Origin of the sequence: Streptomyces sp. NPDC005931, assembly GCF_042871235.1 — a bacterium.
In the GTDB taxonomy this organism is placed as follows: Bacteria; Actinomycetota; Actinomycetes; order Streptomycetales; family Streptomycetaceae; genus Streptomyces.
On sequence record NZ_JBIAIG010000011.1, the window covers coordinates 164,950 to 221,484 of the forward strand.

Annotated in this window: 49 protein-coding genes (2 of these 49 cut by a window edge); 19 read left to right on the forward strand and 30 right to left on the reverse strand. The window is 73.9% G+C overall.

Annotation, left to right across the window (positions count from 1 at the left end):
* A protein-coding gene (locus ACFYOV_RS24535; protein ID WP_389090657.1) for a TetR/AcrR family transcriptional regulator crosses the window boundary here: on the reverse strand, positions 1 to 323 show its 5' portion. It extends 340 nt beyond the left edge of the window; 323 of the gene's 663 nt are visible here — the first part of the coding sequence; its start codon is at positions 321 to 323; the stop codon falls past the left edge of the window.
* A gap of 120 nt (positions 324 to 443) precedes the next feature.
* On the opposite strand from ACFYOV_RS24535, the gene ACFYOV_RS24540 reads away from it, so the two are divergent.
* Positions 444 to 1,007, forward strand: coding sequence for an NADPH-dependent FMN reductase (locus tag ACFYOV_RS24540; RefSeq protein ID WP_389090660.1), 564 nt, complete (start codon positions 444 to 446; stop codon positions 1,005 to 1,007).
* Between the two features lie 295 nt (positions 1,008 to 1,302).
* A complete protein-coding gene (locus ACFYOV_RS24545) occupies positions 1,303 to 2,493 on the forward strand; it encodes a CaiB/BaiF CoA transferase family protein (RefSeq protein ID WP_389090662.1) in 1,191 nt (396 codons plus the stop codon).
* Positions 2,494 to 2,571: 78 nt separating this feature from the next.
* On the opposite strand, the gene ACFYOV_RS24550 is transcribed toward ACFYOV_RS24545, so the two are convergent.
* Positions 2,572 to 3,231, reverse strand: a complete 660-nt coding sequence (locus tag ACFYOV_RS24550) for a phosphoribosyltransferase (RefSeq protein WP_389090664.1) — start codon at positions 3,229 to 3,231, stop codon at positions 2,572 to 2,574.
* A 157-nt stretch (positions 3,232 to 3,388) separates the two neighbouring features.
* Here ACFYOV_RS24550 and ACFYOV_RS24555 point away from each other — a divergent pair, with 157 nt between their 5' ends.
* From ACFYOV_RS24555 to ACFYOV_RS24565, 3 genes are all read left to right on the forward strand, one after another.
* Positions 3,389 to 4,375, forward strand: a complete 987-nt coding sequence (locus tag ACFYOV_RS24555) for a GlxA family transcriptional regulator (RefSeq protein ID WP_389090667.1) — start codon at positions 3,389 to 3,391, stop codon at positions 4,373 to 4,375.
* Between the two features lie 95 nt (positions 4,376 to 4,470).
* Positions 4,471 to 5,073 (forward strand): DJ-1/PfpI family protein, encoded by a 603-nt coding sequence (locus tag ACFYOV_RS24560; protein ID WP_389090669.1) that lies wholly within the window; start codon positions 4,471 to 4,473, stop codon positions 5,071 to 5,073.
* A gap of 86 nt (positions 5,074 to 5,159) precedes the next feature.
* Complete coding sequence (locus ACFYOV_RS24565; RefSeq protein ID WP_389090671.1) at positions 5,160 to 5,612, forward strand: YbhB/YbcL family Raf kinase inhibitor-like protein; 453 nt, start codon at positions 5,160 to 5,162, stop codon at positions 5,610 to 5,612.
* 41 nt (positions 5,613 to 5,653) lie between these two features.
* Here the strand turns inward: ACFYOV_RS24565 and ACFYOV_RS24570 are convergent, their stop codons facing one another.
* Entirely contained in the window at positions 5,654 to 6,079 is a 426-nt protein-coding gene (locus ACFYOV_RS24570) for a CBS domain-containing protein (protein WP_389090673.1), read from the reverse strand.
* 224 nt (positions 6,080 to 6,303) lie between these two features.
* Between ACFYOV_RS24570 and ACFYOV_RS24575 the strand changes: the two genes are divergently transcribed.
* Complete coding sequence (locus ACFYOV_RS24575) at positions 6,304 to 7,581, forward strand: MFS transporter (RefSeq protein ID WP_389090674.1); 1,278 nt, start codon at positions 6,304 to 6,306, stop codon at positions 7,579 to 7,581.
* Here ACFYOV_RS24575 and ACFYOV_RS24580 read toward each other — a convergent pair.
* Positions 7,537 to 7,965: a VOC family protein gene (locus tag ACFYOV_RS24580; RefSeq protein ID WP_389090676.1), complete on the reverse strand. Its 429-nt coding sequence runs from the start codon at positions 7,963 to 7,965 to the stop codon at positions 7,537 to 7,539. The two genes, ACFYOV_RS24575 and ACFYOV_RS24580, sit on opposite strands and share 45 nt — an antisense overlap.
* Before the next feature lie 199 nt (positions 7,966 to 8,164).
* Entirely contained in the window at positions 8,165 to 8,953 is a 789-nt protein-coding gene (locus tag ACFYOV_RS24585; RefSeq protein WP_389090679.1) for a serine/threonine protein kinase, read from the reverse strand.
* 136 nt (positions 8,954 to 9,089) lie between these two features.
* On the opposite strand from ACFYOV_RS24585, the gene ACFYOV_RS24590 reads away from it, so the two are divergent.
* Entirely contained in the window at positions 9,090 to 9,290 is a 201-nt protein-coding gene (locus tag ACFYOV_RS24590; protein WP_389090681.1) for a hypothetical protein, read from the forward strand.
* Between the two features lie 550 nt (positions 9,291 to 9,840).
* Here the strand turns inward: ACFYOV_RS24590 and ACFYOV_RS24595 are convergent.
* The 7 genes from ACFYOV_RS24595 to ACFYOV_RS24625 all read right to left on the reverse strand — a co-directional run bounded on the left by ACFYOV_RS24595 (position 9,841) and on the right by ACFYOV_RS24625 (position 19,368).
* Positions 9,841 to 10,377, reverse strand: coding sequence for an isochorismatase family cysteine hydrolase (locus ACFYOV_RS24595; RefSeq protein ID WP_389090684.1), 537 nt, complete (start codon positions 10,375 to 10,377; stop codon positions 9,841 to 9,843).
* A 19-nt stretch (positions 10,378 to 10,396) separates the two neighbouring features.
* Positions 10,397 to 11,167, reverse strand: a complete 771-nt coding sequence (gene narI / locus ACFYOV_RS24600) for a respiratory nitrate reductase subunit gamma (protein WP_389090686.1) — start codon at positions 11,165 to 11,167, stop codon at positions 10,397 to 10,399.
* Positions 11,164 to 11,838, reverse strand: a complete 675-nt coding sequence (gene narJ, locus ACFYOV_RS24605; RefSeq protein WP_389090688.1) for a nitrate reductase molybdenum cofactor assembly chaperone — start codon at positions 11,836 to 11,838, stop codon at positions 11,164 to 11,166. Before narJ ends, narI begins: the two co-directional genes overlap by 4 nt.
* Entirely contained in the window at positions 11,835 to 13,547 is a 1,713-nt protein-coding gene (narH, locus tag ACFYOV_RS24610) for a nitrate reductase subunit beta (protein WP_389090691.1), read from the reverse strand. The genes narJ and narH overlap by 4 nt, the downstream gene beginning before the upstream one ends.
* A gap of 1 nt (position 13,548) precedes the next feature.
* The gene (locus ACFYOV_RS24615; RefSeq protein WP_389090848.1) at positions 13,549 to 17,238 is read right to left on the reverse strand and encodes a nitrate reductase subunit alpha; all 3,690 of its coding nucleotides are present in this window, start codon (positions 17,236 to 17,238) and stop codon (positions 13,549 to 13,551) included.
* 299 nt (positions 17,239 to 17,537) lie between these two features.
* Positions 17,538 to 18,011: a hemerythrin domain-containing protein gene (locus ACFYOV_RS24620; protein WP_389090693.1), complete on the reverse strand. Its 474-nt coding sequence runs from the start codon at positions 18,009 to 18,011 to the stop codon at positions 17,538 to 17,540.
* A 109-nt stretch (positions 18,012 to 18,120) separates the two neighbouring features.
* The gene (locus ACFYOV_RS24625; RefSeq protein ID WP_389090696.1) at positions 18,121 to 19,368 is read right to left on the reverse strand and encodes a nitrate/nitrite transporter; all 1,248 of its coding nucleotides are present in this window, start codon (positions 19,366 to 19,368) and stop codon (positions 18,121 to 18,123) included.
* A 305-nt stretch (positions 19,369 to 19,673) separates the two neighbouring features.
* Between ACFYOV_RS24625 and ACFYOV_RS24630 the strand changes: the two genes are divergently transcribed.
* Positions 19,674 to 20,096, forward strand: coding sequence for a pyridoxamine 5'-phosphate oxidase family protein (locus ACFYOV_RS24630; protein WP_389090697.1), 423 nt, complete (start codon positions 19,674 to 19,676; stop codon positions 20,094 to 20,096).
* A 279-nt stretch (positions 20,097 to 20,375) separates the two neighbouring features.
* On the opposite strand, the gene ACFYOV_RS24635 is transcribed toward ACFYOV_RS24630, so the two are convergent.
* The 4 genes from ACFYOV_RS24635 to ACFYOV_RS24650 all read right to left on the reverse strand — a co-directional run bounded on the left by ACFYOV_RS24635 (position 20,376) and on the right by ACFYOV_RS24650 (position 26,092).
* Positions 20,376 to 21,344 (reverse strand): Acg family FMN-binding oxidoreductase, encoded by a 969-nt coding sequence (locus ACFYOV_RS24635; protein ID WP_389090700.1) that lies wholly within the window; start codon positions 21,342 to 21,344, stop codon positions 20,376 to 20,378.
* Between the two features lie 104 nt (positions 21,345 to 21,448).
* Entirely contained in the window at positions 21,449 to 21,895 is a 447-nt protein-coding gene (locus ACFYOV_RS24640) for a hypothetical protein (RefSeq protein ID WP_389090701.1), read from the reverse strand.
* A gap of 82 nt (positions 21,896 to 21,977) precedes the next feature.
* Positions 21,978 to 24,797 (reverse strand): multicopper oxidase domain-containing protein, encoded by a 2,820-nt coding sequence (locus ACFYOV_RS24645; protein ID WP_389090703.1) that lies wholly within the window; start codon positions 24,795 to 24,797, stop codon positions 21,978 to 21,980.
* Positions 24,794 to 26,092: a TIGR04053 family radical SAM/SPASM domain-containing protein gene (locus tag ACFYOV_RS24650; RefSeq protein ID WP_389090706.1), complete on the reverse strand. Its 1,299-nt coding sequence runs from the start codon at positions 26,090 to 26,092 to the stop codon at positions 24,794 to 24,796. Before ACFYOV_RS24650 ends, ACFYOV_RS24645 begins: the two co-directional genes overlap by 4 nt.
* A gap of 846 nt (positions 26,093 to 26,938) precedes the next feature.
* On the opposite strand from ACFYOV_RS24650, the gene ACFYOV_RS24655 reads away from it, so the two are divergent.
* A complete protein-coding gene (locus ACFYOV_RS24655; RefSeq protein WP_389090707.1) occupies positions 26,939 to 27,811 on the forward strand; it encodes a methyltransferase domain-containing protein in 873 nt (290 codons plus the stop codon).
* Between the two features lie 66 nt (positions 27,812 to 27,877).
* Here ACFYOV_RS24655 and ACFYOV_RS24660 read toward each other — a convergent pair whose 3' ends face one another.
* From ACFYOV_RS24660 to ACFYOV_RS24675, 4 genes are all read right to left on the reverse strand, one after another.
* On the reverse strand, positions 27,878 to 28,876 hold the full coding sequence (locus ACFYOV_RS24660) for an Acg family FMN-binding oxidoreductase (RefSeq protein ID WP_389090709.1): 999 nt from the start codon (positions 28,874 to 28,876) through the stop codon (positions 27,878 to 27,880).
* A 214-nt stretch (positions 28,877 to 29,090) separates the two neighbouring features.
* Positions 29,091 to 29,885, reverse strand: a complete 795-nt coding sequence (locus ACFYOV_RS24665; protein ID WP_389090711.1) for an SDR family NAD(P)-dependent oxidoreductase — start codon at positions 29,883 to 29,885, stop codon at positions 29,091 to 29,093.
* Positions 29,882 to 30,889 carry an NADP-dependent oxidoreductase gene (locus tag ACFYOV_RS24670; protein WP_389090713.1) on the reverse strand — a complete coding sequence of 336 codons (1,008 nt, stop codon included), beginning with the start codon at positions 30,887 to 30,889 and terminating at the stop codon, positions 29,882 to 29,884. The genes ACFYOV_RS24665 and ACFYOV_RS24670 overlap by 4 nt, the downstream gene beginning before the upstream one ends.
* Positions 30,890 to 30,988: 99 nt before the next feature.
* Positions 30,989 to 31,639, reverse strand: coding sequence for a histidine phosphatase family protein (locus tag ACFYOV_RS24675; RefSeq protein WP_389090715.1), 651 nt, complete (start codon positions 31,637 to 31,639; stop codon positions 30,989 to 30,991).
* Positions 31,640 to 31,877: 238 nt separating this feature from the next.
* On the opposite strand from ACFYOV_RS24675, the gene ACFYOV_RS24680 reads away from it, so the two are divergent.
* The 6 genes from ACFYOV_RS24680 to egtD all read left to right on the forward strand — a co-directional run bounded on the left by ACFYOV_RS24680 (position 31,878) and on the right by egtD (position 39,686).
* Positions 31,878 to 33,302, forward strand: coding sequence for an amidase (locus ACFYOV_RS24680; protein ID WP_389090718.1), 1,425 nt, complete (start codon positions 31,878 to 31,880; stop codon positions 33,300 to 33,302).
* Positions 33,303 to 33,369: 67 nt separating this feature from the next.
* Positions 33,370 to 33,810, forward strand: a complete 441-nt coding sequence (locus ACFYOV_RS24685) for a type II toxin-antitoxin system PemK/MazF family toxin (protein ID WP_389090850.1) — start codon at positions 33,370 to 33,372, stop codon at positions 33,808 to 33,810.
* Positions 33,811 to 35,267: 1,457 nt separating this feature from the next.
* Positions 35,268 to 36,596 carry an ergothioneine biosynthesis glutamate--cysteine ligase EgtA gene (gene egtA / locus ACFYOV_RS24690; protein WP_389090719.1) on the forward strand — a complete coding sequence of 443 codons (1,329 nt, stop codon included), beginning with the start codon at positions 35,268 to 35,270 and terminating at the stop codon, positions 36,594 to 36,596.
* Entirely contained in the window at positions 36,593 to 37,909 is a 1,317-nt protein-coding gene (egtB, locus tag ACFYOV_RS24695) for an ergothioneine biosynthesis protein EgtB (RefSeq protein ID WP_389090721.1), read from the forward strand. The genes egtA and egtB overlap by 4 nt, the downstream gene beginning before the upstream one ends.
* The gene (gene egtC, locus ACFYOV_RS24700; RefSeq protein WP_389090723.1) at positions 37,909 to 38,727 is read left to right on the forward strand and encodes an ergothioneine biosynthesis protein EgtC; all 819 of its coding nucleotides are present in this window, start codon (positions 37,909 to 37,911) and stop codon (positions 38,725 to 38,727) included. Before egtB ends, egtC begins: the two co-directional genes overlap by 1 nt.
* Complete coding sequence (gene egtD, locus ACFYOV_RS24705; RefSeq protein ID WP_389090725.1) at positions 38,724 to 39,686, forward strand: L-histidine N(alpha)-methyltransferase; 963 nt, start codon at positions 38,724 to 38,726, stop codon at positions 39,684 to 39,686. Before egtC ends, egtD begins: the two co-directional genes overlap by 4 nt.
* A gap of 54 nt (positions 39,687 to 39,740) precedes the next feature.
* Here egtD and ACFYOV_RS24710 read toward each other — a convergent pair whose 3' ends face one another.
* Positions 39,741 to 41,003 carry an extracellular solute-binding protein gene (locus tag ACFYOV_RS24710; RefSeq protein ID WP_389090728.1) on the reverse strand — a complete coding sequence of 421 codons (1,263 nt, stop codon included), beginning with the start codon at positions 41,001 to 41,003 and terminating at the stop codon, positions 39,741 to 39,743.
* 233 nt (positions 41,004 to 41,236) lie between these two features.
* On the opposite strand from ACFYOV_RS24710, the gene ACFYOV_RS24715 reads away from it, so the two are divergent.
* Positions 41,237 to 41,452 carry a dodecin gene (locus tag ACFYOV_RS24715; RefSeq protein WP_389090730.1) on the forward strand — a complete coding sequence of 72 codons (216 nt, stop codon included), beginning with the start codon at positions 41,237 to 41,239 and terminating at the stop codon, positions 41,450 to 41,452.
* A 154-nt stretch (positions 41,453 to 41,606) separates the two neighbouring features.
* Here the strand turns inward: ACFYOV_RS24715 and ACFYOV_RS24720 are convergent, their stop codons facing one another.
* Entirely contained in the window at positions 41,607 to 42,098 is a 492-nt protein-coding gene (locus ACFYOV_RS24720; RefSeq protein ID WP_389090733.1) for a hypothetical protein, read from the reverse strand.
* A gap of 71 nt (positions 42,099 to 42,169) precedes the next feature.
* Here ACFYOV_RS24720 and ACFYOV_RS24725 point away from each other — a divergent pair, with 71 nt between their 5' ends.
* Positions 42,170 to 43,180 carry an LLM class flavin-dependent oxidoreductase gene (locus tag ACFYOV_RS24725; RefSeq protein WP_389090735.1) on the forward strand — a complete coding sequence of 337 codons (1,011 nt, stop codon included), beginning with the start codon at positions 42,170 to 42,172 and terminating at the stop codon, positions 43,178 to 43,180.
* A 46-nt stretch (positions 43,181 to 43,226) separates the two neighbouring features.
* On the opposite strand, the gene ACFYOV_RS24730 is transcribed toward ACFYOV_RS24725, so the two are convergent.
* From ACFYOV_RS24730 to ACFYOV_RS24750, 5 genes are all read right to left on the reverse strand, one after another.
* The gene (locus ACFYOV_RS24730) at positions 43,227 to 44,543 is read right to left on the reverse strand and encodes a phytase (protein ID WP_389090737.1); all 1,317 of its coding nucleotides are present in this window, start codon (positions 44,541 to 44,543) and stop codon (positions 43,227 to 43,229) included.
* Positions 44,544 to 44,669: 126 nt separating this feature from the next.
* On the reverse strand, positions 44,670 to 45,581 hold the full coding sequence (locus ACFYOV_RS24735; protein ID WP_389090739.1) for a lysophospholipid acyltransferase family protein: 912 nt from the start codon (positions 45,579 to 45,581) through the stop codon (positions 44,670 to 44,672).
* Complete coding sequence (locus ACFYOV_RS24740; RefSeq protein ID WP_389090742.1) at positions 45,578 to 46,351, reverse strand: GNAT family N-acetyltransferase; 774 nt, start codon at positions 46,349 to 46,351, stop codon at positions 45,578 to 45,580. Before ACFYOV_RS24740 ends, ACFYOV_RS24735 begins: the two co-directional genes overlap by 4 nt.
* Positions 46,352 to 46,533: 182 nt before the next feature.
* On the reverse strand, positions 46,534 to 46,710 hold the full coding sequence (locus ACFYOV_RS24745) for a hypothetical protein (protein ID WP_389090743.1): 177 nt from the start codon (positions 46,708 to 46,710) through the stop codon (positions 46,534 to 46,536).
* Positions 46,711 to 46,868: 158 nt separating this feature from the next.
* Positions 46,869 to 49,361 (reverse strand): SpoIIE family protein phosphatase, encoded by a 2,493-nt coding sequence (locus ACFYOV_RS24750; protein WP_389090745.1) that lies wholly within the window; start codon positions 49,359 to 49,361, stop codon positions 46,869 to 46,871.
* Positions 49,362 to 49,659: 298 nt separating this feature from the next.
* On the opposite strand from ACFYOV_RS24750, the gene ACFYOV_RS24755 reads away from it, so the two are divergent.
* Complete coding sequence (locus ACFYOV_RS24755) at positions 49,660 to 52,083, forward strand: SpoIIE family protein phosphatase (protein ID WP_389090748.1); 2,424 nt, start codon at positions 49,660 to 49,662, stop codon at positions 52,081 to 52,083.
* A gap of 88 nt (positions 52,084 to 52,171) precedes the next feature.
* On the opposite strand, the gene ACFYOV_RS24760 is transcribed toward ACFYOV_RS24755, so the two are convergent.
* Genes ACFYOV_RS24760 through ACFYOV_RS24770 form a run of 3 tightly spaced genes read right to left on the reverse strand, consistent with a single transcriptional unit; the run spans position 52,172 to position 55,541 of the window.
* Entirely contained in the window at positions 52,172 to 52,921 is a 750-nt protein-coding gene (locus ACFYOV_RS24760) for a succinate dehydrogenase/fumarate reductase iron-sulfur subunit (protein ID WP_389090751.1), read from the reverse strand.
* Positions 52,918 to 54,867, reverse strand: coding sequence for a fumarate reductase/succinate dehydrogenase flavoprotein subunit (locus ACFYOV_RS24765; RefSeq protein WP_389090752.1), 1,950 nt, complete (start codon positions 54,865 to 54,867; stop codon positions 52,918 to 52,920). The genes ACFYOV_RS24760 and ACFYOV_RS24765 overlap by 4 nt, the downstream gene beginning before the upstream one ends.
* A gap of 2 nt (positions 54,868 to 54,869) precedes the next feature.
* Complete coding sequence (locus tag ACFYOV_RS24770) at positions 54,870 to 55,541, reverse strand: succinate dehydrogenase (protein WP_389090852.1); 672 nt, start codon at positions 55,539 to 55,541, stop codon at positions 54,870 to 54,872.
* 132 nt (positions 55,542 to 55,673) lie between these two features.
* Between ACFYOV_RS24770 and ACFYOV_RS24775 the strand changes: the two genes are divergently transcribed.
* Positions 55,674 to 56,535: the 5' portion of a LysR family transcriptional regulator gene (locus tag ACFYOV_RS24775; protein WP_389090755.1), read on the forward strand. Its footprint extends 23 nt past the window's final position; the window shows 862 of its 885 coding nt (coding positions 1–862); the start codon lies at positions 55,674 to 55,676; its stop codon lies beyond the right edge, outside the window.

Sequence of the window (56,535 nt, forward strand, 5' to 3'; positions counted from 1 at the left end):
AGCGGTGGGGGTCCGCTGAGGAAGGCGGCCTGGAACTTCTTCTCGGAGTGGTCCAGCAGGGCGCTGAGCAGTCCGGTGCGGTCGCCGAACCGGCGGAAGACCGTGCCCTTGCCGACCTGGGCGGCGGCCGCCACGGCCTCCATGGTGAGGCACTCAGCGCCGCGCTCGGCGACGAGCCGCGCCGCGGCCTCGAGCAGCTTGGCCCGGTTGCGCGCGGCGTCCGCCCGCAGGCACGGCTCGTCGGCCTCGGGTCCGAGTTGCAGCAACAGCTGCGGCCGGAGGGGCTCCTGCGGTGTCGAGGTCGGCGACTGGGCGGCGGACATGCAGCCAGGGTACGACATCGGGAAGAAACTGGACCACGGTCCGGTTAGGGTGCTACAACAGAGAAGCGGACCCCGGTCCGGTTCCCTGCAGCAGTGTTTTCACGCCCCCTGGAGTAAGCCATGTCTGTTCGTATCCTCGCTCTCGTCGGCAGCCTGCGTGCCGGTTCCCACAACCGCCAGCTCGCCGAGGCCGCGGTGAAGCTCGCACCCGAGGGCGCCGAGGTGACGCTCTACGAGGGGCTCGCGGAGATCCCCTTCTACAACGAGGACGTCGACGTCGAGGGCCAGGTCCCGGCCGCCGCCGCCCACCTGCGCGAGGCCGCCGCCGGCGCCGACGCGCTGCTGCTGTTCACGCCCGAGTACAACGGCACGATCCCGGCCGTCCTGAAGAACGCCATCGACTGGCTGTCCCGCCCGTACGGCGCGGGCGCCATCAGCGGCAAGCCGGTCGCCGTGGTCGGCACCGCCTTCGGCCAGTACGGCGGTGTCTGGGCGCAGGACGAGGCCCGCAAGTCCGTGGGCATCGCCGGCGGCAGGGTGATCGAGGACATCAAGCTCTCCATCCCCGGCTCCATGACCCGCTTCGCGCAGACCCACCCGGCCGACGACACCGAGGTCGCCGAGCAGCTGACCGAGGTCGTCGCCCGCCTCCACGGCCACGCCGCGGAGCCGGCCGCGGCCTGACCCGCGCCGCCCGGAGGGCCGGAGCCACGCGGGCTCCGGCCCTCCGGCACGCCCGCGCAGCCCCGCACGACGGCGTACGGTCATCGGATATCGGTTATCGGTTATCGGTCATGGTGAGCGGCCCACCCCGAGACGCACACATCGGATGTGCGCTGCCGGGCACTGCCGGGCAAGGCGCCGCCGGAGCGTCGGGCGTCCGTGGTGCCGTCCTGGGCGGGTGAACGGGGACGTCACGTTGACACGGCGTTCGGACCCGCCGTACTAATCGAGACCGGTGATCTCGGCGGCAGGAGGCGTGGGCGTGCAGCGGTATCCCTTGTCGGGGGTCACGGTGGTCAGTCTGGAGCAGGCCGTGGCCGCCCCCTACGCCACCCGGCAGCTCGCCGACCTCGGAGCCCGGGTGATCAAGGTGGAGCGGCCGGGCGAGGGCGACTTCGCCCGGCGCTACGACACGACCGTGCACGGCCACTCCAGTTACTTCGTGTGGATCAACCGCTCCAAGGAGTCGCTCACGCTGAACCTGAAGGACCCGAGGGGCCTGGAGATCCTGCACCGGCTGCTCGCGGACGCCGACGTGTTCGTGCAGAACCTCGCCCCGGGCGCCACCGGCCGCCTCGGCCTCGGAACCGACGAGCTCGCCCGCCGCTACCCCCGGCTGATCCCGTGCACGATCTCCGGCTACGGCACGAGCGGCCCCTGGGAGGACCGCAAGGCGTACGACCTGCTGATGCAGTGCCAGACGGGTCTGGTCTCGCTGACCGGGACCCCCGAGCAGACCGCCCGCACCGGCATCTCGGTCGCCGACATCGCCGCCGGGATGTACGCCTACAGCGGGGTCCTGACCGCCCTCTACACCCGCGCCACCACCGGTTCGGTGCACCCGGTGGAGGTGTCCCTGTTCGAGGCGCTCGCCGAGTGGATGGGCCAGCCCGCGTACTACACCCGCTACGGCGGCAGCCAGCCCCCGCGCCTGGGCACCCAGCACGCCACCATCGCCCCGTACGGGACCTATCGGGCCGCGGACGGCCGGGAGGTGCTGTTCTCGATCCAGAACGAGCGCGAGTGGGCGGCGCTGTGCGCACGGTTCCTCGGCCGGCCCGAGCTGGCCGACGACCCCCGGTTCGCCACCGGATCGGACCGCGTGGCGCACCGCGACGAGCTCAACGCCATCGTCGCCGAGCGCTGCGCCCGCTCCGACGCCGAGGAACTGCTCGAGGAGCTGGAGACCGTCGGCATCGCCTGTGCCGGGGTCAACGACGTGACCGCCTTCCTCGACCACCCCGTGCTCGCCGCCCGTGGCCGCTGGCGCGAGGTGGCCGTGCCCGGGGCCACGGTGGAGGCCCTGCTGCCGCCGGCCGACCTGGCGGGCATGCCCGCGCGCATGGACCCGGTGCCGGACGTCGGCGAGCACACCGAGGCGATCCTGAAGGAACTCGGCCACTCCCCCGAGGCGATCGAGGCGCTGCGCGCGGACGCGGTCGTCTGAGCGCACGCCGCCCCCGAGCCGCCCCGCGCTCCCGAGGCCGCGACGCGTCCCGCTCGGCGGGCCCCGCTCGTCACCTCGTCAGGGGCCGACCCGCCCCTCGTGTCCGTGCAGCGCCGTCAGCACGTCCTCGTCGGTCAGCTGCTCGAAGTCGTCGTACCACTGGCCCACGGCCATGAACCCGGCGGGCTCGGACAGGCACACCACCTCGTCGGCCTCGGCGCGCATCAGCTCGGCGGCGTCCGGTGAGCACACCGGCGCCGCGAGCACGATCCGGGCCGGGTCCTGCCGCCGCAGCGAGCGCAGGGCGGCGCGCGCCGTGGAGCCGGTCGCCAGTCCGTCGTCGACCACGATCACGCTGCGTCCCCGGAGCTCGGGGGCGGGGCGTCCGCGCCGGTAGAGCCGTTCGCGGCGGCGCAGTTCGGCGCGCTCCCGCTCGATCACCGGCGCCAGGTCGGTCGCGTCCAGCCCCAGGCGACGCAGGGCGTCCGCGTCGAACAGCGGGACCTCGTCGCCCGCCATCGCGCCGACGCCGTACTCCTCGTGGAAGGGCGCGCCGATCTTCCGTACGACGAGCACGTCGAGCGGGGCGGCGAGGGCTCGGGCGACCTCCTCCGCCACCGCGACACCGCCGCGGGGCAGCGCGAGGACGACCGGATCGGGCAGGGCTCCCTCGTCCTGCCGGGTGCGCAGCCGCTCGGCCAGTTCCCGGCCGGCCTCCCGGCGATCACGGAACCGCATGGCGATGCCCCTTCCTCCGTACCGGGGACGGCACCTGGTCAAGCACCCGCGTACCCCGCTCCACGGCGGGCGAAGCACCGCCCGCCGGCTTCGGGACGGCGCGATCCGTGGGATGCATGTCGTTGACGCCGTCACGGTGGTGACGGAGCGTGGAGGGGTGACCCAGCTCCGTGTCGTCTTCGTCGTCTACGACGGTTTCCAGCCGCTCGACCTCACCGGCCCGCACGAGGTGTTCCACCACGCGGGGCGCCGCTCCGGCGACTACCTCTGCCAAACCGTGGCGACGCGTGCGGGACCGGTCCGCACGGACAGCGGGCTCCTCCTGCACGCCGAGCACGGGGTGGCGGACCTGGACCCCGCCGGGGTGGACACGCTGGTGGTGGTCGGCGGCCGGGGGGTGGACCGGGCGCGGCACGACGTGACGCTGGTGGAGTGGATCACGGCCGCGGCGGCGGGCGCGCGGCGGGTGGCCTCGGTGTGCAGCGGCGTGTTCCTGCCGGCCGCGGCGGGGCTGCTGCACGGCCGCCGGGTCACCACGCACTGGAAACGGGAACGGCAGCTGGCACGGGAGCACCCCGAGGTGCGCGTGGACTGCGACCCGATCTTCGTCCGGGACGGTCACGTGTGGACGTCGGCGGGGGTGACCGCGGGGATGGACCTGGCGCTCGCCCTGGTGGAGGACGACCTGGGCCGGGACGTCGCGCACGCCGTGGCCCGGGAGCTGGTGCTGTTCCTGCGGCGTCCCGGCGGCCAGTCGCAGTTCAGCGTGGCCCTGTGGTCGCGGCAGCCGGCGAGCGACCCGATGCGGGTCGCCGTCGCCGCGATCCACGCCGACCCCGGCGCCCGGCACGGGGTCGCCGACCTCGCCGCGCGCGCCGGGCTCAGCCCGCGGCACCTCCAGCGCCGGTTCACCGCCGAACTGGGCGTCCCGCCGGCCGCCTACGTCGAGCGGGTGCGGGTCGAGGCGGCGCGGCGGGCGCTGACCGAGGGGGACGACCCGCTGGAGGCGATCGCCCGGCGCTGCGGCTTCGGCACGGCGGAGACGCTGCGCCGCACGTTCCACCGCCGTGTCGGGATCGCCCCGTCCGACTACCGGTCCCGCTTCCGCTCCACCTCGGGCACCCTCCCGCAGACCGGCACCTGACAGCCGGACACCGGCACCGGCACCGGCACCGGCACCAGACCAGCGACGGCGACAGCGACAGCGACAGCGACAGCGACAAGAAAGGTCAGCCCTTCATGACGACCTATGGCCTGCTCGTCTTCGACGACGCGGAGGAACTCGACTTCGTGGGCCCCTGGGAGGTGTTCACCGTCTCCGCCCGCATCCGCGGGCAGGAGGACCGTGCGGTGCTGATCGCCGAGCACCCCGGTCCGGTGCGCTGCAACAAAGGGCTGCGCGTGCTGCCCGACCACACCCTCGACGACCATCCGCCCCTGGACGTGCTGCACGTGCCGGGCGGCAACGGGGCGCGCCTGGTCCAGCCGTACAACCCGGTGGTCACGGACTGGGTGGCGAAGACGGCGGCGCGGGCGGACTGGGTGCACGGTGTGTGCACCGGCGCCTTCCTGCTGCACGCGGCGGGCCCGGCACGCGGGCGCCGTGTGGCCACCCACTGGATGCGCGAGGACCTGCTGGAGGCCCTCGGTGACGTGACGGTCGTACGCGACGCCCGCTACGTCGTCGACGGCAACCTCGTCACCAGCCAGGGCGTGTCCGCCGGTATCGACAGCGCGCTGTGGCTGGTGGGCCGTCTCCACGGCCGCGACCATGCCCGGGCGGTCCGCCGCGAGATCCACTACGACCCCGCCCCGCCCTATCTGGCGGACGAACCGGTCTGAGCCCCTCCAGGGTGCCCTTCCCCGGGCCCGTCACCAGGGCCCGGGCCCGTCGCATGGCCGGTGGCCGCGGGGGTACACCGGGGCACATGACCGGCATCGACATCGGCAGCGACGCGTTCAACGACCACGCCTTCATCGCGCGCCGGCACTCGTACGTGGGAGCCAACGTCTCCCCTCCGCTGACCTGGAGCGGCGTGCCGGACGACGCGGCGGAGCTGGTGCTGCTCTGCGAGGATCCCGACGCGCCGTCGGGGACCTTCGTGCACTGGATCGTGGTCGGCATCGATCCCCGCAGCGACGGCGTCGCCGCGGGCAAGGTCCCGCCCGGGGGAACCGAACTCGTCAACGGGTACGGCGACCGCGGCTGGGGCGGGCCGCATCCGCCTCCCGGCGACGACGCCCACCGCTACTTCTTCCGGCTGTACGCCGTGTCCGAGCCATGTGTCCTGCCCGACGCGCCCCGTGCCCAGCAGGTGCACGACGCGGTCGGCAGGACGGAGCTCGCCACCGGCACGCTGGTGGGCCTGTACCAGCGCTGAAGCGGTCACGAACCTCCCGGGGAGCGGCGTGGGCGGGCTCCTCAGTGGGTCGGGGACGCCCTGCTGATGTCCGCCAGGGCCGAGTGCGGGTCCTCCGTGGCGGCGAGGTCCCCCAGGCTGACGACGCCGACGGGGCAGCCGCCGCGTTCGACGACCGGGAGCCGGCGGACGGCGTACTGCCGCATCAGCTCGACGGCGTGGTCGGTCGTGTCGTCGGGGGTGAGCGTCACCAGGGGCGGGCGCGTGCACAGCGAGCCCACGGGCGTGACCTCGGGATCGCATCCCTCGGCGACGCCGCGCACCACGATGTCGCGGTCGGTGAGCACACCGAACAGGTCGCAGTCGTAGGCCACCAGGACGTCGCCGACGTCCCGTTCCCGCATCAGGCGTGCCGCCCGCGCGACGGTCGTCATGGGCTCGACGGACGCGGTGTCCGGTGACATCACGTCCTGTATCCGCCGGGTCATGGGAAACCTCCCGGGAACTGGTCGGCCGAGTGCCGTGTCCGCCGCGTAGCCCCTGCGGCCCCACGTAAACCGGCCGCGCCCGGCTCGGCCGCCCGCCGTGCCCGGCTCGGCCGCCCGCCGTGCCGGGCCCGGCCGGCCCGTGGATTGCCCGGACGGTCGACGGCCCGGTTGGATGGGCCGGCCGGTGCGGCGGGCGTCCGGTGGAGAGCGGGGGTGGACCGGGCATGGCGGGCGAACGGGCTCGGCTCGGGCGGCGGTTCGGATGGCTGTGGGCGGCGTACGGGGCGGGCGTCTTCGGCACCAGGCTCGCCTTCGACGCATTCCCGCTGCTCGCGGTGCTGGTGCTGGACGCCGGACCGGCCGAGGTGTCGCTGCTCGCGGCCGTCGGGCCGGCGGTGGGCGCGCTGCTCGCGGTGCCGCTGGGCCCGTGGGTGGAGTTCCGCCGCAAGCGCCCGGTGATGATCGGGACGGACCTGCTGCGGTGCGCGGTGCTGCTGAGCGTGCCGGCCGCGTACGCCCTCGGCACGCTCACCCTCGCCCAGCTGCTGGTGGTGTCGGTCGTGGTCGCCACGGCCGACATCGTCTTCAACGCGGCGGCCGGGGCCTTTCTGAAGCAGCTCGTCCCGAAGGAGGACCTGCTGGTCGCCAACGGGCGGCTGGAAGCGACCTCGTGGACCGCGACCATGCTCGGGCCACCGCTCGGCGGGGCCGCGATCGGCTGGTTCGGGGCGGTGGCGACCGTGCTGGCCGACGCGGTCGGTTATGTGCTCTCGGCGGCCGGGATCGGTGCGGTCGGAGGCGGGGAACGGGTCCCGGTGCGACCGGACCGCCCGCCCTCCGGCGACGCCTCCCGGCCGCGGCGCGCCGGACTCTTCGACGGGTGGCGGCACATCGTGGCCAGTGACGTCCTGCGCCCGCTGTTCCTCAACACCGTGCTCGTCAACGGGCTGATCATGGCCGTCTCGCCCCTGCTCGTGGTGCTGATGGTCGGGCCGCTCGGGTTCGCGCCCTGGCAGTACGGCCTCGCGTTCTCGCTGCCCTGCCTCGGCGGGCTCCTCGGTTCCCGGCTGGCGCCGCGGCTCGTCGCGCGGTACGGGCGGCAGCGGGTTCTGCGCACCGCCGGGACGCTGCGGGCGTGCTGGCCGCTCGGGCTGGCCTTCGTCGGGCCCGGCCCGTCCGGGCTGGTGCTGGTGATGGCGGTGGAGTTCGGGCTGATCGCCTGCGTGGGCGTGTTCAACCCGGTGTTCGCCACGTACCGCCTCGAGCGGACCCCGGCGGCCAGGGTGACCCGCACCCTGGCCGCGTGGTCGGTCACCGGCAAGGCCGGCATCGCCGCCCTGACCGCCCTGTGGGGCCTGCTGGCAGGCCTCACCGGGCCACGGGCGGCGATCGGCCTCGCCGGTCTGCTGCTCCTGCTCACCCCGCTGCTGCTCCCCCGGGGCGACCGGGGCCGGGACCTAGACCGCCCCGGGGACCTCCTCGGTGACGCCGTTCAGCGGTGAGGCGGGGTCAGTGCCGTACGGGCGCGTGAGCACCTCCAGGCCGTGACCCGCCGGATCACGGAAGTACACGCCGCGCCCCCCGTCGTTGCGGTTGATCCGGCGGGGGTGCCGACCGTGCGGATCGGCGTGGAGCGGGATCCGGGCCGCCACCAGCCGGGCAAGGACGGCGTCGAACTCCTCCTCCGGGACGAGGAAGGCGTAGTGCTGTACGGGAATGTCGTGGTCGACGGTGGCGAAGTCCAGCGTGACGCCGTTGGCGGTCGTCACCGGCAGGAACACCCCGGCCGACTCCCCTACCTCCAGCCCCAGCATCCGGGCGAGGAAACGGGCCGACTTCTCCCGGTCACGGGTGAGGACGATGGTGTGGTTGAACTCGACTGACACGATTGCAATGCCTCCACGGGCATCCGCGGCGCCTCCATGCCTCACCCGGCCGGTGACCGGCACGCGATGCCGCGCGGTCAGTCTAGGCACCTCGGTCCCGTGGGGTCGAGCCGTTTTCCGCGGACCGGTCCGCGGCGCACCGCGCCCGGCCGCCCCGGCATCCGCCGGGGAGCCGCCGCCCATCAAGACCTGGCAGACGTCAGGGCCGGACGCGCGGGAGCAGGGCGAGGTGCTCCTCCCGTACCAGGCCGAAGCGCAGGGCTGCGGAGGCGAGGCGGGCCCGCTTGGCCCCGGTGCGGCCGCCGTCGGCCGGGGGTGCGGTCCGGTCACCGGACTCCAGGCGCATCTTCGTGAACGCCAGGTAGTCGATGTGGTAGTTCACCGCCGAGCGGGTCAGGTCGCGGCAGGACTCGAGCGGACGCAGCCGTTCCACGATCTCGCCGGCGCCGGGCAGCGCCGTCTCCGAGGGGTCGCGGAGCCGGGGCTCGCACAGGGCGACGAGGACCAGGAAGTACTTGGCCGTCGGGTCCAGCGAGAAGGGGTGGACGGTCTGTTCGCCGACGGCGGCCACGAACCGGTCGCCCAGATAGGCGTGCTGGGGCGCGAAGACCTTGAAGGCGGCGGTTCCGGTCAGCGCGGGCAGCACCACACGGGAGAACTCGAAGGGCACCGGCGCGCCGAGCCGTCCCGGCGCGACGGTGAGGTACTCGCCGGCGCCCTCCAGGTTCTCCACCACGTAGGACAGGCTGTGGCTGTAGTTGGACAGCCGCCAGTAGTCCCCGGCCGCCTCCACCCGCCCGGCCCGGCGGGAGATCCCGGGGTCGGGCAGGACGATGGGCACCTCCCCGGTGCCGGGCAGTCCGCGTCCGAAGTCGGCGGCGTCACCGGGTCCCAGGTGCAGCAGTTCGGGCCGGCCCGATGCGGATCCGGCCGCCGCGCCCGCGGACGGCAGGTCACGGTCCGGTAGCTGAACGATGATCGTCTCCATGTACCCGCTCCCGCTCCCCCGACCGGTCGGGGAGCATTTTAGGGACGGTACCGTTCGCCGCCCAGGCGGACGCGCGCGGCTGATCCCCGCTTTCCGGGGCACCCGGACGGTACACCGTCTCAGGGAGGGGAAGTTCGTGCTCGCGGTCGCGTTGTCGCTGCTGCCCGGGCTGGGTCTGCTGCTGTTCCTCATGACGCACATCGAGGACCGGCTGCTGAGCCGGGACAGCTCACCCCGTCCGCCCCGTCTGCGTGTCCTGCCGGGAGGCAGGAGCGCGTCCGCCGGCACCACACCGGCCGAGGCGCGCCACGCGCGCCGGGGACGGCACGCCGCCTGACCGTGCGCCGGGCCGCGGCTTCGGTCCGGCGCACGGCCACGTCCCTCCACCGGATCGGCCATGCGGGGCGCCCCCTCGGCGACGCCTTCGTCGGCCCGCCCGGCGGCCCAGGGCAGGAAGCCCGGCACCGTGGAGCCCCTCACCCTGAACGTGAGGACCGCCTCCACGGCCTCTGTTCGGCGACCCGTGCCCGGTGGGACAGGAGCCCGCCGAAGCGGCTCCTTGAGCAGGCGGTCACCCGCCGAGTGCCCCGCGCAGAAGCCCTGTCCGCGCACACGTGCGCGGACGGACGGCGGACGGCTCGCCGGTCCGGATCCGGGACCGGCGGACCAGTTCTCGGGAGCGGCCCGCCGGAGCGGCCGATGACGTACCGGCAAGATTTCCGGTGGATGACCCGCCACGCCGCACGGGCGGGCGGCGACGCGGGCGGGTCGGACCGCGGACCCCGCACCGCGGACGCCGGACCCCGCACCGCGAACCCAGGACCGCGAACCCCGGACCGCGCACCGCGCGGGGGACGCCGTGCCGCCGGTGCCGGTGGAGGGATCGCTCAGGTCCACAGTTCGCCGCTGTCGCACACGTGCGCGCCCATGTTGCGCTCCATCATCCGCAGCGCGGCGTCCGCGAGGTCCGTGTGGATGTGGGCGACGGCATCCCTCGGGACGACCACCTCGAAGTGGCGGATGTGCGCGTCGAGAGAGGAGTAGAGGATGCACTGCTCCGTGACCTGACCGCACAGGACGAGCCGGTCGATGTCCTGCTGGGCCAGCAGATAGCCGAGCGGGGTCTCGAAGAAGATCGAGTGACGGGCCTTGACCACGAACAGTGAGGAGTCGTCCGGCCGCAACGGTTCGACGAGGTCCGCGTGCGCTCCCGCCAGCGCCTTGTCGAGGAGTTCACCGTGGTGGGAGCGCCACTCGCCGAAGTTGTCGTTGACGTAGATCACCGGCACGTCGTGTCGCCGGGCCTTCTCCAGCAGGCCGGAGACCACCGGGACCACGGACCGGGCGGACGGAATCAACTGGTCGGCGTCCGGGTGGTCGTAGGTGTTGATCATGTCGATGACGATCAGTGCGGTCCTGCCCATGCGCCCCGGGTTCCCCCTGTCACCCGACCCGTTCCCACCCACGCCGCGGCGGCCGGGCACCGAGGCCGCCCGCGTCCCGGCTGCGGTAGACGATGTACGGGCGGGTGAGGTAGCCGAGCGGTGCGGTGAGCATGTGCACGAGGCGGGTGAAGGGCCAGGCGGCGAAGAGCAGCAGGGCGCTGATGGCGTGCAGCTGGAACAGGATCGGGGTGCCGGTCATCAGGTCCGGGTCGGGCTGGAAGTAGAAGATGGAGCGGAACCAGGGCGAGATGGTGTGCCGGTAGTCATAGCCGCCGCCGACGATGTTCGCGGCGACGGTGGCCGCCAGTCCGAGGACGATGGTGACGGTCAGGGAGAGGTACATCGCCTTGTCGTTGCGGGTGGTCGCGGAGAACACCGGGCCCACGGTGCGCCGCCGGTAGATCAGGATGGCCAGCCCGCCCAGGGTGCAGACGCCGGCGATGGTCCCGAGGACGACCGCCACGACGTGGTAGGCGTCCTCGCTGATGCCGGCGGCTTCGGTCCAGCTCTCGGGGATGAGCAGACCGCCGATGTGGCCGAGCAGCACGACCAGGATGCCGAAGTGGAACAGCGGGCTGCCGATGCGCAGCAGGCGCCGCTCGTACAGCTGGGAGGAGCGGGTGGTCCAACCGAACTTGTCGTAGCGGTAGCGCCAGATGTGGCCGACGACGAACAGGGCGAGGGCGAGGTACGGCAGGAGGACCCACAGCAGGATGCCGCCGGTGCCCGACTCCACTGCCATGGTGACGGTCGGTGCGGATGCGGTCATCGCGGGCCTCCCAGGGTGGGGTCGGGCAGGAACTGCGGGGGCGGGTAGGGGTCGAGGCCGACCTCTTCCCCGGGCGGTCCCTCGGCGGCGAGCCGGGCCACGGCCTCGTGCTCGTCGCCCTCCAGGGCGGGCAGCGTCGCGGAGACCGAGTCCAACAGGGCGGCCCACGGGGCGTCCTCGTCGTGCAGGGCGAGGCGCAGCAGCTCGAGACCGGCGCGGTGCTCGGTGAGCAGGCCGTGGCCGGTGGGCGGGTCGGCGGCGGCGAACTCCAGGACGACCGCGAGGTGGTCGGGCAGCTCCCCGTCGGTGAGGCGGTGTCCGCAGGCCGCGTAGGCGCGTTTCAGGCGCAGCAGGGCGAGGCCGCGCTTGCGGGTGTCGCCGTGTGCGTAGTAGGTGAGGTACGGGCAGCAGCGCTTGCGGTGGTCGAAGGTGGCCACGTACGCGGCGGCCAGGTCGGCGAGCGGCGTCCCGACGGCCCGGTCGGTGAAGGCGACCAGGGGGCCGGCGACGGCCGGGGGCAGCGCGGGGGCGACCCTGCGGGCCAGGTCGAGGTGGCCCGGGTAGGCGTCGTCGGGGTAGTCCAGCAGAAGGGACTGGATCTGCCAGGCGGGGGCGTGCCAGGGCTGGGGCGCGGCCGACGTGACGACCGGCCTCCTCAGGAGGTTCTTCATGGCTTCGGTTCCACCTCTCCGCCCGTGGTGCCGGTGTCGCGTCCCCCGCCGGGGCCCTCGTCGGAGGAGGGCGGGAACAGGCCGGGCGGCGATCCCTTGCCGTCCCAGTTGAGGAGGTTGACCCGGGTGGCCTTGTCGACCGGGGTGGCGGGCGTGTCGGAGGTCTGCCGGTCGTGCAGGGCGCGGTAGTTCTCCACCGCGATCGGCGGGGCTCCGCCCGAGCTCTCGCCGAAGGGGCCCCAGCCGCCCATGCCGGGGCCGCCCTCGTAGTCGAGGCTGCACTCGGTGGCCAGTTCCTCGAGCTTGTGGGCCTGCTCGGCGTGCGCGGGCGGGATGACGTAGCGCTCGTCGTACTTGGCGAGGGCCAGCAGCCGGTACATGTCGTACAGCTGCTCGCCGGACATGCCGACCGCCTTGGGGATGGCGTCGTTCGGTTCGCGGCCGAGGTTGATGTCGCGCATGTAGGCGCGCATGGCGGCCAGCCGGCGCAGTACGGCGTCGACGGGGACGGGGTCGCCGGCGGTGAAGAGCTGGGCGAGGTAGTCGACGGGGATGCGCAGGGCGTCCACGGCGGCGAAGAGGTTGTGCGGGTCCTCGGCGTCGTGGCCGGTGTCGCGCAGGGCATCGACGACGGGTGACAGCGGCGGGATGTACCAGACCATGGGCATGGTGCGGTACTCCGGGTGCAGCGGCAGGGCCACCCGGAAGGTGTTGATCAGGGAGTGGATCGGGGAGCGCTGGGCCGCCTCGATCCAGTCGCGGGGGATGCCGGCCCGCTCGGCCTCGGCGACGACCTGCGGATCGTTCGGGTCGAGGAAGACCTCGCGCTGGGCGGCGTAGAGGTCCTTGTCGTCGGGGGTGGACGCGGCTTCGAGCACCTTGTCGGCGTCGTAGAGGACCAGGCCGATGTAGCGCAGGCGGCCGACGCAGGTCTCGGAGCACACCGTGGGCAGTCCGACCTCGACGCGCGGGAAGCAGAAGGTGCACTTCTCGGCCTTGCCGGTGCGGTGGTTGAAGTAGACCTTCTTGTACGGGCACCCGGTCACGCACATGCGCCAGCCGCGGCAGCGGTCCTGGTCGACGAGGACGATGCCGTCCTCCTCGCGCTTGTAGATCGCGCCGGAGGGGCAGGAGGCCGCGCAGGACGGGTTGAGGCAGTGCTCGCAGATGCGCGGCAGGTAGAACATGAAGGTCTGCTCGAACTCGAGCTTGATCTTCTCGGAGAGCTCGCCGAGCAGGTGGTCCTTCTCGCCGTGTTCGGCGGAGCCGCCGAGGTTGTCGTCCCAGTTCGCCGACCAGGAGACCTTCATGTCCTTGCCGGAGATCAGGGACTTGGGGCGGGCGACCGGGCTGTGCTCCTGGAGCGGGGCGTTGGTGAGGGTCTCGTAGTCGTACGTCCAGGGCTCGTAGTAGTCGTCGATCGAGGGCATTTTGGGGTTGGCGAAGATGCTGAAGAGCTTCTTCAGCCTGCCGCCCGCCTTCAGGGTGAGCCGGCCGCGCCGGTTGAGCTCCCAGCCGCCCTGCCAGGTGTCCTGGTCCTCGTAGCGGCGGGGGTAGCCCTGTCCGGGCCGGGTCTCCACGTTGTTGAACCAGACGTACTCCACGCCTGTGCGGTTGGTCCACGCCTGCTTGCAGGTGACCGAGCAGGTGTGGCAGCCGATGCACTTGTCGAGGTTCATGACCATCGCCATCTGGGCCATCACGCGCATGTCAGTACGTCACCTCCTGGTTGGAGCGGCGGCGGATGACGGTGATCTCGTCGCGCTGGTTGCCGGTCGGGCCGAGGTAGTTGAACGCGTAGGAGAGCTGGGCGTAGCCACCGATGAGGTGACTCGGCTTGATCAGCAGGCGGGTGAGGGAGTTGTGGATGCCGCCGCGCCGGCCGGTGGTCTCGGTACGGGGCACGTCGATGAGCCGGTCCTGGGCGTGGTGCATGTAGACGGTGCCCTCGGGCATGCGGTGCGAGACGATCGCCCGGGCGGCGACGACGCCGTTGCGGTTGACCGCCTCGATCCAGTCGTTGTCCACGACGCCGATCTTCGCGGCGTCCGGCGTGCTCATCCAGATGGTGGGGCCGCCCCGGGACAGGGACAGCATGAACAGGTTGTCCTGGTACTCGGAGTGGATGGACCACTTGTTGTGCGGGGTCAGGTAGCGGACCGTCAGGCCGAGTTCGCCGGTGTCGCCCACACCCGGCTCACCGAAGAGCAGGTGCATGTCCAACGGGGGCCGGTAGACGGGCAGTTGCTCGCCGAGCGCGGCCATCCAGTCGTGGTCGAGGTAGAAGTGCTGGCGCCCGGAGAGGGTGTGCCAGGGCTTGAGGCGCTCGACGTTGACGGTGAACGGGGAGTAGCGGCGGCCGCCGGTCTCCGATCCGGACCACTCGGGCGAGGTGATGACCGGTGCGGGCGCGGTCTGGGTGTCGGCGAAGGTGATCTGCTTGCCCTCGTGCTCGGCGGCGAGGTCGGCGAGCCGGGTGCCGGTGCGCGCCTCGAGGGCGTGGAAGCCCTGGGTGGCGAGGTGGCCGTTGGTGGTGCCGGACAGGGCGAGGATCGCCTCGCAGGCGTGCACGTCACGGGCGATGGAGGGGCGCCCGTCGGCCACTCCCCCGCGCACGGTGCCGTTCTTCTGCCGCAGGTAGTCGAGTTCGCGCTCGACCTTGAAGGTGACGCCCTTGGTGGTGGCACCGAGGGTGTCGAGCAGCGGGCCGAGCGCGGCCATCTTGGCGGCGACGGCGCCGTAGTCGCGTTCGACGGCGATCAGTTTGGGCATGGTCCGGCCGGGCACGGGCTCGCACTCCCCGGCCTTCCAGTCGCGCACCCGGCCGTGCGGGTTCGCGAGTTCGTCCGGGGTGTCGTGCAGCAGCGGAGCGGCCACCACGTCCTTGCGGACCCCGAGGTGCTCGGCGGCCTGGCGGCTGAACTCCTTGGCGAGGGTGTGGAAGGCGTCCCAGTCGGTGCGGGTCTGCCAGGGCGGGGCGATGGCCGGGTTGAAGGCGTGCACGAAGGGGTGCATGTCCGTGCTCGACAGGTCGTACTTCTCGTACCAGGTGGCGGCGGGCAGCACCACGTCGGAGTACAGGGTGGTGCTGGTCATGCGGAAGTCGAGGGTGAGCAGCAGGTCGAGCTTGCCGGTCGGGGCCTCGTCGCGCCACACGACGTCGGCGGGCCGGGCTCCCTGGGGGGCCTCCTCGGCGCGCAGATTCGAGTCGGTGCCGAGCAGGTGCTTCAGGAAGTACTCGTTGCCCTTGCCGGAGGAGCCGAGCAGGTTGGCCCGCCAGACGGTCAGCACGCGCGGGAAGTTCTCCGGCGCGTCCGGGTCCTCGCTCGCGAACTTCAGCCGCCCCGCCTTCAGCTCGCCGACGACGTGCTCGGGCACCTCGCGTCCGGCGGCGGCCGCCTCGTCGGCGAGGTCGAGCGGGTTGCGGTCGAACGTCGGGTACGAGGGCATCCAGCCCATGCGGGCCGAGGCGGCGATCACGTCGGCGGTGGTCTTCCCGGCGAACGGGCCGGCCGCACCGGCCGCGGCCAGGGTGTCGGCCGAGAAGGGGTCGTAGCGGAACTGGTCGGTGTGCAGGTACCAGTACGCGGTCTGGATCATGGTGCGCGGGGGCCGGCTCCAGTCGGCGGCGGTGGCGACGGTCTGGTAGCCGGTGATCGGGCGGACCTTCTCCTGGCCGACGTAGTGCGCCCAGCCGCCGCCGTTGACGCCCTGGCAGCCGGTCAGCGTGGTCAGTGTCAGGAACGCCCGGTAGATGGTGTCGGAGTGGAACCAGTGGTTGGTTCCCGCGCCCATGATGATCATCGAACGGCCGCGGGACTCCTCGGCGTTGGCCGCGAACTCCCGCGCGATGCGCGCCGCCCGCTCCGCGTCCACCCCGGTGATCGCCGCCTGCCAGGCCGGGGTGCAGGGCTCGTCGGCGTCGTCGTACGACAGGGGCCAGCGGCCCGGCAGGCCGGGGCGCGCCACGCCGTACTGGGCCAGCAGCAGGTCGAACACCGTGGTGACCAGGCGTCCGGCGACGCGCCGGACGGGGACGCCGCGCCGCACCCGGCCGGCGCCGCCCTCGGGTGTGTCGAAGCGGGGCAGCTCCACCTCGACGGGCGTCTCGCCGCCCCCGGCCGTCCCGTCGGCCGTGGACAGCAGCGGGTCGGTCCCGCCGAGGTCCAGGTTCCATTTCCCGGCGCCCGACTCCGAGAACCGGTCGCCGAGCGTGCCGTTGGGCACCACCGGGCGGCCGGTCGCCGCGTCCAGCAGGACGGTGCGGAACTCGGCGTGCTCGGCGGCCGCCTGCCCGCCGCCGAGGTCGGAGGCGGTGAGGAACTTGCCCGGCGCGAACGTGCCGTCGCCCCGTTCGTCCAGGGTGACCAGGAACGGCAGGTCGGTGTACTTCTTGACGTAGTCCTCGAAGTACGGTGCGCGCCGGTCGACGAAGAACTCCTTGAGGATCACGTGGCCCATGGCCATCGCGAGCGCCCCGTCGGTCCCGGGGCGGCCGGGCAGCCACTCGTCCGCGAACTTGACGTTGTCGGCGTAGTCCGGGGAGACCGCCACGACCTTCTGCCCGCGGTAACGGGCCTCCGCCATCCAGTGGGCGTCGGGGGTGCGGGTCACCGGCAGGTTGGAGCCCCACATGATCAGGTAACCGGCGTCCCACCAGTCACCCGACTCCGGTACGTCGGTCTGGTCGCCGAACACCTGGGGGGAGGCCACCGGCAGGTCGGCGTACCAGTCGTAGAACGACAGCATCGCCCCGCCGAGCAGCGAGTAGAAGCGGGCGCCGGCGGCGTGCGACACCATCGACATCGCGGGGATCGGGGAGAACCCGGCGAGCCGGTCGGGACCGTACTCCTTGATCGTGTGCACGTGGGCGGCGGCGACCATCTCGATCGCCTCGTCCCACGTCGCCCGGACCAGACCGCCCTTGCCGCGGGCCTTCTTGTACCGTCGGGCGCGCTCCGGGTCCGACACGATCTCCGCCCACGCGGCGACCGGGTCGCCGAGCCGTGCCTTCGCCTCGCGGTACATACCGAGCAGCACTCCGCGCACGTACGGGTAGCGCACCCGGGTCGGCGAGTAGGTGTACCAGGAGAACGCGGCGCCGCGCGGGCAGCCGCGCGGCTCGTACTCGGGGCGGTCCGGGCCGACGGAGGGGTAGTCCGTCTGCTGCGCCTCCCAGGTGATGATGCCGTCCTTGACGTACACCTTCCACGAGCAGGATCCGGTGCAGTTCACGCCGTGGGTGGAGCGCACCACCTTGTCGTGGGACCACCGGTCCCGGTAGAAGGTGTCGGCCTCGCGCCCGCCCTTGCGGTGCAGGGAGCGCAGGTCCCCCGAGACCTCGGCCCGGGTGAAGAACCGGCGTGACCGGACGAGTGCCTCCTCCAGTTCGCTGTCCAGACCGGGGGATCGTTTTCCTCGCCCGCCCTCGGCGGAGGGCTGGATGTCCGTGGCCACCGCTTCGCCCCTTCCCGGACCCGTTCGGCCCTGTGGACGCTCTCGTACCGTGCCGTGATCTCCGTCTCGCCTGCCCCTATCGTGCCGCGGGACACGTACAAAGTCAGCGCCAGTGCGCCATCCGGTCATATCGCCGGTCATACGACCGCCCGGCGTGGAGGTTCCACGCCGGGCGGTGGGGCGGCACCGGGTCGGGTCGGTACCGGGTCGTGCGGGGCGGGCCGGTGCCCGGGGCCGCGTCGTCAGGACGAGGGTTCGGGCACCCGGGTGCCGACGCGGGCCCGGACCTCCTCGACGGCCTCCCACTGGTCCGCGGTCAAGGTGGCCAGGGCGGCCGGGAAGACGCCGTCCTGCTCCTTGAGGATGTGGTCGCGGAGCATGGCCAGGACGTCCATCAGGCGGGCCGGCCACTCCGGGTCGGCCGGCACACCGGCCGCGGCCTCCGCCAGGACGGCCTCGATGCGGCGGTGCTCGGCCTCCAGGGCGGCGATGTGGTCCGGGAACTCCTCCGCCATGACCGGGAACAGACCGTGCTCCTCGACCGCGGTGTGCGGGGCGAGGACGTCCGCGATCGTGCGGGCCGTCGCCGCCATCGCCGCCACGTCCCCCGCCCGGTGGGCGGTGCGGACGGCGCCGATGAGGTTGACCACCGTGTCGTGCTCCCGGGTCAGCTCCGCCACCGTGTCCAGCGACTGGCAGCCGCAGTACTCGCACATGTCCTCGCTCCTTCCGCGTCGGCTTCCGCTCCGGCTGCCGTGTCGTGGGTGTCGGTGTCGTGTCGTGCGCGCCGTGCCGCGTGGGGCCCGTGCCGCGCCCGCGGTTGCGTCAACCGCGCTGGGCGGCGGGGGTGCGCCGGGTGGTGGTGGCGCGGCGGACGCCGGTGCCGGTGAAGGCCAGGGCGGCGGCGGCCACCACGGCCAGCAGGATCAGGCCGAGCGCGTAGTTGCCGTAGGTTCCGTACAGCGAGCCCATGACCAGCGGGGGCAGGAAGCCGCCCAGACCGCCGGCGGCACCGACGACGCCGGTGACCGAGCCGACCTTGTTCGCCGGGGCGAGCAGCGCCACCAGGGCGAACACCGCGCCGCTGCCAGCGCCGAGGGCGGCGGCCATGGCGAGGAAGGCGATGGTGCCGACCGGGGCGAGGGACGGGGTGAAGGACTGGATCGAGGCGCCGACGACCACGACGGCCAGCGAAGCGCTCAGCACCCGCACCGGGCCCATCCGGTCCGACAGCCAGCCGCCGAGCGGGCGCATCGCCACCGCCAGCAGCACGAACCCGGCCATGCGGTTGGCCGCGTCCGCCTGCTCGAGGCCGTAGCCGGTCTTGAGGTAGGTCGGCAGGTAGACGGAGAAGGCCACGTAGCCGCCGAACGCGACCGCGTACAGGGCGGAGGCCTGCCAGGTGATGCCCAGCTTCAGGGTGTCGGCCAGGCGGCGGGCCAGCGGCTCGGCGGGCACCGAGCGGCCGGGGGCGTCGCGCAGCACCAGCCAGGCCACCACCGCGTAGACGGCCAGCACGCCCGCGGTGATCAGGAACGGGCTCGCCATGCCGTTGGCGTCGACCAGCTTCACGGTGGTCAGGGCGCTGATGGCGGTGCCGCCCATGCCGGCGCCGAAGACACCGATGGCCAGACCGCGCCGCTCGGGCGGGAACCAGGCGCTGACGAACGGCACGCCCACGGCGAACGCGGTGCCGCCGACGCCGAGGAAGAAGCCGCCGATCAGGAGGGCGGCGAGCGAGGAGTGTCCGGCCAGGCCCAGGTACAGCACCGGGACGATGGTCGTGACGGAGACGAGCGGGAACATCACCCGTCCGCCGAACCGGTCCGTCAGGGCGCCGACCGGGATGCGGCCCAGGGAGCCCACCACGACCGGCACCGCGACGAGCAGCGACTGCTCGAAGGAGCTCAGGTCGAGGCTGTCCTTGAAGCGCGGCCCCAGCGGGCTCAGCAGCGCCCACGCCCAGAAGTTGACCGCGAAACCGACGGTCGCCAGGGTCAGCATGGTCCATGCCCGGCCGGACACGGTGGCTCCCCCGGGCGATGCGGCGTTCTTGGCCGACGGCTTCAACATGCCGTCCTTCCCTTCCCTCACAGGTGACGCGGCTCGGGATTGTTCCCACCGGCCGCGGGTTCTCACGGGTTGACCGGAGCCCACTGCAACCTTGCTGGCTGGGAGGCCACGTCGGGATGGGCCGACCGTCCTCGCCACGGGCCACAGGGCCCGGGCGGCAGGGCCCGACCGTCCCCGCCGGACCCCGCCGGGGCCCAGGTTTCCCTCCCGCCCGCCGTGAAACGTCCCGGGGCGCGGTACGAGCGGTCCCACATCAGGGCCGATAGGCCCTATCGCTGCCGGGCCCGGCGCCGGACCATGGACGGATGTCCCCTTCCGAAGGCTTCCGCGTACTCGACCGCGAGGAGTGTCTGCGCCTGCTGGCCAAGGTGCCGCTCGGCCGGGTCGTCTACACCCGCAAGGCGCTGCCCGCTGTTCTCCCGGTCAACTTCTCCCTGGACACGGACTCCTCCGTGGTCCTGTGCACCTCGGCCGCGTCCGATCTGGTGCGCGCGATCGACGGTTTCGTGGTCGCCTTCGAGGCCGACGACTTCCAGGCCGAGCGCCAGGCCGGCTGGAGCGTGGTGGTGACCGGCCGCGCGTCGGTGGTCACCGACCCCGCCGAGCACGAGCGCCTTCAGCGGACCGGCCCGCGCTCCTGGATGCCCATGAAGGACGGCGTGTTCGTACGCATCGAGGCCGGCATGGTCACGGGCCGCGAACTGGCGGGCCTGCGCACGGCCACCTGAGTGAGGCAGCGCCCTCCCCCGGTGGGGCGGGGCGGGCGCCGGAAGCGCCGACGTCTCCCCGTGCGCCCGCGCGGACCGGCTGTCCACCGTGGCACGGTGGGCCGAGGACCGCGGGGCGCCGCTGCACGTCCACCCGTCCGAGCAGACCGCCGACAACGTCCCGGCAGACCGCCCAGAACATGGGCCCGCCCGCACGGGTGAGCCCACGAGCAGCGGCCCCCGCTACGGGGCGGGTCACAGGCGGCGGCTCCCGCACGGCGCGGGCCCGGACAGGCCCGGTCAGTCCGTCGAGGGCCGGGCCCTCGGGGTGCGGCCGCCGTCGGGGCCGTAGCCGAAGCGGACGAGGAGCTGGGGCGAGCAGCGGCGGCGGGTGCCGGCCGTGGCCGCGCGCAGGTCGGGCCACTCCATCGCCTGGTGCAGGATCGAGGTGCGCACCCCGTGCGCGGTCGCCACCAGCAGGACGCGCTCCATGGCCTGGCCGGCCCGCAGCCAGTCCCGCCGCCGGTCGTGCGTCGTCCACAGCAGACCCACCTGGGCGTGCCGTTCGAAGCGCAGCGCCGGCGGCACCAGTCCGGGCAGCGGCCCCGTGAAGTCCCGCATCGGCATCCGCCCGCCCGCGTCCCTCGCGCCGAGCGCGGGCAGCGGAACGCCGTACGGCACGTCGGCGCCCGGTGCGGTGACCCATGCCCGGGACTCGGCGGTGCGCGCCGGGTGCGCCCGGTTGCGGGCCTCGCCCGCGGCGGTCAGCCGCAGCAGCCGACGGGTGCCGGGGATGTCGGGCACGTACAGGTGTGCCCCCTCCGCGCGGGCCGCGGCGGTCATCTCCGCGACGACCGGGTCCGGCACCGGCCGCCCGGTGAACGGCATGCGGCTGGTGTGCCGGCGCCCCACCGCCTCGTACAGACCGGCCAGCACGGGCCGGCTCTCCCCCAGCGGTTCGGCGAGCAGCACGGTGGCCATCAGGTCCGGCTCGCGGGAGTCCGGAAGGAGTCGTACGACCGGGTTCCAGCCGCAGTGCGCGGCGGCGACCCGGAGGTTCAGCACCGCCGCGCCCACGGACAGGTGCTGCGCCCGCGCGTCCGGGTCGGTCAGCGGGAGGGTCCTGCGGTGGTCCGCCCGCACCTCGACCGTGCCGGTCACCGCGTCCAGGCCGAACCGCCACGGCTGCGTGTTGTGGATCGACGGTGCGGCGACCGCCGCGGCGAGCAGGGCCTCGACGGCCGTGGCATCGACGGTTCGGGTCTGCATGTCGGCTCCTTCTTCCTTGGCTCCCCGTGCCCTCAACTCTCCGTCCGCGCACGGGTGCGGGCGAGGGTCCACCGGATCCGGCCGCTGGGCCGTGCGGCCTTCCGTCACGTCGCGGGCAGGGCGGTGGCGAGCAGCACGACGCCCAGGGAACCGACGAGGGAGACCACGGCGAGGGACCGGGCGATGTCCGTACGCCCCTTCGAGTGGGCGAAGCCGTGCGCGGCCGCGGCGATCATCACCACGGCGAACAGGCCGAGCTTGGTCGCCAGGGTGCGGCCGTAGCCGGGTTCGGCCAGCGAGGCCCAGGTGACGCCCTTGTGCCAGGCCATCGCCCAGCCGGTGCCGAGCTGCACCGGGAGGAACACCGCGCCGGTGAGCATCCCGAAGCGGCGCCCCGCCTCGGCCGTGAAGCGGGCCCTGGCCTCCGGCTCGAGCATGCGCCGAGCCAGCGGCAGGATCACCAGGGAGAGCGCCAACTGTCCCCCGACCCACAGGGCGGCCCCCGCGACGTGCAGGAACCTCACCACGGACCAGGGACCGACGGTGTCCACTACCGCGTCACCCCCCGCCTTCGCGTCCTCCGCAGCGCGTCGTCGTCCTGGTGCGCCCCGCCCCTCGGGCCCTCCCGCGCGATCACCGCGTCACCTTCACGACCCCGTGGGCCCCCGACTCGGCGTGCCGCATGTCGTGGTCGACGAAGGAGTAGTGGCCGGCCTCGGGGAAGACCGTCTCCACGTAGCCGCCCTGCGCGGGGGCCAGGTCGAGGACCTGTGCGCCTCCGGGGTCCCCGCGCTCCAGGAGCAGCGCGCCCTCCTTGTACACGGTGTCGAAGACGGTTCCGACGATGTGGAAGGCGACCCCGTCGGTCGGTCCGGCGGCGACCACCCAGAACCTGGCCCGCTGGCCGGCCCGCACGGTCAGCGGCTGCTTGCCGTACTGGGCCGCGATCCCGTTGAACGCCCAGGCGTCCGGGGTGCCCGCGCGCATCTTGGCGACCTGGGCCTCGCTGCCGGGGGTGCCGAGGTAGAGCTCGGAGGAGACCAGGACGTACTCGTGGTCGACCTTGGGCAGGCCCGGCGGGTCGATGACGACCGCGCCGTACATGCCGTTGCCCATGTGCTGGAGCATCGGCGCGGTGCTGCAGTGGTACAGCCACGCGCCCGCCTTCTCGGCGCGGAAGCGGTAGACGAGCCGTTCGCCGGGCTGGATCGTGCGCATGGGACCGTCGGGGGCGAGGGAACCGGCGTGGAAGTCGATGCCGTGGCCCATGCCCTTGTCGTCGTTGATCAGGGTGATCTCGAAGACGTCGCCGACCTTGCCGCGCAGAGTGGGACCGGGGGCGGTGCCGCCGAAGGTCCACATCTGCTGCGTTACGCCCGGGGCGACCTCGACGTCGGTGTGCGCGGCGCGCAAGGTGGTCCGGTGGAGCGTGCCGCCGGGGGCGGGGGCGAGGTCGGCGGAACGGCGCCGCCAGTTCTCGGAGAAGTCGGCCATGAGATCCGGTCCGCCGCCGGCGGCGCGGGCGGCGTGCCCGTCGTGCGAGCCGTGCCCGGCGCCGGCGTCCGTGCCGCTCCCGGACGTCTTCCGCACGACGATGTCCATCGTCATCCCGGCGGCCCGATGCCCGGGCAGGGTGCACCACGCCTCGCGGTCCCCGGTGATCCGCCCGAGGTCGAGGGTGTCGCTCTCGCCCTTGGACAGCAGCGCGGTGGCGGGGCCGTCCTCGACCGCGAGGTCGTGGCGCTGCGCGTCCTCGTTGGTGACCTTCAGCGTCAGGGCCGTGCCCTCGGCTACCTCGACACGGGCCGGACGGACCCGCATGTCGTCGAGGGTGACCTCGACGGTCCGGGTGACCGGGGCGGCGCCACCGGCCGCGGCGTCGGCGGCCACCGCCGGTCCCCCGGTGGTGCCGCCGCTGTTCGCCACGAGCACGGCCAGCACGGTGACGACGGCTCCCGCCGCGGTGCCCCACACGACGGGTCGCGGGGACGGGCGGGCCGGGTCGGTGGCCCCGCCGGCCTCGGCACCAGGAGTCCCGGCGGGGGTCCCGTCGGCCTCGCGGGTGCGGGCCGCGGCCGAGCCACGCACGAGGACCACGACGGTCAGGGCGACGAACGCGAGCCCGGAGGCGGCCGCCAGCAGCATGCCGCCGGTGCCGAAGGGGCCGGGCAGCGCCAGCAGCGCGACACCGGTGTTGAGGGCCATGAGCCGGATCCGCCATCCCCGTTCCAGGACCGCCCGCAGTGCGGGCCGCTGCCGTGGACCACTGCCGAGCACGACCGGCAGCAGATAGGTCAGCGCGCCGATCAGCACCTGCGCGACGAGACCGAGCAGCAGCACCGGCACCAGCACGCCGGTGCCTTCCTGCGCGTCGGCGGACGAGCCGGTGGCCAGCAGGACGAGGTCCGCGATCACGCCGAGGAACAGCCACACCGAGGCGGCGCCCAGCATCCAGGCGGCGGCCGCCGAGACCGGGCGTCCTCCCCGCAGTGTTCCCACGAACAGCCACAGGGCGACGGCCACGCCGGCCGCGTACAGGGCCATGCCCACCGCACCGGCCCACAGCAGGCCGTGGGCCGTGCCCGCGACCGCGAGCAGCAGCCCCGCGCCGGTCGGCACGAGGACGCGCCGGGCCAGTGCCGCGGTGCGGTCCGCCATGCGCACGCCCAGCACGGTGGGCCAGAGCATGAACAGCGTGCCCAGCACGGGCAGGCCGATCCACCCGAACAGGGTCACGTGCACGTGCGCCAGCCGGTACGCGGCGTGGCTCCCCGGCCCGGCGCGGCCGGTGGCCAGCAGCCAGCCCAGGACGACGCCGAGGACCAGCGCCACGGTGGCGGCGCGGTAGTAGCCGACGACCGGGGCGAGCCGTCCGCCGAGCGCGCCCCGGCCCAGCCGCACCAGCATCACCAGATGGGCGACGACCGCGGCGGCCAGGAGCGCGGCGGCGGCGGTGACCAGGCCCGGCAGCTGTGCCCACACGCCGGCGACGACGCCCAGGACCCCGGCGTTGGCGGCGGTCAGCCGGACGGTGCTCCAGCGCGGGTCCGGTGGCGTGGCGCGCAGCAGGGCGATGGCGAAGTGCTCGCTCCAGACGACGAGGGCGGTGGTGGCGCCACCGAGCAGGAAGAGGTGGATCGCGAGCCACCTCGCCACCGGCAGCGACTCCTGGGCGCCGGCCGCGCACAGCGCCGCGACGGCCCAGGCGACCACGACGACGTGCGCCCACAGCTGGCGTGAGCGCATCCCGGCCCCGTGGAGCCTGCGGGCTCGGTCCCCGGAGGAGGGCAGCACGGGCAGTTCGCGCATACCCGGGGCGGGCCCGACGGACAGGGCGGACGGACCCGGCTGCCCGGTGCGGCCCAGGTGCGCGACGGGGGTGGCTTCGGCGGGCCGGCCGGGCGCGGGCGCGGCTCGCCCGCCGGCGGCCGGCTCGTCGTTCGGCGTGGTCACGGTGCTCCTTGCTGCTCTCCGTGCGGGTCGTACGCGGGGGCGGGCACCGGGACAGGCGCGGGGGGCGGGGACGCCGGGGCCGGGGTGGGCGCGGGGGGCGGGGCGTCCGCGTTCAGCAGCGCCGTCAGCTCCCGCTGGTGGGGGAAGGAGCCGGGGCGGTAGCCGCACCACGGTTCCTCGGCGTACGGGTCGCGGGTGAGGCCGTAGGCGCGGGACCGGGAGCCGCCGCAGACCCGGCGGAATTCGCAGCTGCCGCAGCGCCCGCCGAGCCGGTCGGGGTCGCGCAGCCCGGTGAACAGCTCCGAGGTGCGGTAGATCTCGGTCAGCGGGGTCGTGCGGACGTTGCCCGCGTCGAGCGGCAGGAAGCCGCTGGGGTGCACGCTGCCGGTGTGCGAGACGAAGACGAAGCCGCGCCCGGCGTTGACGTCCAGCGGGGGGCGCCGGACCCGCCGCGCCGCCTCCAGCAGACCCAGTTCCCGGGCCCGCTCGCGCAGCTCCAGGTACAGCGGTCCCAGGCCGAGCGTCCGCACGTGGTCGTCACCGGTGTCGGCGAGGATCTGCCGCTGGAGCGCGACCCGGCGGAAGTGGTGGGCCTCGGTGGTCTTGGCGGGCACGGTCAGGCCGACGTCGTAGACGAAGTTGAGGACGTCCTCGACCTCGGACGGGGTGAGCAGGCCGAGGCTGCGGGCGCGTCCGGTGGGCACCAGGAAGAAGGCGCTCCACAGCATCGCCCCGTGGTCGGCGACCAGGCGGACGATCTCCGCGAGGTCGTCCAGGTTGTGCCGGGCCACGGTCGTGTTGATCTGCACCTTCAGGCCGAGCTCGCGCGCGGTGTCCCAGGCGTCCAGGGTCCACCGGTACACCCCGTCCACGCCGCGGAAGCCGTCGTGCAGTTCGGGCGTGGAGGCGTCGAGGCTGAGCGAGAGCCCGGCCGCGCCCGCGGCGTGGATCTCCTTCAGCCGGTCGGCGGTGAGGGTCGGGGTGCCGGAGGGCGACACGGCGACGCGCACACCGACCTCGTTGCCGTAGGAGATCAGCTCGGTCAGGTCGGGTCGCTGGAACGGGTCGCCGCCGGTGATCACGAACAGCGGCGCGGGGCGGCCGAACGCGGCGATCTGGCGCAGCAGGTCCTGGGCGGCCGGGGTGTCGAGCTCGCGGGGATCGCGGTTGGGCACGGCCTCGGCCCGGCAGTGCAGGCAGGCGAGGGGGCAGGCCCGGGTGGACTCCCAGATGACGATGAACGGCCGGTCGGCGCTGTCGTGGCGCTGGTGCCGGATGACATGGGGGTTGCTCATCCCCGCACCGCCGTCGGCAGGGTTCGGCCGGCCGCCCGCGAGTCAGGGCAGACAGGGCGGGCGGCCGGACGGTGACCGGTCCGTCCCACGGTCCGTCGCACACGCGGCGCACGCCTCGGCGGACGGCGGCGGAGAGAGCCGGGCGGGCGGTGGGTGTGGTCGTGCACGTGAGTACCTCCGGATCGGTCGCCGTCAGCTTCCGGCACGGAACGCCCCCGGCGGAGCGGCCGAAGTGCCCTCGGGGGAGGGCCGACGGTCCCTGAATTGCGCGCGGGCTCCGGTCCCGGGGGCGCGGTGCGCTCCGGCCTCACGGGTACGAGGCGGCGCCGGAGCGAGGGGCCGGGGGCGGGGAGGCACGTGAGGGCGGCTGCCGGGCGTCGCGGTGGCTGCAGGTCCGCGACGGCGCGTGACCGGTGCGGGCCCGTGATCCGCTTCGGTACGGGCGTGTCCATGCCGGGGACTGGTGTGACGTGCCGGGAGGGCGGCGCGTGGTCGGGCGCCGTGGCCCTGGGACACGAGAAGACGGGGCCGGGCGGTCCGAAGCGGCCGTCCCTGGCTCCCTCCCGGCCGTCACGTCTGTCAGCATCGGCGGCCCACGGGTCCCGGCACAGGGGCCGAACGGCCCCCGTCGGGGACCTTCCGTCCCCGGGGCGGGCCCGTGGGCGGTCCCGGGGGCCGCGCGGGGACCGCCCCGACCCACCCGCCGCCACTGCGGCGAGCGGGCCGCCCCCCGTCCCGGTCCACCCGTCCCGCGGGCTCGGGACCTTCGGCCCGGGTGGGACACCGACCGCGGTGCCTAGGGTCGCTCACCGGCGCCCCGAGTGGGGAAGAGAGCGAGGTCCGAGCATGGTGAGCGTCGACCACGGCCAGTCGTCCGCCATCGGCGCGGGCCTCCTGGACGACGACGTGGGCCTCCTGGGCGACGAGTGGGACGCGTCCTGGATGCCGGGGCATCCACTGTTTCCGGCCCGGCTCGGCACACGGGTGCCGGGACCCGGCGGCACGGAGCTGACCCGCTGGATGCTCGACGCCCTCGGCATCGGGCCGGGCGACCGGGTCGTGGAGCTGGCGGCCGGGCTCGGCGCGGCCGCCTCGCACACGCTCGCACGCGGGCCGGCCGCCTACACCGCGGTCGACCACGACCCCGCGGCCGTCGCCGCGCTCAGCGTCCTCGCCGGTCCCGGGCCGACCGCCGTCCGCGCCGTGCGGTCGGGCGCCGCCGCCACCGGGCTGGCCGACGGGAGCGCCACGGTGGTCTACGGGGAGGGGCTGCTCACGATGCGGCCCGACTCCGGCAAGCAGCGCGTCGTGCGCGAGGCCCGCAGGCTGCTGACGGGGGCGGGCGGCCGGTACGCCCTCCACGAACTGTGCCTGCTGCCCGACGGTCTCGACCCGGCGCACGCCGAGCGCATCCGTGCCGACCTCGCCGAACGTCTCCACGTCGACGCCCGTCCGCTGACGGCGAGCGGCTGGCACGGCCTGCTCGCCTCGGAGGGGTTCACGGTCACCGCGCGCAACACGGCTCCGCCGGCACCGCTCCGGGCACGCCGGCTGGTCGCCGACAAGGGGCTGGGCGGCGCCCTGCGCGTCACCGGCCGGACGCTGCGGGATCCGGTCGCCCGACGCAGGGTGCTGGGGATGCGGCGCGTCCTCCACCGCCACCGCGACCATCTCGGCGCGATCAGCCTGGTGGCCGCCGCCCTCCCGCCCGCGCCCTGAAGGGGCGCCGTGTGTCCGCCACCGGGTCCGTGCACCGGCGTGCCCGGTGGGGTCCCGTCGGTCCCGTCAGACGATCTCGAGGACGTCCCGCACGGGGCGCCGGGGCGTTGCCGGGCCCGGGGGGCCGTAGCCGAGGCGCAGGACCATCTGGACGTGGCCGCCGCCCAGGGCCGGGTCGCGGGCGACCCAGCGCAGGTCGGGGCTCTCCAGCGGGTGGGAGGTCAGGGAGGTGGCCAGGCCGGCCAGGGTCGCCTCCAGCAGGACGCGTTCGAGGGCCTGGCCCGCCCGCAGCCAGTCGGCCGGGGTGTCACCGGAGGTGCCCAGCAGTACCAGGTGCGGGGTCTGCTCGAAGTCGGCCTCGCCCCGGTCGGCGACCGGTCGGCGACCGGCGAAGTCCCGCATGGGTGCGTTGCCGTCCCGCCGGCGCGGTCCGAAGGCGTACTCCGGGACGCCGTCGACGGCGGTGTCCGCATCGGTCCCGATCCGGGTCCAGCGGTCGAGGTCGGCCGTGCGGCCGGGGTCGTGCGCGTCACGGCTCTCGGCGTCGCGGACCAGCTCGAGCACGGTCTCCAGGTGCCAGGCGCCGGGGAACAGCAGGGTGGCGCCCTCCCGGGCGCCGGCGTCGCGCAGGGCGTCGCGGACGTCCTCGGGGACGTCCTGGTCGTCGAAGGGGTGGCGGCTGGTGTGCCGCAGGCCGATCGCGGGGTACAGCCGCGCCAGGTCGTCCGGTGCGGCCGGTCCGGTACGGGGGGCGGCGGCCAGGTGAACGGCGGCCAGCAGGTCCGGCCGGTCCGGGTCGGGCAGCAACCGGTACTCCGCCGCGAGGCCCGCGTCGGCGGCGGCGACCCGCAGGTTGAACAGGGCCGCCCCGCAGCCGATGTGCAGGGCGCGGTGGTCGGGGTCGGAGGTGGGCATGGCCCGGTCGAGGTCGGCGTGCAGCAACAGGAGGCGTTCGCCGACGACGTAGCGGAAGCGCCACGGCTGCGCGTTGTGCATGGAGGGGGCCGCCGTGGCCTCGGCGACCAGTTCCGCCACCGTCTGTCCGTCGAGCTGCCGCACGGTCATGGCAACCTCCTCGCCGCTCACCCCCCGAGTGCCCCCGCACCCGCCGGACGCACCTCACGGTACGCCCGGGGAACGGCCGCCGTTCCCGGTACGCCGGGGAACGGCGGCCGGGCCGCCCCGACGGGGCGGGGCGGTCCCGCATCGCGCGGCTCCGAGGCGAACGGGGCGGTCCCGGTGTCCGGCCGTCGACGGACACCGGGACCGCCGCGGCCCCTCAGACGGCCGTGGGCTGCCGCGGTCCGGGGACCGAGCGGAAACGGAAGGGCTCCGGTTCGCGGCCGGGCTGGACGAACCAGCACTCCCCCGTGCCGTCACCGGTGAGGATCCGGAGCACCGTGTCGGCGACGACCTCGGCCGGGATGACGGGCAGCCCCTGCGCGGAGAGCATGTCGCGCAGCGAATCGATGATGCGCGACTCGGCGAAGCCTGGGCAGACCGCGTTGAAGCGCACGTTGTGGGGTGCGAGGGCCGGCCCCAGGGAGCGGGCGAGTCCGACGACCGCGTGCTTGTTGGCCGCGTACAGCGGGTCGAGGGGCACGGCGGCCAGTCCCGCGAGGGAGGCGGTCGCCACGATCGCCCCGCCGCCGCGTTCCCGCAGCGCCGGCAGCACCGCGTGGGTGCCGTAGACCACCCCGTCGAGGTTGGCGCCCATCGCCCGGCGGTAGCGCGCCGGGTCGAAATCGTCGCCGACACCGCATCCGGTGGCCACGCCCGCGTTGAGCAGCGCGATGTCGACGCCGCCGTAGGTCTCCCGCGCGAAGTCCACCAGGGCCCGGTTGGCCTCCAGGTCGGAGACGTCGCAGGCGCGGAAGGCGCCGCCGACCAGGTCGGCCACCTCGCGTCCGCCGCGCGCGTCGAGGTCCGCGACCACCACGCGCGCACCGGCCTCCGCCAGGGCGACGGCCATGGCCCGGCCGAGACCACTGGCACCGCCGGTGACGATCGCGACCTTGTCCGTGAGCGCGCCGCCGTCTGTCCGCCCTCCGCCGAGGGTCTCGGCGGCGCTCACGCCAGCTCCAGCACGAGCTTGCCGACGTTCTCGCCGCGGAAGAGCATCTGGAGCGTCTCGGGGAAGTCGTCCACGGTGCCCTTCACCACGTGTTCCTTGACCTTGATGCGGCCGTCCGCGATCCAGCCGGAGATCTCCCGGGCCGCCTGGGCGTACTGCTTGGCGTAGTCGAAGACGACGAAGCCTTCCATGCGGGCGCGGCGCACCAGCAGCGTCAGGTAGTTGGAGGGCCCCTTGACCGGGGTGGCGCTGTTGTACTGGCTGATCGCGCCGCAGACCACCACGCGCGCGTGCATCGCCAGCCGGGTCAGGGCGGCGTCGAGGATGTCTCCTCCGACGTTGTCGAAGTAGACGTCGATGCCGTCGGGGGCCTCCCGGCGCAGTGCCTTCCTCACGTCCTCGGCGCGGTAGTCGACGGCCGCGTCGAAGCCGAGTTCGCCGGTGAGCAGTGCGCACTTCTCGGGCCCGCCGGCGATGCCCACCACCCGGCAGCCCTTGGCCTTGGCGATCTGGCCCACCATGGTGCCGACGGCGCCGGCCGCGCCGGACACCACGACGGTCTCACCGTCCTTGAGCGCACCCACGTCGAGGAGCCCGAAGTAGGCCGTCATGCCGGGCATACCCAGCGCGCCGAGGTAGGTGGAGGGCGGGGCGAGCGAGGTGTCGATCTTCATGGCGCCCTTGCCGTCGGAGACGACGTACTCCTGGACGCCGAAGGTGCCGACCACGTGGTCGCCGGGCCGGTAGTCGGGGTGGTTGGAGGCGGTGACCTCGACGACCGACCCGGCGCGCATCACGTCGCCGATGCCGACGGGGGGCAGGTAGGAGGGGCGGTCGTCGAGCCAGCCGCGCATGGCCGGGTCCAGGGAGATGACGCGCGTGCGGCCCGCGAACCGGCCCGGGCCCGGTTCCTCGACGGGCTCCGCACGGTGCTCCCAGTCCTCGGGTTTCACTTCGCCTACGGGGCGGGCTGCCAGACGGATCTGGCGGTTGGTCGCAGACATCACGTCTCCTGTCGTTCACGGTCCACCGTGAGGGTACCGACCGGTAGGTATGTCGTGGACAGTGATGTCCGTCACAGACGACCTGGTGGGCGCCGCCACTCAGCGGTAGGTGAGCAGGTGCCTGCGCTCCCCGGCGAAGTGGGAGTGGTCGTTGAAGGTCAGCAGGCCCACCCCCGACCCGCCCGCCACGAGCGTGGTGATCGCGGCGTTGACCGCGACCCGGTGGAGGGCGACCGTCCCAGCGGCCGAGGTGCCGAGGAGCCGTCCGCACAGCGCGGCCAGCACCCCGCCGGAGGTGACCACGATCGCGTCGCGGCCGGGGCCGAGGGAGGCGACCAGCTCACCGAGCGCCGCGACGGCTCCCCCGGAGAAGACGGTCCAGCCGTCGTCGTCCGGATCGTCCATCCACGCCCCGAGCGCCCGGTCCAAAGCCCCCTGCACACCTCGCGCGTCCGCGGGGGCACCGGGTTCCGCCGGGCCGTACCGGTCGAGGAGGCCGATGTGGTCGTACTCGTTCCAGCGCGGGTCCCGGCCCGGGGCGCCGCCGAGCCCGGCCGCCTTCATCAGCAGCTCGGCCGTGTCGAACTGACGGTCCAGGGTGCCGCAGACGACGAGCGGGTCGCGCGGCCCGCGGCGCGCGAGCTCGGCACCGGTGACGGCCGCCTGCTCCCTCCCGCGGTCCGAGAGGACGTCGTACGTCGCCGAACCGTACGACGCCTGACCGTGCCGTACGAGGTGGATGACCGGCATGATGCACCTTTCGCGAGGAGGGGCCGCCGCGGGATCGCGGGGCGGGTCACCGGGATGCGGCCGGCTCCGCCGGGATCGTGGCGGAACCCCTCGGCCGCGCCCCGGCCGGTGACGGTACCCCGGCCGGTGACGGCCGGGCGGGACGGGGCCGGCGAACTGCCGTCGTCGCCACGGTCGTTCCCTCTTGGCCCCCTGGGGGTTACCGTTCGGTAGACACGACGCTTCCGGAGGTGTCCGCATGACGTTCGACCGTGCCGCGGGTCTGGCGGAGACCGCCCGTGCGCTGGCCGCCGGGGAGGTGACGTCCCGGGAGCTCGTCGAGCGGACCCTGGCGCGGATCGAGGCCACCCGGTCCTCCCTCAACGCCTTCCGGATCGTCCGCGCCGAGGCCGCCCTCGCCGAGGCGGATGCGGCGGACCGGGAGCTGGCCACCGGGGTGCGGCGGCCCCTGCTCGGGGTGCCGGTCGCGGTGAAGGACGACATGGACGTGGCGGGCGAGCCGACCGCCTTCGGCTGCCGGGGCGACTTCCCGCCCGCCGCCGAGGACGGCGAGGCGGTGCGGCGGCTGCGCGCGTCCGGGGCGGTGATCGTCGGCAAGACCAACACCTGCGAGTTCGGGCAGTGGCCCTTCACCGAGGGGCCCGCCTTCGGGGCCACCCGCAACCCCTGGAACACCAGGCACACGCCCGGCGGTTCCTCGGGGGGCTCCGCCGCCGCAGTGGCGGCCGGCCTGGTCCCGGCGGCGCTCGGCTCCGACGGCGCCGGCTCGGTGCGCATCCCGGCCGCCTGGACGCACCTGGTCGGGATCAAGCCGCAGCGCGGCCGCATCTCCACCTGGCCGAAGGGCGAGTCCTTCCAGGGCATCACGGTCAACGGCCCCCTAGCACGCACCGTGGCCGACGCCGCGCTGCTGCTGGACGCCGCGAGCGGCAATCACGCGCACGACCCGCACCGGCCCCCGGCCGTCGACGCGTCCGAGGCGGTCGGCCGCGACCCGGGCCGGCTGCGCATCGCGCTGTCACTGAAGCCGCCGTTCACCGCGGTTCCCGCCCGGCTCCACCCCGAGGTGCGTGCCCGCGTCGTCGAACTCGCCGAGAGACTTGCCGCGTCCGGGCACACCGTCGAAGAGGCCGACCCGCCCTACGGGCAGATCGGCCTCACCTTCGTGCCGCGCGCCACCGCGGGAATCGCCGAGTGGGTGAGCGAGGTGCCCTGCCCCGACCTGCTCGACCCGCGCACCCGGGGCGCGGCACGGATGGGCCGGCTGCTCGGCGGGGCACCGCTGCGGGCGGCCCGACGCGCGGAGGCGGCGCTGCACCGGCGCATCGGCGCGTTCTTCACGTCCTACGACGTGGTTCTCGCGCCCACCACGGCTGCTCCACCGCCCCGCATCGGTGCGCTGCTGGACCTGGGCGGCATGGCCACCGACCGGGCGATGATCGCCGCGTGCCCCTACGCCTGGCCGTGGAACGTGCTGGGCTGGCCGGGCGTCAACGTCCCGGCGGGCTTCGTGACCGGGGGCCTCCCGGTCGGCGCCCAGTTGCTCGGCCCGGCCGGGAGCGAGGCGCTGCTGGTGAGCCTGGCCGCCCAGTTGGAGGCCGGCCTGCGCTGGCACGAGGCGTGGCCGCCGCAGCCGGCCGTGGTGGACTCACCGGCCGTGTGAGCCGGTTCCCCGCCGCACGGCCCTTCCGGTGCGGGCGCTCGCGGGCGTCCCGTACCGTACGCCCGTGATGTTCGCCGCTGAGGACGTACCGGGCCGCCACGGGCCCAGCGCCACCGTCGAGACCGACCCGCGGGAGGTGGGTCCGGTGCGCACGGAGTACTCGCCCGCGCACGACGGTGATCCCGACCCCGGCGAGATCGTCTGGACCTGGGTGCCCTACGCCGAGGACGACGGGCGGGGCAAGGACCGGCCGGTGCTGGTCGTCGCCCGGGAGGCGGCCGGGACCTTCCTCGCCGTGCAGCTCTCCAGCAGGCCGCGCGACGGCGACCGGGAGTGGGTGCCGATCGGCAGCGGGCCCTGGGACCGGTCGGGCCGCGCGTCGTGGGTGGGCGTGGCCCGGGTCCTGCGCCTGCACGAGGAGGGCATGCGCCGGGAGGCGTGCGCCCTGGACCGGATGCGGTTCGACCTGGTGCGCCGCCGGCTGCGCGAGCGCTACGGCTGGAGCTGACGCCCGCCGTCCGCGACGGCGAGGAGCGCGACCGCGTCGACGAACGCCGGGTGGAGCCCGCCACCCCGGGTGCGAGCCCGCCTGCCGGAGCTCCCGTGGTGCAGCTCCCCGACGCAGGCCCGCCGGGCTCCGGAACGCGGCCCGCCACCGCCCCCGGTCGTCGAGGAACACACCGCAGCCCCAGGCGCCGGGCACCAGCCGCCGGTATGCAGGAGCGGCAGCCTCCGGCACATTCGCCCAGCCCGGACCACCAGGGGCCCACCGCATCCACCGGCCCACTCGAGGCCGTCCCGGCGAAGGCCCAGGCACAGGCCCCCCGGGGCTCCGGAACGCGCCCGGAACGCGCCCGCCACCGCCCCCGGGTCGTCGAGGAACACACCCCAGCCCCAGGCGCCGGGCACCAGCCGCCCGGGCGAAGGGCCCGCCGGGCTTGGGAAAGTCGCCGGAAGGCGTCCCCACACCGCTGTCGGGTTGTCACGGCAACGCCACACCTCAGGCAGCGGGCACCAGCCCGCACGGTGACACGGGGGCGCATGCACCGGCATTCGCCCGACCCGGACCACCAGGGACCCGCACCCCACCGGCCTCGCCCAGGGACCTCCACGGAACCACGCCGTGTCCCGCGCCGGGGGGATGAGGAAGCCGGCCGGGTACGGCTCGTCCAGGAGACGGCCGTGGCCGTCACGGAGGACCGGAACGGCGGGCGCGTGGATGACTCGTCCCGGGGGCGACGGGCCCCGGTGGTCTGCCGGCGGTCGTGGGAGCCGGGGCCCGCAGCAGGCACCGGTACGGCGCGGAGGCGCGGCACCGGACCTGTCCGCGACCTGCGCGCCGTCGAGGTGGCCGCCGCCGGGGTGGCGCACGGAGACGAGGCCCGGCACCGCGGCCCGGCCGCGCGGGATGTCCGGCCCGGCCGGTCGCGCGGTCGACTGCCGCGCGGCCTACAGGCCGCTCTCGCCGGTGGCCTCCGCCCGGCTCCGCACCTGCCGGCTCCCGGGGAGCGTCACCGCCTGCGGCCCCTTACGGCCCGCACGTCCGCGTGCCGTCCAGGGCGCCCGGGATCACCGCCGCGAGGGAGACCTCCCACCGCCGGACGCACGGTGGAAGCCCGGCGTCCGCCCTTCTCCCGCACGCCGGGGCACGCAGCCGCGCGCTCACGGCGCCACCCCCGTAGCCGCCGTGACCGTGCGCCGCGCGTTCCTCCCCGTCGTGCTCACGGAGGCATCGTGGGTGATGCTGGTGATGCGACGCAACGGAATTTCCGCCCGGGGAAACTCTCCGCAAACACACGGACGGAGCCCAGGAAACGGGCAGGACGGAGGGACGAGCGGCCCCCTGCGCCCCGTGAGGCGCCCTTGTGCCCGGCGACGTGAGGGTCTTGGGTGGTACGGGTTGATGCCGGCCCGGACCGAGGACCCCGAGCCGGCGACATGGTGGAATCTCAGGAGGATACCGACATGTCCCATTCGGCACGTGGCTGTACCGAGCCGCGTACCGCCCTCGGCGAAGCCGAGGCGGAAGCCCTGGTCCGGGGCATCTGCTTCAAGACCGGACCGCCCCGCCGCCTCGGAGTCGAGGTGGAATGGCTGGTCCACGAGTCGCGCGACCCGCGGCTCCCCGTAACATCCGAACGGCTCGAAGCGGCCTACGCCGCACTGCGGACCGTGTCCCGGAGATCGGCGCTCACCGTCGAACCCGGCGGCCAGCTGGAACTGAGCTCGCCGCCCGCCGCCTCGCTGATGGAGTGCATCCGCACCGTCTCCGCCGACCTGGACGCCGTCCGCGCGGTCCTGCGCGAGGACGGTCTGCGTCTCGTCGGCCTCGGCCACCACCCCTGGCACACTCCGCGCCGGTTCCTGCGCGAACCGCGCTACGACGCCATGGAGGCCTGTCTGGACCGCACCGGACCGGCCGGCCGCGCCATGATGTGCGCCTCCGCCTCCGTGCAGGTGTGCGTGGACGCCGGACACGAGGAGCCCGGCCCGATCGGCCACGTGCGGCGCTGGTGGCTCGCGCACCAGCTGGGCGCGGTACTGGTAGCCGCGTTCGCCAACTCCCCGCTGGCCGGTGACCGGCCCACCGGCTGGCTGTCCACGCGTCAGTTGCGCTGGGCCCAGATCGGCGCCGGGCGGGCCGGTGGTCCCCCGCTGAACACCGACCCCCGCGGTGCCTGGGCCGGGCACGTCCTGGACGCCCCGGTGATGTGCGTACGGCACCGCGGCGGGTCGTGGGACGTGCCCGCGGGGCTCACCTTCCGGGAGTGGATCCGGTCCCGGGTGCCCCGGCCGCCGACCCGGGAGGACCTCGACTACCACGTCACGACGTTGTTCCCGCCGGTAAGGCCGCGCGGCCACCTGGAGCTGCGGATGATCGACGCGCAGCCCGGGGACGACGGCTGGATCGTGCCGCTGGCCGTGACGGCGGCGCTGTTCGACGATCCCGAGGCCGCGGAAACCGCCTACCGGGCGGTGAAGCCGCTGGCCGAGCGGGCGCTGGGCAGGCCCGCGCCGCACAACCCGCTGTGGCGGGACGCGGCCCGCGACGGCCTCGCCGACCCGGAGCTGCGCGAGGTGGCCGTCCTCTGCTTCGGGGCGGCGCTGCGGGCCCTGCCGGGGCTCGGGGCCACCACCGAGGTCACCGACGCGGTCGCGGCACACCTGGACCGCTATGTCGCCCGGGGCCGCTGCCCCGCCGACGACCTGCTCGACCGGCTGCGCGACGAACACCGCCGTGCCGACGGCCGCCCGCACGCGACGCACCCGCACCGGAAGGACACCCGCCCATGACCGACCCCGCCCTCGACGCCGACAGCCTGCGTGAGCGCGCGGTCACCTCGCTCGTCACGGCTCGGGACCGCACCACGCTGCTCACCGACTGCGTCGACGAACCCGACCTGACCGCGCAGCACTCACCGCTGATGTCGCCGCTGGTGTGGGACCTCGCCCACATCGGCAACCAGGAGGAGCAGTGGCTGCTGCGGGCCGTCGCCGGCCAGGAGGCGATACGGCCCGAGATCGACCACCTCTACGACGCCTTCGAGCACCCGCGCGCCGAACGCCCCCGGTTGCCCCTGCTCCCACCGGACGAGGCCCGCCGGTACGCCGCCGACGTGCGCGGCCGGGTGCTCGACGTGCTGGAGAGGACCGCGTTCGGCGGGACGCGGCTGACGGAGGCCGGCTTCGCCTTCGGGATGATCGCGCAGCACGAACAGCAGCACGACGAGACCATGCTGATCACCCATCAGCTCCGCCGCGGGCCGCAGGCGCTGACCGCCCCGGACCCAGACCCGGTGCCGCTGTTCACCGGCCCGGCCGAAGTGCTGGTCCCCGGTGGCCCGTTCACGATGGGCACGTCGACCGAGCCGTGGGCGCTGGACAACGAACGCCCCGCGCACCGGCGCGAGGTGGCGCCGTTCCACATCGACACCACGCCGGTGACCAACGCCGCCTACCAGGCGTTCATCGAGGACGGCGGCTACGACGACCCGCGCTGGTGGGCGGCGGAGGGCTGGGCGCACATCCGCCGCCACTCCATCACCGCCCCACTGTTCTGGCGCCGGGACGGCCGGCAGTGGATCCGGCGCCGTTTCGGTGTCACCGAGGTCGTGCCGCCCGACGAGCCGGTGCTGCACGTGTGCTGGTACGAGGCCGACGCCTACGCCCGCTGGGCCGGGCGCCGGCTGCCCACCGAGGCCGAGTGGGAGAAGGCCGCCCGCCACGACCCGGCCGGCGACCGTTCGACGCGCTTTCCGTGGGGCGACGCCGACCCCGGACCCGAGCACGCCAACCTCGGTCAGCGGCATCTGCGGCCCGCCCCGGCCGGGAGTTTTCCGGCCGGTGAATCCCCCCTCGGTGTGCGCCAGTTGATCGGGGACGTCTGGGAGTGGACGGCGAGCGACTTCCTGCCGTACCCCGGGTTCCGGGCGTTCCCGTACAAGGAGTACTCGGAGGTGTTCTTCGGGCCCGAGTACAAGGTGCTGCGCGGCGGCTCGTTCGCCGTGGACCCGGTGGCCTGCCGGGGCACGTTCCGCAACTGGGACTACCCGATCCGACGGCAGATCTTCTCCGGATTCCGCACGGCGCGGTCGGGGGAGGCCTGATGTGCCGTCATGTGGCCTACGTGGGACCCGAGGAGCCACTGGGGCGGCTCCTCGTGGAGCCGCCGCACGCCCTGTACCGCCAGTCGTGGGCGCCCCGGCACCAGCGGTACGGGACGGTCAACGCGGACGGCTTCGGCGTCGGCTGGTACGCGCCGGGGGATCCGGTGCCGGCCCGCTACCGCAGGGCGGGGCCGGTCTGGGCGGACCTGTCGTTCGCGGATCTCGCCCGGGTCGTACGGACCACCTCGCTGCTCGCGGCCGTACGGGACGCGACCCTGTCGGGGGCCGACGCGGAGGCCGCGGCGGCGCCCTTCGCCGCGGGCCCCTGGCTGTTCAGCCACAACGGGGCCGTGCCGGGCTGGCCGGGCTCGCTCGCCCCGCTCGTCGCCTCCCTGCCCGCGGTGGACCTGCTGTCGATGGAGGCGCGCAACGACTCCGCGTTCGTCTGGGCCCTGGTACTTGCCCGCCTGCGGGCCGGTGACCCCGAGGGGCAGGCACTGGCGGACACGGTGCTGGAGGTCGCCGCGGCGGCGCCGGCCGCCCGTCTCAACCTGCTGCTCACCAACGGAGACACCGTCACCGCGACCGCCTGGGGCGACACCCTGTGGTACCTGACCCGGCCCGGCGGCGGCACCGTCGTGGCGTCCGAGCCCTACGACGACGATCCGCACTGGCGCGAGGTCCCCGACCGCACGCTGCTCGCGGCGAGCGGCGCCGATGTGCTGCTGACCCCCCTCAAGGAACCGAGCGACCAGGCCGAGGAGCCGCGCGGCGACACGGCCCCCTCCCCCGCATCACGCAAGGAGCCCTGTACGTGAGCCCGTTCCGTCTCACCCGCACCCTGCCCGAGGACGCCACCGGCGCCGCTCTGCGCGCCGACGTCCGTGAGGGCCTGTCCGCCCGGCCCCGGACGCTGCCGCCGAAGTGGTTCTACGACGCGCACGGCAGTGAACTGTTCGAGCGGATCACCGAGTTGCCCGAGTACTACCCGACGCGCGCCGAGCGCGAAATCCTGCTCACCCGGTCCGGCGAGATCGCGGCGGCCTCGGGTGCCCGCACGCTGGTCGAACTGGGTTCGGGCTCCTCGGAGAAGACGCGTCACCTGCTCGACGCCCTCACCGGCCTGCGCGCCTACGTCCCCGTCGACGTCAGCGAGAGCGCCCTCACCCGGGCGGGCGAGGCACTTGTCGCCGAGCGGCCGGGGCTCGAAGTCCACGCGCTGATCGCGGACTTCACCGCCCGGCTGGTGCTGCCGGAGACGCCGGGACCGCGGCTGGTGGCGTTTCTCGGCGGCACGATCGGCAATCTGCTGCCCGCCGAGCGGGCCGGGTTCCTCGCCTCGGTCCGCGCGCTCCTCGCCCCGGGCGACGCCCTGCTCCTGGGCACGGACCTGGTCAAGGACGAGGCGGCCCTGGTCAGGGCGTACGACGACGCGGCCGGGGTGACGGCCGCCTTCAACAAGAACGTGCTGACCGTCATCGACCGGGAGCTGGGTGCCGACTTCGACCCGTCCGCCTTCGACCACGTGGCCCTGTGGGACGCCGAGCACGAGTGGATCGAGATGCGGCTGCGCTCCCGCGAGGCGCAGACGGTGAAGATTCCCGCGCTGAACCTGGCCGTCGAGTTCGAGGCGGGCGAGGAACTGCGCACCGAGGTGTCGGCGAAGTTCCGCAAGGAGGGCGTGCGCGCGGAACTGTCGGCGGCGGGGCTGGAGATGACCCGGTGGTGGACGGACGCGGAGGGCCGGTTCGCGCTGTCGCTGAGCGTGGCGCGCTGACCGGCGCCCTCCGGTGGCGGGGGCCCGGCGCGGCCCCCGCCGTTCCGGGGGTGCCTACTGCGGGTCCAGGTCGAGGGTCTCGGTGATCCGGCGGGAGGCGCGGGCCGCCTCCGTCGCCGGGTCGGCCCCGGTGAGCACCTCGGTCATGTACGCCTTGATCGGGTTGTCGGCCTCCACCGCGCCCCACCGGGGTGTGGCGGGGGTGGCCCGGCCGCGCGCGGCCCCGGCCGCCATGGCGGCGACCGCCTCCTCACCGGCCACCGCGTCGGCGAGGGTGGTCTTGTTGGGCACGTAGTTCATGGTGCGGGCCAGGTCGGTGTTCCACTTCTCGCCGGCGAGCGCGGCGACGACCGCGACGGCGCCCTCCTTGTCGTCGGTGTTCGCCGGGACGACGAGATCGGAACCGCCGGTGAACACGGCCCCGGGTCCGCCCGGTTCGCTGCCGGGGACGGGGAAGTAGCCCAGTTCTCCCTTGAGTCCGGGGTTCTTCTGGAGGATGGTGGCGGTCAGTCCCGGCACCGCCACGATCTGGGCGGTCCTGCCCTCGGCGAACACACCGGCCTGCGGCGGGTGTTCCTCGTCGGCGTCGACCGGGCCGTCGCCCAGCGCCTGGAGCCTGCGGTAGAAGTCCATGCCGCGCAGCGCGGCCGGGGTGTCCAGGGTGCCCCGCCAGACGCCGTTGCGTTGCTCGGCGAGGTCGCCACCCTCCTCCCAGATGAAGCCGGCGAGCGTGTACCAGTCCTGTCCGGCCAGGTAGATGCCCTGGTTCCCGCCGGTGTCGAGCTCCTCGGTGAGGGTGAGCCACTCGTCGCGGGTCCTGGGCGGGGCGGTGATGCCGGCCTGCCGGAAGAGGTCCTTGCGGTAGATGACGACGCGGTTGGCGGCGTACCAGGGGATGCCGAACTGCTGGGATCCCCACTGTCCCGGCTCGGCGAGACCCGGCAGCCACTCGCTGCGGCCCCAGTCCCGCATCGACTCCAGCGTGAGGTCGAGCAGTCCGTCGCCCTCGGCGTACTGCGCCACTTGGGTGTTGCCGACCTCGATGACGTCGGGACCGGCGCCCTCCTGCGCGTCGAGCGCGCTCTGCACCTTCTCGCCGATGCCGGTCCACTCCTGGATGCGGATATCGACGTCGAGGTCCGGGTGGGTGCGCTCGAAGTCCTCGGTGAAGCGGTCCAGGAACTCCTGGGAGGCACTGTGCCGCATGAGCCACACGGTGACCGTCCGCCGTGGACCGCTGTCGTCCCCCGGCATCAGGCCGCAGCCGCTGAGCAGGGTGGCGGACGCACAGACGAGGGCGAGCAGGCGACGTCTCACGGGGGTCCTGTTTCTGTCTGACGGACAGGGCGGAAGCCCGACGTGGGGGGTGAGCCGACGGCTCGTACGGGTGTCCCGGGATTCTGGTATGGACCAATGCGAGGGGTCAAGGGGGTCCCGCGTCCGGGGCCGACGTCTCGCGCTCCACCACGGCTTGGGGCACGGTGGAGTGACGCGTGACACAAGGCGACACCATCGCGTCGGCGACTGCCGCCGGGGAGAGGAGCACCCGCATGTCGAACCACACCTACCGGGTCACGGAGATCGTCGGCACGTCACCGGAGGGCGTCGACCAGGCCGTCCGCAACGGCATCGAACGCGCCTCGCAGACGCTGCGCAACCTGGACTGGTTCGAGGTCACGCAGGTGCGCGGCCAGATCGAGGAGGGGCGCATCGCCCACTGGCAGGTGGGTCTGAAGGTGGGCTTCCGCCTGGAGGAGTCGGCGTAGGGACCGGCCCGCGGGTGAGGGCCGGCCTACGGGCGCGAACGGGGCGGGACGGGCCCCGGCAGGCTCACTCGCAGCCGGCGACCGGCCCACGAGCCTGCCGCCCGCCGCGAACCTCCCAGGGCACGCCCCGGGTCCGGTTCACGGCAACCCCGGGTCAGGTGCGGCCCTCCTTCTCCTGCGCCTGCCGGAGCTCGCCCGACGGAGCCGTCCAGCGTGCCTGGAGGACGGTGAAGCCGGCGCGGCGGGCGTCTTCGCAGACCAGCGCGTCGTCGTCCACGAGGACGCGGATCTCCCGGGTGCGGGCGAGGCGGCGCAGGACGGCCAGCTTGGTGTGGCGGGCGGGCCTGCGGTCGGCGTTGCCGCGCATGTGGAGGGGCCCCTCGGGCAGCCCGTGGGCGGCGAGCCAGTCGAGCGTGTCGCGGCGGCACCACTCGGGCCGTCCGGTGAGGTACACGATCTCGCACTCGCGGGCGCTCTCCCGCACCAGGGCGATGCCCTCCGTGAGCGGGGGATCCTGCGGGGCGGCGGCGAAGAACGCGTCCCAGTCGCGCGGCCTGCGCTCCAGGAACCGCTGCCGGTGGGCGGTGTCGGCGAGGGTGTTGTCCAGGTCGAAGACGGCCAGCGGGCGCTTGCTGCTCTCGGTCACGGGTCCACCCTAGACACGGCCCGAAACGACGCGGCGGGGAATGCCTCGGCACGCGTGGCGTTGCACCGGGTGTGAGTTCCCTGATCGCCGCGACCCGTTTCTCCGTCCTCGACCGCTCCCGGATCCGCGAGGGGCACACCGGCGCCGAGGCACTGCGCGACACCGTCGAGCTGGCCGGGGAGGCGGAGCGGCTCGGCTTCCACCGGTTCTGGGTCTCCGAGCACCACGGGGTGCCCGGCGTGGCGGGTTCCGCGCCGACCGTGCTGGCCGCCGCCGTGGCCTCGGCGACCCGCACCATCCGTGTCGGCACCGGCGGGGTGATGCTGCCCAACCACCGACCGCTCGTGGTGGCCGAGCAGTTCGGGGTGCTGGAGTCGCTGTTCCCCGGCCGGATCGACATGGGCCTGGGCCGCTCGGTCGGCTTCACCGACGGGGTGCGCAAGGCGCTCGGCCGGGACAGGAGCGACGCCGAGGACTTCGCGGCCCTGGTCGAGGAACTGCTCGGCTGGTTCCGCGGGACGTCGCCGACCGGCGTGCACGCCCGCCCGGCCGAGGGCCTGACCGTGCCGCCGTTCGTGCTGGCCGTGGGAGAGGGCGCCGTCGTCGCGGCCCGCGCGGGCCTGCCCCTGGTGATCGGCGACCTGCGCGACCGCGAGCGGATGCGCCGCGGCGTCGACCACTACCGCGCCCACTTCCGCCCCTCCCCGTGGGCGAGCGAGCCGTACGTCGTCGTCTCCGGCACGGTCGCGGTGGCCGCCACCCCCGGTCGGGCTCGTCGGCTGCTGCTTCCGGAGGCCTGGTCGATGGCGTACTCCCGCACCCACGGCACCTTCCCGCCGCTGCCGCCCGCCGAGCGGGTCGAGGAGCTGGCGCGGTCCGGCCGGATGTCCGCGAGGGAACGGGAGTTGTACGCCTCCGGCCTGACCGGGCACATCGCCGGCACCGAGGAGCAGGTCGCGCACGAGCTGGAGACGGTGCTGAAGGAGACGGGCGCCCAGGAGGTCCTGGTCACGACCAGCACCTACGACCGGGCCGCCCTGCTGGACTCCTACCGGCGGCTCGCGGCGGTCGTCGGCCACTGAACCGCCCGGCCCGCCGGGGCGCGGTCCGGGCGGCGGTCCGGTGGGCTCAGTCGGCGTCGCGCGGGTCGAACGACCCGGTGTCCACCGTCAGCGGCTCGGGGAACGCGCCGGCGACCGCGTCCCAGGGCACCAGCTTGAAGTTGGTGGCCTCCCGATCGCCGTCGGCCGGGGTCGCCTCGCCGTCGTGGGTGACGAACAGGCCCTGGGGGAAGGTCGCCCCCAGTGGCACGTTGGCCACGGTGGAGCCGTCGGAGTGCTGTACGCCGTCCGTCGCCGGGCCGTCGGCGACGGCGAAGGACCCGACGTAGGCGTTGCCGCCTTCGCGCCGGTAGACGGCGTAGGTGTTGTCGCCCTGGCTGGAGGCGAGGACGTACCCGGCACCGTCACCGGCGTGGTAGACGGTCACGCCCTCGGCGTCGGCGCCCAGCCGGTCACCGCCGAGACCGGGGTCGTTCGCGGTGTCGAGGACGCACTCCTCCTCGACCTCGTCGTACGTCCACGGCGTGCCGTACTCGCGGACGCGGTCGAGCAGCCGCGGCGTCCCGAACTCCTCGTCGTCGAGGTCGACGCGCCACAGGCCGACGTCCTCCTGTGCCGCGTACAGCACGTGGTCCTCCTGGTCCACGGCCATCCCCTCGACCTGCGGGCCCTCCCCGGGGTCGGCACACGGCGTCCAGGTGGTGCCGTTCGGCAGGCGGAAGGAGGAGGGCAGCGCGAGGGTGTCCTCGGTGCGGTAGCCGACCCGGCCGCCGCGGTCCTCCAGCCGGAGCAGGCGCACGCGGGTCTCCGAGCGCTGCGAGACGGTGACGTACGCGTCGTCGTCATCGGTGTAGGCGGCCAGTCCGTAGGCGGTGCGCTGCTCGTCGACGTCCGCCTCGCTCGCGGCGAACACCGGGGCGACGTCGGCGGCGGTGACGTCCCTCAGGGGCGGCCGGCCCGCGGCGACGGCGGCCGGGTCGATGGCGTAGGCCCGGATGCGGTCCCGGCCCCGGTCACTGACGAGCGCCAGGTCGGTCCTGCGGCCATTCAGTTCGAAGCCGTAGACGACGTCGACGTTGTTGAAGCGGCCCGGCGCGGCGTCCTCGCCGGGGGCCGCGGGAGCGGCTATGTGCTGGAGGCGCCTGCCGTCGAGGCCGTGGACGTCGAGTCCGGCCTTCTTCAGGGTGCCGATGACGAGGCTGCGGCCGGGGTGGGCGGGGTCGACCCAGACCGCCGGGTCGTCGGCGTCGGCGTTGCCGCCCGCCGCGTCGTCGTACACGGCGGGCGTCTCGACGCGCGCGGCGGTGGACACGGGCTGCTGGGCGGCGGCCGGGGTGACCATCAGGAACGCGGCGGTCAGCGCGGTCAGAGCGGAAGCGCTCACGATACTCCTCGGTAGGGGAAGGGCCGCGCGAGAGGTTAGGGGCGGCCGGTGCAGGCGGGATTGCGCGAACGTGAACGCGGCGTGGCTCCCCGGGGCCCGTCCCGTCGCCCCGGCCGGGCGGGTGGATCAACCCGGGTGAGGGGCTCGTCCGTGAGCGTGCCGCCGTTCCTGCCGAGTACCTGCGGACCCTGCCCGCACCGCGGCCGGGGCCGCCGCACCCGCGGGACGCTCGGCATGCCGTCCTCCGGTCACGGGGGCCCCGGTGTCCTCGCACAGGGCTGCTCGGGCGGCGGCGGCCAGTGCGCGCCGGTCGGCCGCACCGTGCGGTGCCAGCGCCGGGCGCACGTCCACCTCGGCCACCAGCCCCCGCGCCGACACCACCCGCCACACAGAGGCGAGCAGCGGGTCGTCGCCCACGAACGCGGGCACCGTGGTGACCGCTCCCCCGGTGAGGCGGTAACGGATCCGGACGGGCTGGACCGGCACTCCGGCGTCCAGGGCGGCCTGGAACACCGCCCGGCGGAACCGCCCCCGGGCCCGCCCGCACCAGGTGCTGCCCTCCGGGAAGGCCGCGACCGCGGCGCCCTCACGCAGCGCCCCGGCGATCCGGGCGACCGTGCCGGGCAGGGTCCGCAGCCCGTCCCGCTCGATGAAGAGGGTGCCGCCGCGCGCCGCCAGCGCTCCCGCGACCGGCCAGCGCCGGATCTCCGCCTTGGCCAGCATGCGGGCGGGCCGCACCGCCGCGAGCAGCGGCACGTCCAGCCAGGAGATGTGGTTGGCGACGATCAGCAGTCCGCCGGCGGGCGCGGCGCCACCGGTGAGCCGCACCCGGACGCCGGCCGCCCACAGGATCCACCGGCACCACCGGCGCGTCAGCTCCGCGGGGATCCGCCGTCCGGCCGGCAGCAGGGCGATCCCGGCCAGGACGAGGGCGGTGACGGCCGCGAGCCGCAGTGCCGCGCGTCCCGCGCCCCGCACCACGGCCGGCTCCACGCAGCCCGCGGGGGTGCAGGGCGCGACGGGCGACCAGGCGCTCACCGGGCCGGGGCGAGGGAGAGGAAGTGCCGCATATAGCGCGGGTTCACCCGGCTCATCGGCAGCAGCACGTACAGGTCGGCGACCCCGAAGTCGGGGTCGTGCGCGGGTTCCCCGCACACCCAGGCGCCGAGGCGCAGGTAGCCGCGCAGGAGGGCGGGCAGTTCGGCGCGGGCGGCGGGCTCCGACGCGGCCGGCCGCCAGGGCAGCCGGGGGCGTACCCGGTACTCCTCGGGGGCCAGGTGCCCGGTGCGCACCCGGTCCCAGGTGGCGGAGGCCAGGATGCCCCCGTCGGCGAGCGGGACGGAGCAGCAGCCGGCCAGCCAGGCGTGGCCGTGGTCGGTCATGTAGCGGGCGATGCCCGCCCAGATCAGACCGATGACCGCGCCGTCGCGGTGGCCCGGGTGCACGCAGGAGCGGCCCACCTCGACGAGCCCGGGCCGGATGGCGTCGAGCGCGGAGAGGTCGAACTCGCCGTCGGCGTAGAGCCGTCCGGCGACCGCAGCGCGCTGCGGCGGCAGCAGCCGGTAGGTGCCGACGACCTGTCCACCGGTCTGCTCGCGCACGAGGAGGTGGTCGCAGTACGCGTCGAAGGGGTCGACGTCCAGCCCGGGCTGCGGGCTGGACAGCAGGGCGCCCATCTCGCCCGCGAAGACGTCGTGCCGCAGCCGCTGCGCGGCGCGCACGTCCTCCTCGTCGCGGGCGAGGGAGACGGTGTAGCGGGTGGGCGCCGCGGGCTGCGGGGGCCGGTCGAGCGTGGTGACGCCGGTCATGGCGGGACTCCTGGGCACGGGCCGGATACGGCGGGATCGGGCACGGACCGTGAGGCACGGTCCGCCGCTCCTGTTCTCCCGATGCCGGTTGGCGTGTACGTGACCAGTGCCGGGAGCGTGGATGTGAGGCTGTTGAACGGCGGACGCGGCGGCCGCCGCTGGACGAGTTATGCCGCACACCGTCAGTGCTCGTAGGCGGTCGGTGAGCGGCCGACCGCCTGGCCGGTCCGGAAGGTGTACCAGATCGCGGCGGCCATGGCCGGCACGCGCTGGGCGACGCGGCCGGCGACGCCCTCGACGGTGCGCCCACCGTGTCGAGACAGGTCGAGCCGGCTCGGCCGACCCCCTTGCTCCGACACGAACTCGACCGGGGTGTGCACCGTTCACTGGTGCACGGGGCATGCTGCATCACGGTGCGGACATCCTGCGGCATGATCCCGCGCACCGGCCGGGTGCAGCTCGGGACCGCCGAGCCGGGTTGCGTGCGAGCGTCCCACGACGTCGGCCGGATCGGTGATCAGGGGCAGGCGGCCTCGCCGTCCGGCTCGGGCACACCGATCAGGAGCAGCGTCACGTCGTCGTCGTGGGCGGCCGTGTCATGGATGAGGGTCCCGATCAGCCGGGACGCCGCCATGTCGAGGGTGTTCGCGTCCATGGAGGCACCTTTCAGTGCGACGTCGGCGGTGTGGATGAGGACGTCGATCTGGGCGTCGATGTCGGTGCCGGGCCGTTCGACCAGCCCGTCGGTGTAGAGCACGAGGGTGCTGCCCGCTGGAAGCGGCTGGGTGATCTCCTCGTACGGCACGCCACCCACGGAAGCCTCGTTGACGCCCAGCGGCACACCGGCAGGCGCCCCCAGCCGACGGGCGGGCCCCTCGCGGTGCAGGACGATGACGGGCAGGTGCCCGGCGGAGCACAGGGTGACCGCGCGGGCACCCTGGTCGATCACCAGGTAGGTGCAGGTGACGAGCTGGTCCGCAAGGTCGCCGACGAACGCGTCCAGCCCCGTCATCAGCGCGCTGGGTGTCGCACCCGTGCGGGCCAGCGCGTGCGAGGCGGCACGCAGCTGCCCCATGACGGCCGCGGCTTCCAGGCCCCGGCCCATCACGTCGCCGATGACGACACCGGTGCGGCGCTCGTCGAGGGGAATGACGTCGAACCAGTCGCCGCCCACCCCGGGGCCCCGGGCGGACGCAAGGTACCGGTGGGCGCTGGGCAGATGGGGCAGGAGGGGCGGCTCCCCCATGAGGCTGCGCTGCAGCGTGTAGGCGATGTGTCGTTGCTGCTCGTAGCGCTCGGCGCGCTCGGTCTCGACCCGTCTGCGCTCGGTGATGTCCCGTACGGTCAGGAACACGAGCGCCTCCTGCCCGGACTGCAGGCTGCTGACGCTCACCTCGACGGGGAACTCTCCGCCGTCGCTGTGCGACCCGTACAGGTCCCGGTCCAGGACCGTCGGCTTCGGATCCCGCTGCCGCAGGTAGGCGTGGAGAAGCGCGCCGTGCCGTCGGCGCCGCGCAGCGGGCACCAGGGCGACGACCTCCGTGCCGACCAGTTCGTCCGGAGCGTGACCGAAGAGGCTTTCCACCTGTGCGTTGGCCATCATGATCACGCCGCGGTCGTCCGTGATCAGCGTGGCGTCGGGGGCGGACTCCAGCAGTGCGCGGAAACGCCGGTGGGCCCGCTGGACCTCACGCTGGGCCGCGACTCGTTCGGTGATGTCGGTGACCACCCCGCACACGGCGTAGGACGTGCCCGTCGCGTCATTGAGCGGGAACAGGGTGGTGAGGACGTCGCGTGGACCCCCCGGCAGGGGGAGCAGCTCCTCCCGCTGCACAGCCGTGCCGTCCGCGAGCATGGCGACGTCGGACGCCCGCGCCTGACGCGCGAGGGCGGGCGGCATGACCTCGTCGTCCCGGCGGCCCAGCACCCGGTCGCGGGACAGGCCCAGACTCTCCTCGAACGTCGTGTTGACCGCCAGGTAGCGGCCCTCCAGGTCCTTGATGAACACCGCCGCGGGTGTGTGGTCCATGAATGCCTGGAGGAGTTCGTTCTGGCGTACCTGCCATTCGGCGCGGGCGTGCGCCACCTCGACGCGGCGGCCTACGGTCAGGGCCGCGAAGACGATCCCGGTGAACGCCGCCGCGTTGCCGACCACCAGCAGAGCGGTACCCAGGTGTGCCCCGAAGAGCCCGGCGTCCTCGCCTGCCACCATTCCCCAGCCCAGCAGCGGCGGCACGACCAGAGCGGTGACGAGCAGGCGGCGGCCCAGCGCGCCCGTGGTGCCCCCGTTGGTCAGCAGGCCCGCGAGCCCTTCGTCCGGCCGGGCCAGAAAGGCGGCCGCGCCCAGCAGCACGAGAGCCAGCGCCGTGTGCAGGGCCATGCCCGTGTAGGCGCCGAACCGCTCCAACTGGGGGACCCCGTAAGCGGCCCCGTAGAGCCGCAGCATGCCGACGGCCACGACGGCCAGGCCCGGAATCTGACTCGTCCAGGCGGGAAGTCGGGAGGTACTCGCGCACAGCGATGCGGCTCCTCCGAGCGTCAGCGCCACGGCTGTGTTTGGTGCCATCCGCCCCGGTGTCCCCGTCTGCACCTGCGCGGTGTCGTCATCGAAGAGGAACTCGTCGAGGGCCGGGCCCGCCCCGGTCACGTACTCCAGCAGGGTCAGCGCACCGATGGCCGCGGCCAGGGCCGCCGCCGCACGGGCCGCGGCCGTCGTCCGGGCTGCGGCGGGACCGCCGGCGACCATGCGCAGGGAAAGGCCCAGCGCCACGAGGGCCACGGCGGTGTTCGGCTTCATGGACACCGCGACACCGGGCAGAACGCTCTTCAGCGCGTCGGCGTCGAGGATCCATCCCAGGAGGCTCACCGTGCCCAGCAGGGCGGCCACCAGGGAGGCGATCTCCGCAACCACCCGGGCGGCGGCCAGGACGCGCGGGTGGAACGGCAGGCCGTCTGTCTGCTCCGCTCCATGTACGCCGGGCAGTGCGGGCTCCTGCCGGTCTCTTGTCACCGCTGGCTCGTCCCTGTGGATGTCACACACCTCTGCATGAATCAGCTTAAATAGTGCGAAAGGCGCATGTCCGGTCGCGCACAGCCCCCGCACCGCCGTCACGGTCGCATCCAAACCGGCCGACTGCCACGCAGGGCCGTCCGGCCGGACGGAGGCGCCGCCCCTCGCCGGGGCGACCCCCGGGGGCACGTGCACAACCTCTGCCGCCGGTCGGCCCTCCGGGCTGCCGCGCGCAGTGCGGCTCGGCGGCGTCCGTCCAGCCTCGGCGCCCCGGAGGGCAGAACGGACGATGATCGACATGCGCGACGCCACCCCGCTCGACAGCGACTTCGACTCCCTCCCGGATCCGGCGGCCTCGGCCACGGCTGTCATCGACCATCGGGGGACCGTGACGGGGTGGAGCACTGGCGCCGAACGCATGTTCGGGTACCCGCGTCCGGCGGTCATCGGGCGCCCGGTGATCCCGTTGCTCGGGGCGGACGCGGACATCAGGAACAGTTTCCGCGCGGCCCTGGTCGGACGGAGCCCCACGACCGTTCTCCGGCATCGGGACGGGCGACCCGTGGAGGTGCGGCTGCGCGCGTATCCCTGGGTCGACGGTGAGGGCCGCGCCCGGCACCTCGTCGTCGCGACGCCACCGGAGCAGCAGGGACCCGATGCGACGATCACGCAGGAGGCGTTCCTGCAGTGCCATGTGCCGGTGATGGTGTACGACGTCGCACTGCGGGCCGTTCGGGCGAGCAGCGGCGCCGAACGCGAGCTCGGGCTGGGCGAGGAGCAGATGAGGGGTCGGCACGTCACCGACCTCCTGCCTCCCCACATCTGCCGGGCGGTCGAGGACGGCATGCGGCGGGTGCTCGTGACGGGGAAGACCGAGCAGTTCCAGGTACGGGGCAGAGCACGGCCCGAAGCCCGGGAGCGGGTCTGGTCGATCGCCGTCTCCCCACTGAGAGATCCGGCCGGGGAGATCCGGCACCTGGAGCTGTCCGCGCTCGACGTCACCGAGCAGCACCTGGCCCGGGAACGGCTCGCGCTGCTGAACGACATCAGCGCGCAGGTGGGCAGCACCCTGGACGTCATGCGCACGGCCCAGGAGATGGCCGACGTGGCAGTGGGCCGACTGGCCGACTTCGTCACCGTCGACCTCCTGGACTCCCTGTTCCGCGGAGTGGAGCCGAGGCCCTCCCCGACGCGCGGCGTCACCCTGCGCCGAGCCGCGCATCAGTCCGTCCTGCCGGGTATTCCCGAGGCGTTGATCCAGCCGGGGGATGTGGACGACTACCCCGAGTCGACACCCCCCTACCGCTGCCTGGTCACCGGTAAGCCCTCGCTGTACCGCACCCTGGACGAGGCCTTCCGGGTCTGGCAGCGGGCCGATCCCGGGCGAGCCGGAGTGGTCCGTGCCTTCGGCATCCACTCGGTCATGGTGATTCCCCTGCGCGCCCGCGGCATCGCACTCGGTGTGGCGGTCCTCGTCCGGCACCGGCGCGAGGAGCCCTTCGCGGACGAGGACCTTCTCCTGGCCGAGGAGATCGGCGCCCGAACCGCCGTCGCAGTGGACAACGCCCGCCGCTACACCCTCGAGCGCGAGGCCGCGCTGGCCCTGCAGCGTGGTCTGCTGCCCCGCCGGCTCCCCGCACAGGAGGCGACGGAGGTGGCTCACCGCTACTTTCCGGCTCGTACGCGGGCTGGGCTGGGCGGCGACTGGTTCGACGTGATCCCCCTGTCCGGCGCCAGGGTCGCGCTCGTCGTCGGCGACGTGGTGGGCCACGGGCTGCGCGCCTCGGCCACCATGGGACGCCTGCGGACGGCGGTGCGCACCCTGGCCGATGTCGACCTGGCCGCCGACGAACTGCTCACCCAGCTCGACGATCTGGTCACGCACGCGGCGGCCGAGGAGGAGGCGACCGCGACGCAGGAGACCGGCCACGAGCTCTCCGCCGATCTCATCGCCACATGTCTGTACGTGGTCTACGACCCGGTGTCACGTCGGTGCACCGCGGCCACCGCGGGCCACCCGCCGCCCGCCGTCGTCACGTCCGCCGGCGCGGTGGACTTCGTCGGCGTTCCTCCCGGCCCTCCGCTGGGTGTGGGCGGTCTGCCCTTCGAGAAGCTCGAGTGGGAAGTTCCTCCTGGCAGTCTCCTGGTGCTGTACACGGACGGCCTCGTCCAGGGCGAAGAGCGCGACATCGGGACCGGCCTCGCGCGGCTGCGCCGATGCCTCGATCGCCCCGCCCGGTCGCTGGAGGTCATCTGCGACGACCTGATCCGGACCTTGCTGCCCGCACACCCCCAGGACGACGTCGCCCTGCTCGTCGCCCGCACCCGGGCCCTGGACACGAACCACGTCGCCACGTGGGACCTGGCATCCGACCCCGCCGCGGTGGCCGGCGCCCGTGCGGAGGTTCTGGCCCGGCTGGGCTCGTGGCACCTGCAGGAACTGGCCTTCACCGCCGAACTGGTGGTGAGCGAACTGATCACGAACGCGATCCGCTACGGGCAACCGCCCATTCGGCTGCGGCTGATCCACGAGACCACGCTCATCTGCGAGGTCTCCGACAGCAGCAGCACCGCCCCGCACCTTCGCCGGGCCCGCACCTACGACGAGGGCGGCCGCGGGTTGCTGCTCGTCGCCCAGTTCGCGCGGCGCTGGGGCACGCGTCACCACGCCGACGGCAAGACCATCTGGGCCGAGATCGAGCTCCCCCGCCGACGGACGTGACAACGCCCCGGAACCCGGCCACCCGACGGCCGCCGGTTCCGCCTCCCACACGATGGCCGGGCGGAAGTCCGGCCCCCGGCCGCGCCGTCTAGCGCTTGCCCCCCTTGCGCGTCGCCCGCAGCCATTCCCTGTTCATGCCGGTGATGGAGGTCAGTGGGATGCCCTTCGGGCAGGCGGTGGCGCACTCCCCGGCGAGGGTGCAGCCGCCGAAGCCCTCCTCGTCCATCTGCGCCACCATGTCCAGCACGCGGGTCTCGCGCTCGGGAGCGCCCTGCGGCAGCACGTTGAGGTGGTTGATCTTCGCCGAGGTGAACAGCATCGCCGCCCCGTTGGGGCAGGCCGCCACGCAGGCACCGCAGCCGATGCACTCGGCGTGCTCGAAGGCGAGGTCCGCGTCCGGCTTCGGCACGGGCGTGGCGTGGGCCTCGGGAGCCGAGCCGGTGGGCGCGGTGACGTAGCCGCCGGCCTGGATGATCCGGTCGAAGGCCGACCGGTCGACCACAAGGTCCTTGACGACGGGGAAGGCCGCCGCCCGCCAGGGCTCGACGTCGATGGTGTCGCCGTCCCGGAACGACCGCATGTGCAGTTGGCAGGTGGTGGTGCGTTCGGGCCCGTGCGCGTCGCCGTTGATGACGAGCGAACAGGCGCCGCAGATGCCCTCGCGGCAGTCGTGGTCGAAGGCGACCGGGTCCTCGCCCTTGAGGATGAGCTCCTCGTTGAGCGTGTCGAGCATCTCCAGGAAGGACATGTCGGACGAGATGCCGTCCACCTCGTACGTGGACATGGCGCCATGGGCGTCGGCGTTCTTCTGCCGCCAGACGCGCAGGGTGAGCTTCATGCGTAGCTCCGCTGAGTGGGGTGGACGTACTCGAAGACGAGGTCTTCCTTGTGCAGGACGGGCGCCGTGCCGGTGCCCGTGAACTCCCAGGCGGCGGCGTACGCGAACTCGTCGTCCTTGCGCTCCGCCTCGCCGTCGGGGGTCTGCGACTCCTCGCGGAAGTGGCCGCCGCAGGACTCGGTACGGTGCAGTGCGTCGAGGCACATCAGCTCGGCGAGCTCGAGGTAGTCGACGATGCGGTTCGCCTTCTCCAGCGACTGGTTGAACTCCTCGCCGATGCCGGGAACCTTGATGCGCCGCCAGAACTCCTCGCGGATCTGCGGGATGCGCTCCAGGGCCTTGCGCAGCCCCGCGTCGGAGCGGGCCATGCCACAGAACTCCCACATCACTTCGCCGAGTTCGCGGTGGAAGGAGTCGGGCGTGCGGTCCCCGTCGACGGCCAGCAGCCGGGCGAGGCGGTCCTCGGTCTCCGTCACCGCCTCGCGGACCGCCGGGTGGTGGCCGGTGACGGGTTCCTGGTGCGGGTTGCGGGCCAGGTAGTCGTTGATGGTGGCCGGCAGCACGAAGTAGCCGTCGGCCAGGCCCTGCATCAGCGCCGAGGCGCCGAGCCGGTTGGCGCCGTGGTCGGAGAAGTTCGCCTCACCGATGGCGAACAGGCCGGGGACGGTGGTCCGGAGGTCGTAGTCGACCCACAGTCCGCCCATCGTGTAGTGCACGGCGGGGTAGATGCGCATCGGCACCTCGTACGGATCCTCGTCGGTGATCCGCTGGTACATGTCGAAGAGGTTGCCGTACTTGGCCTCGACGGCTTTGCGGCCCATCCGCCCGATGGCGTCGGCGAAGTCCAGGTAGACGCCCTGGCCGCCGGGGCCGACCCCCCTGCCCTCGTCGCAGACGTTCTTGGCGGCGCGGGAGGCGATGTCGCGGGGCACCAGGTTGCCGAAGGACGGGTAGATGCGCTCGAGGTAGTAGTCGCGCTCGTCCTCGGGGATCCGGTTCGGCGGGCGGGTGTCGCCCTTGGCCCTGGGCACCCAGATGCGGCCGTCGTTGCGCAGCGACTCGCTCATCAGGGTCAACTTCGACTGGTGGTCGCCGGTACGCGGGATGCAGGTCGGGTGGATCTGGGTGAAGCAGGGGTTGGCGAAGTACGCGCCGCGCCGGTGCGCCCGCCAGATCGCGGTCGCGTTGGAGTTCATGGCGTTCGTCGACAGGTAGAAGACGTTGCCGTAGCCGCCGCTCGCCAGGACCACCGCGTCGGCGAAGTGCGTGGAGATCTCCCCGGTGACGAGGTCCCGGGCGACGATGCCGCGGGCCCGCCCGTCGACGACGATCAGGTCCAGCATCTCGGTGCGCGGGTGCATCTCCACGTTCCCGGCCGCGATCTGCCGGGACAGCGCCTGGTAGGCGCCGAGCAGGAGCTGCTGGCCCGTCTGGCCGCGGGCGTAGAAGGTGCGGGAGACCTGGACGCCGCCGAAGGAGCGGGTGTCGAGGAGGCCGCCGTACTCGCGGGCGAAAGGGACGCCCTGCGCCACGCACTGGTCGATGATCTCGACCGAGACCTGCGCGAGCCGGTGCACGTTGGACTCGCGGGCGCGGAAGTCGCCGCCCTTGACGGTGTCGTAGAAGAGGCGGTGGACCGAGTCGCCGTCGTTGCGGTAGTTCTTCGCCGCGTTGATGCCTCCCTGCGCGGCGATGGAGTGGGCCCGGCGCGGGGAGTCCTGGTAGCAGAACTGGACGACCTTGTAGCCCTGTTCGGCGAGCGTGGCCCCGGCGGAACCACCGGCCAGGCCGGTGCCGACGACGATGACCGTGTGCTTGCGCCGGTTGGCGGGGTTGACCAGCTTGGCCTCGAAGCGGCGCTTGTCCCAGCGCTCGTGGATCGGGCCGGCGGGGGCCTTGGTGTCGACGACCGGCGTGCCGGTCGCGTAGTCGGTGTAGGAAGTCATGGTCAGCTCACCACTCCGGTCATGACGCCCACGGGTACGGCGAGGAACCCGGCCGTGAGCAGCAGCGCGAGGACATTGGCGACGGTCTTCAGGGCGCGGTCGCGGCGGCGGCCGCCGACGCCGAGGGTCTGGGCGGCGCTCCAGAACCCGTGCCGGATGTGCAGGCCGACGGCGAGCATCGCGACGATGTAGATGACGTTGCCGTACCAGGTGGAGAAGGTGTCCATGACGTTCTGGTAGGGCTTGCCGGACTCGAAGCCGCCGGAGTGCACGGTGCCGGTGGTCAGGTCCAGGAGGTGCCAGACGATGAACAGGGCGAGGATGATCCCGCCCCAGCGCATGGTGCGCGTGGCGTAGCTCGCCCGGGGCTTCTTGTGGACGTACTTGCTGGGCCGCGCCTTGATGTCGCGGCGGCTGAGCTGGTACGCGGAGACGGCGTGGGCGACGACCGCGACCACCAGCACGACGCGGACCAGCCAGAGCGTCCACTCGTAGTGCATGAACGGTTCGCCGACGGTGCGCAGCCAGTGGGCGTAGTGGTTGAACTCTCCGGCCCCGAAGAAGATCTTCAGGTTGCCGAGCATGTGGACGACCAGGTACAGCAGCATGATCAGGCCGCTGACCGCCATCACTGTCTTCTTGCCGACGGTCGAGTCCCACACGGTGCGTGCCATGGACGGCCGTCGGTCCGTCCGCGTTGCCAGAGCCATGTCCCCAGACGCTAGGGCCGGACGACCCCATCGGTCCAAGACATGGTCCGGCTTGATTCGATAGGCGCGCCCTATCGAAGGGCCTACGATGACGCCATGCAGTTCCAGCAGCTCCAGTACTTCGTCGCGGTGGCCGAGACCCGGCACTTCACCCGGGCCGCCGAGGCGGTCCACGTGGCGCAGCCCTCGCTGTCGCAGCAGATCAAGGCGCTGGAGCGGGAACTGGGAGCGGATCTGTTCCTGCGGGCGCGCGGGAACATCACGCTGACCGACGCCGGCGAGGCGCTGCTGCCGCTGGCCCGGCGGATCCTGGCCGACGCGGACACCGCTCGGTACGAGGTGCAGGAGCTGGTGCAGCTGCGCCGCGGGCGGATCCGGCTCGGTGCGACGCCGAGCGTGTGCACGGGCCTGCTGCCGGACGTGCTGCGCGCCTTCCACGACCGCTACCCGGGCATCCGGCTCATGATCGAGGAAGGGGGCTCGCACGACCTGGTGCGCGAACTGGCGCGAGGCGCGCTGGACCTGGCCCTGGTCGTACTGCCGCTGCCGACCCCCTCCCCGGCGCTCACCACCGTGGAGCTGCTGCGCGAGGACCTGGTGGTGGTGTCCTCGCCGGACGCCCCGAAGCCCGGCCGGGGACGGCGCACGGTGCGGATCGCCGACCTGGAGGGTGAGCGCCTGGTGATGTTCCGGCACGGCTACGACCTGCGCGAGCTGACCGTGGCCGCGTGCCGCGCGGAGGGCTTCGAGCCGGAGTTCGCGGTGGAGGGCGGGGAGATGGACGCGGTCCTCGGCTTCGCGCGGGCCGGTCTGGGCGTCGCCGTGGTGCCGCGCATGGTGGCCGCGCGCTCCGGACGCGGACTGCGGGTCACCCCGCTGGCCCGCCCCGGCCTGCACCGCACGATCGCCCTGGCCCACCGCAGCGACGTGGCTCCGCCCCGGGCCGCCAGGGAGCTGC

Excerpts from the sequence above, each read along its gene's own strand:
- ACFYOV_RS24540 (WP_389090660.1), top strand. The coding sequence starts at position 444 with ATGTCTGTTCGTATCCTCGCTCTCGTCGGCAGCCTGCGTGCCGGTTCC.
- ACFYOV_RS24550 (WP_389090664.1), bottom strand. The coding sequence starts at position 3,231 with ATGCGGTTCCGTGATCGCCGGGAGGCCGGCCGGGAACTGGCCGAGCGG.
- ACFYOV_RS24560 (WP_389090669.1), top strand. The coding sequence starts at position 4,471 with ATGACGACCTATGGCCTGCTCGTCTTCGACGACGCGGAGGAACTCGAC.
- ACFYOV_RS24565 (WP_389090671.1), top strand. The coding sequence starts at position 5,160 with ATGACCGGCATCGACATCGGCAGCGACGCGTTCAACGACCACGCCTTC.
- ACFYOV_RS24570 (WP_389090673.1), bottom strand. The coding sequence starts at position 6,079 with ATGACCCGGCGGATACAGGACGTGATGTCACCGGACACCGCGTCCGTC.
- ACFYOV_RS24575 (WP_389090674.1), top strand. The coding sequence starts at position 6,304 with ATGGCGGGCGAACGGGCTCGGCTCGGGCGGCGGTTCGGATGGCTGTGG.
- ACFYOV_RS24585 (WP_389090679.1), bottom strand. The coding sequence starts at position 8,953 with ATGGAGACGATCATCGTTCAGCTACCGGACCGTGACCTGCCGTCCGCG.
- ACFYOV_RS24595 (WP_389090684.1), bottom strand. The coding sequence starts at position 10,377 with ATGGGCAGGACCGCACTGATCGTCATCGACATGATCAACACCTACGAC.
- narI (WP_389090686.1), bottom strand. The coding sequence starts at position 11,167 with ATGACCGCATCCGCACCGACCGTCACCATGGCAGTGGAGTCGGGCACC.
- narJ (WP_389090688.1), bottom strand. The coding sequence starts at position 11,838 with ATGAAGAACCTCCTGAGGAGGCCGGTCGTCACGTCGGCCGCGCCCCAG.
- narH (WP_389090691.1), bottom strand. The coding sequence starts at position 13,547 with ATGCGCGTGATGGCCCAGATGGCGATGGTCATGAACCTCGACAAGTGC.
- ACFYOV_RS24620 (WP_389090693.1), bottom strand. The coding sequence starts at position 18,011 with ATGTGCGAGTACTGCGGCTGCCAGTCGCTGGACACGGTGGCGGAGCTG.
- ACFYOV_RS24625 (WP_389090696.1), bottom strand. The coding sequence starts at position 19,368 with ATGTTGAAGCCGTCGGCCAAGAACGCCGCATCGCCCGGGGGAGCCACC.
- ACFYOV_RS24630 (WP_389090697.1), top strand. The coding sequence starts at position 19,674 with ATGTCCCCTTCCGAAGGCTTCCGCGTACTCGACCGCGAGGAGTGTCTG.
- ACFYOV_RS24635 (WP_389090700.1), bottom strand. The coding sequence starts at position 21,344 with ATGCAGACCCGAACCGTCGATGCCACGGCCGTCGAGGCCCTGCTCGCC.
- ACFYOV_RS24650 (WP_389090706.1), bottom strand. The coding sequence starts at position 26,092 with ATGAGCAACCCCCATGTCATCCGGCACCAGCGCCACGACAGCGCCGAC.
- ACFYOV_RS24655 (WP_389090707.1), top strand. The coding sequence starts at position 26,939 with ATGGTGAGCGTCGACCACGGCCAGTCGTCCGCCATCGGCGCGGGCCTC.
- ACFYOV_RS24660 (WP_389090709.1), bottom strand. The coding sequence starts at position 28,876 with ATGACCGTGCGGCAGCTCGACGGACAGACGGTGGCGGAACTGGTCGCC.
- ACFYOV_RS24670 (WP_389090713.1), bottom strand. The coding sequence starts at position 30,889 with ATGTCTGCGACCAACCGCCAGATCCGTCTGGCAGCCCGCCCCGTAGGC.
- ACFYOV_RS24675 (WP_389090715.1), bottom strand. The coding sequence starts at position 31,639 with ATGCCGGTCATCCACCTCGTACGGCACGGTCAGGCGTCGTACGGTTCG.
- ACFYOV_RS24680 (WP_389090718.1), top strand. The coding sequence starts at position 31,878 with ATGACGTTCGACCGTGCCGCGGGTCTGGCGGAGACCGCCCGTGCGCTG.
- ACFYOV_RS24685 (WP_389090850.1), top strand. The coding sequence starts at position 33,370 with ATGTTCGCCGCTGAGGACGTACCGGGCCGCCACGGGCCCAGCGCCACC.
- egtA (WP_389090719.1), top strand. The coding sequence starts at position 35,268 with ATGTCCCATTCGGCACGTGGCTGTACCGAGCCGCGTACCGCCCTCGGC.
- egtB (WP_389090721.1), top strand. The coding sequence starts at position 36,593 with ATGACCGACCCCGCCCTCGACGCCGACAGCCTGCGTGAGCGCGCGGTC.
- egtC (WP_389090723.1), top strand. The coding sequence starts at position 37,909 with ATGTGCCGTCATGTGGCCTACGTGGGACCCGAGGAGCCACTGGGGCGG.
- ACFYOV_RS24715 (WP_389090730.1), top strand. The coding sequence starts at position 41,237 with ATGTCGAACCACACCTACCGGGTCACGGAGATCGTCGGCACGTCACCG.
- ACFYOV_RS24740 (WP_389090742.1), bottom strand. The coding sequence starts at position 46,351 with ATGACCGGCGTCACCACGCTCGACCGGCCCCCGCAGCCCGCGGCGCCC.
- ACFYOV_RS24755 (WP_389090748.1), top strand. The coding sequence starts at position 49,660 with ATGCGCGACGCCACCCCGCTCGACAGCGACTTCGACTCCCTCCCGGAT.
- ACFYOV_RS24760 (WP_389090751.1), bottom strand. The coding sequence starts at position 52,921 with ATGAAGCTCACCCTGCGCGTCTGGCGGCAGAAGAACGCCGACGCCCAT.
- ACFYOV_RS24765 (WP_389090752.1), bottom strand. The coding sequence starts at position 54,867 with ATGACTTCCTACACCGACTACGCGACCGGCACGCCGGTCGTCGACACC.
- ACFYOV_RS24770 (WP_389090852.1), bottom strand. The coding sequence starts at position 55,541 with ATGGCACGCACCGTGTGGGACTCGACCGTCGGCAAGAAGACAGTGATG.